Annotated in this window: 49 protein-coding genes, 1 tRNA gene and 1 pseudogene (1 of these 51 cut by a window edge); 31 read left to right on the top strand and 20 right to left on the bottom strand. The window is 66.1% G+C overall.

Annotated features, from left to right (window positions below):
• The 4 genes and pseudogenes from QX132_RS11085 to QX132_RS11070 form a co-directional block, all read left to right on the top strand.
• A protein-coding gene (locus tag QX132_RS11085) for a helicase-related protein (protein ID WP_316161156.1) crosses the window boundary here: on the top strand, positions 1-804 show its 3' end. Its footprint begins 2,754 nt before the window's first position; only the last 804 of its 3,558 coding nucleotides appear in the window; its start codon lies off the left edge, out of view; the stop codon is at positions 802-804.
• Positions 805-865: 61 nt separating this feature from the next.
• Positions 866-1,132: pseudogene (locus QX132_RS11080) on the top strand (RNA-binding S4 domain-containing protein); the annotation flags it as partial.
• Between the two features lie 128 nt (positions 1,133-1,260).
• Positions 1,261-1,599: a ferredoxin FdxA gene (gene fdxA, locus QX132_RS11075; RefSeq protein WP_315715248.1), complete on the top strand. Its 339-nt coding sequence runs from the start codon at positions 1,261-1,263 to the stop codon at positions 1,597-1,599.
• A 502-nt stretch (positions 1,600-2,101) separates the two neighbouring features.
• Positions 2,102-2,932 carry a CarD family transcriptional regulator gene (locus QX132_RS11070; RefSeq protein ID WP_315715249.1) on the top strand — a complete coding sequence of 277 codons (831 nt, stop codon included), beginning with the start codon at positions 2,102-2,104 and terminating at the stop codon, positions 2,930-2,932.
• Between the two features lie 401 nt (positions 2,933-3,333).
• Here the strand turns inward: QX132_RS11070 and QX132_RS11065 are convergent, their stop codons facing one another.
• A complete protein-coding gene (locus QX132_RS11065; protein WP_315735734.1) occupies positions 3,334-4,800 on the bottom strand; it encodes a M48 family metalloprotease in 1,467 nt (488 codons plus the stop codon).
• A gap of 48 nt (positions 4,801-4,848) precedes the next feature.
• The gene (locus QX132_RS11060) at positions 4,849-5,625 is read right to left on the bottom strand and encodes a thermonuclease family protein (RefSeq protein WP_409998073.1); all 777 of its coding nucleotides are present in this window, start codon (positions 5,623-5,625) and stop codon (positions 4,849-4,851) included.
• A gap of 213 nt (positions 5,626-5,838) precedes the next feature.
• On the opposite strand from QX132_RS11060, the gene QX132_RS11055 reads away from it, so the two are divergent.
• From QX132_RS11055 to QX132_RS11045, 3 genes are all read left to right on the top strand, one after another.
• Complete coding sequence (locus QX132_RS11055; protein WP_316161352.1) at positions 5,839-7,023, top strand: ABC transporter substrate-binding protein; 1,185 nt, start codon at positions 5,839-5,841, stop codon at positions 7,021-7,023.
• A 201-nt stretch (positions 7,024-7,224) separates the two neighbouring features.
• A complete protein-coding gene (locus QX132_RS11050) occupies positions 7,225-8,019 on the top strand; it encodes an enoyl-CoA hydratase (protein ID WP_315775673.1) in 795 nt (264 codons plus the stop codon).
• 131 nt (positions 8,020-8,150) lie between these two features.
• The gene (locus QX132_RS11045) at positions 8,151-8,924 is read left to right on the top strand and encodes a VOC family protein (RefSeq protein WP_315775672.1); all 774 of its coding nucleotides are present in this window, start codon (positions 8,151-8,153) and stop codon (positions 8,922-8,924) included.
• Between the two features lie 46 nt (positions 8,925-8,970).
• Here QX132_RS11045 and QX132_RS11040 read toward each other — a convergent pair whose 3' ends face one another.
• The 3 genes from QX132_RS11040 to QX132_RS11030 form a co-directional block, all read right to left on the bottom strand.
• Positions 8,971-9,777, bottom strand: coding sequence for an enoyl-CoA hydratase/isomerase family protein (locus QX132_RS11040; RefSeq protein ID WP_315775671.1), 807 nt, complete (start codon positions 9,775-9,777; stop codon positions 8,971-8,973).
• A gap of 77 nt (positions 9,778-9,854) precedes the next feature.
• Positions 9,855-11,012: an acyl-CoA dehydrogenase family protein gene (locus QX132_RS11035; RefSeq protein ID WP_315775670.1), complete on the bottom strand. Its 1,158-nt coding sequence runs from the start codon at positions 11,010-11,012 to the stop codon at positions 9,855-9,857.
• A gap of 19 nt (positions 11,013-11,031) precedes the next feature.
• Positions 11,032-12,096, bottom strand: a complete 1,065-nt coding sequence (locus tag QX132_RS11030; RefSeq protein WP_315775669.1) for an acyl-CoA dehydrogenase family protein — start codon at positions 12,094-12,096, stop codon at positions 11,032-11,034.
• Between the two features lie 233 nt (positions 12,097-12,329).
• On the opposite strand from QX132_RS11030, the gene QX132_RS11025 reads away from it, so the two are divergent.
• Positions 12,330-13,109 (top strand): SDR family oxidoreductase, encoded by a 780-nt coding sequence (locus QX132_RS11025; RefSeq protein WP_315775668.1) that lies wholly within the window; start codon positions 12,330-12,332, stop codon positions 13,107-13,109.
• Between the two features lie 55 nt (positions 13,110-13,164).
• Here the strand turns inward: QX132_RS11025 and QX132_RS11020 are convergent, their stop codons facing one another.
• The 3 genes from QX132_RS11020 to QX132_RS11010 all read right to left on the bottom strand — a co-directional run bounded on the left by QX132_RS11020 (position 13,165) and on the right by QX132_RS11010 (position 14,883).
• Positions 13,165-13,431 (bottom strand): GlsB/YeaQ/YmgE family stress response membrane protein, encoded by a 267-nt coding sequence (locus QX132_RS11020; RefSeq protein ID WP_315735131.1) that lies wholly within the window; start codon positions 13,429-13,431, stop codon positions 13,165-13,167.
• A gap of 34 nt (positions 13,432-13,465) precedes the next feature.
• The gene (locus QX132_RS11015; RefSeq protein WP_315775667.1) at positions 13,466-14,062 is read right to left on the bottom strand and encodes a YidB family protein; all 597 of its coding nucleotides are present in this window, start codon (positions 14,060-14,062) and stop codon (positions 13,466-13,468) included.
• A gap of 104 nt (positions 14,063-14,166) precedes the next feature.
• Positions 14,167-14,883, bottom strand: a complete 717-nt coding sequence (locus QX132_RS11010) for a hypothetical protein (RefSeq protein WP_315735127.1) — start codon at positions 14,881-14,883, stop codon at positions 14,167-14,169.
• A 355-nt stretch (positions 14,884-15,238) separates the two neighbouring features.
• Here QX132_RS11010 and QX132_RS11005 point away from each other — a divergent pair, with 355 nt between their 5' ends.
• Positions 15,239-17,410 carry an FAD-dependent oxidoreductase gene (locus tag QX132_RS11005; RefSeq protein WP_316161351.1) on the top strand — a complete coding sequence of 724 codons (2,172 nt, stop codon included), beginning with the start codon at positions 15,239-15,241 and terminating at the stop codon, positions 17,408-17,410.
• Here QX132_RS11005 and QX132_RS11000 read toward each other — a convergent pair.
• The 3 genes from QX132_RS11000 to QX132_RS10990 are packed head-to-tail and all read right to left on the bottom strand — an operon-like array spanning position 17,398 to position 19,903.
• Positions 17,398-18,342, bottom strand: a complete 945-nt coding sequence (locus tag QX132_RS11000; protein WP_316161153.1) for a M28 family peptidase — start codon at positions 18,340-18,342, stop codon at positions 17,398-17,400. The two genes, QX132_RS11005 and QX132_RS11000, sit on opposite strands and share 13 nt — an antisense overlap.
• 23 nt (positions 18,343-18,365) lie before the next feature.
• Positions 18,366-18,983 (bottom strand): fused MFS/spermidine synthase, encoded by a 618-nt coding sequence (locus QX132_RS10995; RefSeq protein ID WP_315735121.1) that lies wholly within the window; start codon positions 18,981-18,983, stop codon positions 18,366-18,368.
• Entirely contained in the window at positions 18,980-19,903 is a 924-nt protein-coding gene (locus QX132_RS10990) for a fused MFS/spermidine synthase (protein ID WP_316161152.1), read from the bottom strand. The genes QX132_RS10995 and QX132_RS10990 overlap by 4 nt, the downstream gene beginning before the upstream one ends.
• A gap of 389 nt (positions 19,904-20,292) precedes the next feature.
• Here QX132_RS10990 and QX132_RS10985 point away from each other — a divergent pair.
• From QX132_RS10985 to QX132_RS10975, 3 genes are all read left to right on the top strand, one after another.
• Positions 20,293-20,369 (top strand) — tRNA-Arg (locus tag QX132_RS10985).
• 187 nt (positions 20,370-20,556) lie between these two features.
• Complete coding sequence (locus QX132_RS10980) at positions 20,557-21,249, top strand: flavin reductase family protein (protein WP_316161150.1); 693 nt, start codon at positions 20,557-20,559, stop codon at positions 21,247-21,249.
• An 82-nt stretch (positions 21,250-21,331) separates the two neighbouring features.
• Positions 21,332-23,437: a tetratricopeptide repeat protein gene (locus QX132_RS10975; RefSeq protein ID WP_316161148.1), complete on the top strand. Its 2,106-nt coding sequence runs from the start codon at positions 21,332-21,334 to the stop codon at positions 23,435-23,437.
• Between the two features lie 38 nt (positions 23,438-23,475).
• Here the strand turns inward: QX132_RS10975 and QX132_RS10970 are convergent, their stop codons facing one another.
• Together QX132_RS10970 and QX132_RS10965 are read right to left on the bottom strand one after the other, a co-directional pair.
• The gene (locus QX132_RS10970) at positions 23,476-23,862 is read right to left on the bottom strand and encodes a hypothetical protein (RefSeq protein ID WP_316161147.1); all 387 of its coding nucleotides are present in this window, start codon (positions 23,860-23,862) and stop codon (positions 23,476-23,478) included.
• Positions 23,863-24,100: 238 nt separating this feature from the next.
• Positions 24,101-25,138 carry an LLM class flavin-dependent oxidoreductase gene (locus QX132_RS10965; RefSeq protein WP_316161145.1) on the bottom strand — a complete coding sequence of 346 codons (1,038 nt, stop codon included), beginning with the start codon at positions 25,136-25,138 and terminating at the stop codon, positions 24,101-24,103.
• 877 nt (positions 25,139-26,015) lie between these two features.
• Here QX132_RS10965 and QX132_RS10960 point away from each other — a divergent pair.
• Entirely contained in the window at positions 26,016-27,047 is a 1,032-nt protein-coding gene (locus tag QX132_RS10960) for an alpha/beta fold hydrolase (RefSeq protein WP_316161144.1), read from the top strand.
• Positions 27,048-27,061: 14 nt separating this feature from the next.
• Positions 27,062-28,024, top strand: a complete 963-nt coding sequence (locus tag QX132_RS10955; protein WP_316161142.1) for a fatty acid desaturase — start codon at positions 27,062-27,064, stop codon at positions 28,022-28,024.
• Positions 28,025-28,150: 126 nt separating this feature from the next.
• On the opposite strand, the gene QX132_RS10950 is transcribed toward QX132_RS10955, so the two are convergent.
• The gene (locus tag QX132_RS10950; RefSeq protein ID WP_316161140.1) at positions 28,151-30,211 is read right to left on the bottom strand and encodes an ATP-dependent helicase; all 2,061 of its coding nucleotides are present in this window, start codon (positions 30,209-30,211) and stop codon (positions 28,151-28,153) included.
• A gap of 196 nt (positions 30,212-30,407) precedes the next feature.
• Here QX132_RS10950 and QX132_RS10945 point away from each other — a divergent pair, with 196 nt between their 5' ends.
• The 9 genes from QX132_RS10945 (at position 30,408) to QX132_RS10905 (ending at position 41,246) form a co-directional block, all read left to right on the top strand.
• Positions 30,408-32,720, top strand: coding sequence for a Tex family protein (locus QX132_RS10945; RefSeq protein ID WP_315773203.1), 2,313 nt, complete (start codon positions 30,408-30,410; stop codon positions 32,718-32,720).
• A gap of 150 nt (positions 32,721-32,870) precedes the next feature.
• Entirely contained in the window at positions 32,871-33,515 is a 645-nt protein-coding gene (locus QX132_RS10940) for an NAD(P)H-binding protein (RefSeq protein ID WP_316161138.1), read from the top strand.
• A 331-nt stretch (positions 33,516-33,846) separates the two neighbouring features.
• The gene (locus tag QX132_RS10935) at positions 33,847-34,740 is read left to right on the top strand and encodes a TRAP transporter substrate-binding protein (protein ID WP_316161136.1); all 894 of its coding nucleotides are present in this window, start codon (positions 33,847-33,849) and stop codon (positions 34,738-34,740) included.
• 35 nt (positions 34,741-34,775) lie between these two features.
• On the top strand, positions 34,776-36,791 hold the full coding sequence (locus QX132_RS10930) for a HAMP domain-containing methyl-accepting chemotaxis protein (RefSeq protein WP_315783240.1): 2,016 nt from the start codon (positions 34,776-34,778) through the stop codon (positions 36,789-36,791).
• Between the two features lie 59 nt (positions 36,792-36,850).
• Positions 36,851-37,543: an alpha/beta family hydrolase gene (locus QX132_RS10925; protein WP_316161134.1), complete on the top strand. Its 693-nt coding sequence runs from the start codon at positions 36,851-36,853 to the stop codon at positions 37,541-37,543.
• A 104-nt stretch (positions 37,544-37,647) separates the two neighbouring features.
• Positions 37,648-38,130 (top strand): hypothetical protein, encoded by a 483-nt coding sequence (locus tag QX132_RS10920; RefSeq protein ID WP_315735090.1) that lies wholly within the window; start codon positions 37,648-37,650, stop codon positions 38,128-38,130.
• A gap of 478 nt (positions 38,131-38,608) precedes the next feature.
• On the top strand, positions 38,609-39,610 hold the full coding sequence (locus tag QX132_RS10915; RefSeq protein WP_316161132.1) for an ABC transporter substrate-binding protein: 1,002 nt from the start codon (positions 38,609-38,611) through the stop codon (positions 39,608-39,610).
• A gap of 42 nt (positions 39,611-39,652) precedes the next feature.
• Complete coding sequence (locus QX132_RS10910; RefSeq protein WP_316161131.1) at positions 39,653-40,426, top strand: ABC transporter ATP-binding protein; 774 nt, start codon at positions 39,653-39,655, stop codon at positions 40,424-40,426.
• Entirely contained in the window at positions 40,419-41,246 is an 828-nt protein-coding gene (locus QX132_RS10905; RefSeq protein ID WP_316161129.1) for an ABC transporter permease, read from the top strand. The genes QX132_RS10910 and QX132_RS10905 overlap by 8 nt, the downstream gene beginning before the upstream one ends.
• Positions 41,247-41,256: 10 nt before the next feature.
• Here QX132_RS10905 and gtdA read toward each other — a convergent pair whose 3' ends face one another.
• The gene (gene gtdA, locus QX132_RS10900; protein ID WP_316161128.1) at positions 41,257-42,294 is read right to left on the bottom strand and encodes a gentisate 1,2-dioxygenase; all 1,038 of its coding nucleotides are present in this window, start codon (positions 42,292-42,294) and stop codon (positions 41,257-41,259) included.
• 100 nt (positions 42,295-42,394) lie between these two features.
• Here gtdA and maiA point away from each other — a divergent pair, with 100 nt between their 5' ends.
• Positions 42,395-43,027, top strand: a complete 633-nt coding sequence (maiA, locus tag QX132_RS10895; RefSeq protein ID WP_315735728.1) for a maleylacetoacetate isomerase — start codon at positions 42,395-42,397, stop codon at positions 43,025-43,027.
• A complete protein-coding gene (locus QX132_RS10890; protein WP_315735076.1) occupies positions 43,017-43,526 on the top strand; it encodes a MarR family transcriptional regulator in 510 nt (169 codons plus the stop codon). Before maiA ends, QX132_RS10890 begins: the two co-directional genes overlap by 11 nt.
• 38 nt (positions 43,527-43,564) lie before the next feature.
• Here the strand turns inward: QX132_RS10890 and QX132_RS10885 are convergent, their stop codons facing one another.
• From QX132_RS10885 to QX132_RS10875, 3 genes are all read right to left on the bottom strand, one after another.
• Positions 43,565-45,178, bottom strand: coding sequence for a benzoate-CoA ligase family protein (locus QX132_RS10885; protein ID WP_316161126.1), 1,614 nt, complete (start codon positions 45,176-45,178; stop codon positions 43,565-43,567).
• A complete protein-coding gene (locus QX132_RS10880; protein ID WP_315797322.1) occupies positions 45,175-46,314 on the bottom strand; it encodes an FAD-dependent monooxygenase in 1,140 nt (379 codons plus the stop codon). The genes QX132_RS10885 and QX132_RS10880 overlap by 4 nt, the downstream gene beginning before the upstream one ends.
• A 112-nt stretch (positions 46,315-46,426) precedes the next feature.
• Complete coding sequence (locus QX132_RS10875) at positions 46,427-47,380, bottom strand: RimK-like protein (protein ID WP_316161124.1); 954 nt, start codon at positions 47,378-47,380, stop codon at positions 46,427-46,429.
• 287 nt (positions 47,381-47,667) lie between these two features.
• Here QX132_RS10875 and QX132_RS10870 point away from each other — a divergent pair, with 287 nt between their 5' ends.
• The 6 genes from QX132_RS10870 to QX132_RS10845 all read left to right on the top strand — a co-directional run bounded on the left by QX132_RS10870 (position 47,668) and on the right by QX132_RS10845 (position 53,772).
• On the top strand, positions 47,668-48,441 hold the full coding sequence (locus tag QX132_RS10870; RefSeq protein WP_316161122.1) for a ferredoxin--NADP reductase: 774 nt from the start codon (positions 47,668-47,670) through the stop codon (positions 48,439-48,441).
• 210 nt (positions 48,442-48,651) lie between these two features.
• Positions 48,652-50,217, top strand: a complete 1,566-nt coding sequence (locus QX132_RS10865) for an acyl-CoA synthetase (protein WP_316161121.1) — start codon at positions 48,652-48,654, stop codon at positions 50,215-50,217.
• Between the two features lie 216 nt (positions 50,218-50,433).
• Positions 50,434-52,059 carry an FMN-binding glutamate synthase family protein gene (locus tag QX132_RS10860; protein WP_315773216.1) on the top strand — a complete coding sequence of 542 codons (1,626 nt, stop codon included), beginning with the start codon at positions 50,434-50,436 and terminating at the stop codon, positions 52,057-52,059.
• 81 nt (positions 52,060-52,140) lie between these two features.
• On the top strand, positions 52,141-52,827 hold the full coding sequence (locus QX132_RS10855) for an RNA polymerase sigma factor (protein WP_316161119.1): 687 nt from the start codon (positions 52,141-52,143) through the stop codon (positions 52,825-52,827).
• Between the two features lie 96 nt (positions 52,828-52,923).
• Positions 52,924-53,445 (top strand): DUF4142 domain-containing protein, encoded by a 522-nt coding sequence (locus tag QX132_RS10850; RefSeq protein WP_316161118.1) that lies wholly within the window; start codon positions 52,924-52,926, stop codon positions 53,443-53,445.
• Between the two features lie 9 nt (positions 53,446-53,454).
• Complete coding sequence (locus QX132_RS10845) at positions 53,455-53,772, top strand: cupredoxin family copper-binding protein (RefSeq protein ID WP_316161117.1); 318 nt, start codon at positions 53,455-53,457, stop codon at positions 53,770-53,772.
• Between the two features lie 11 nt (positions 53,773-53,783).
• Here QX132_RS10845 and QX132_RS10840 read toward each other — a convergent pair whose 3' ends face one another.
• Together QX132_RS10840 and QX132_RS10835 are read right to left on the bottom strand one after the other, a co-directional pair.
• A complete protein-coding gene (locus QX132_RS10840; protein WP_315775643.1) occupies positions 53,784-55,085 on the bottom strand; it encodes a nitrate/sulfonate/bicarbonate ABC transporter ATP-binding protein in 1,302 nt (433 codons plus the stop codon).
• A gap of 15 nt (positions 55,086-55,100) precedes the next feature.
• Positions 55,101-56,834: an ABC transporter permease subunit gene (locus tag QX132_RS10835; protein WP_316161116.1), complete on the bottom strand. Its 1,734-nt coding sequence runs from the start codon at positions 56,832-56,834 to the stop codon at positions 55,101-55,103.
• Positions 56,835-57,226: the final 392 nt, after the last annotated feature.

Below are 57,226 nucleotides of genomic sequence, written 5' to 3'. Positions count from 1 at the left end.
GATTTCGTCACGCCGGATGCGGCGGACGAGGCGTCCGTGGCCGAGACGGCTGCCGAAAGCGTCGTCGCCGAGGCGGAAACCGCCGTTGCTGCGGATGCGCCGCAGCCAGAAGCCGCTGAGGCCGTCGCGCACGAGGCAGCAAGCATCGGCGATGCTTCGGCTGAAGCTGCCGGGACTGAAGCTGCTGCTGGATCTACCGCCACCGCGGCTTCTCCCGCCGAGGCCGCGGCTGCCGCCGAGCCCGTCCTGGTCGAGGTCTGGCGGCCGGGCGGGCGCTCGGAGGAGCGCAGGCCGCGCCACGACCATCATCATCGCGGCCGGCCCAACCGTCCGCAGCACGAGCGCGGGCAGGGTGCCGGCGGCGGGCAGGCGCCTGCCGGGACGGCTCCGGCCGAGGGCGGCGAGGCGCGCGAGCGCCATCACCGCGGCCAGGGCCGACGCGACCGGATGAAGGAGTTCGGCAAGGACTTCCGCAAGGGCCCGCCGGAGGCTGGTGCGGCTCCAGCCGAGGGTGCATCAGCGCCGGCGCGTGAGGAGCGCGGGCCGCGCCGCGACCATGACGCCAAGGGGCGCGACCAGAACCGCGATCGCAACAAGGGCGGCAAGTTCGGTGGTGAGGGACGCGGCGGCCGCGACTTCGGCAAGGGCGGTCGCGACAAGCGCGACAGCGGTCCGGCGCTGCGGCCCTACGCCTCGAGTGGCGGCGGAGGCCGGGATCGCGACCGTCCGGTCGATCCCAACTCGCCGTTTGCCAAGCTTGCCGCGCTCAAGGAGCAGCTCGCGGCGAACAACCGCAAGGATTGAGCGGCAAGATCGGTTGGCTAGATAGGTTGGAAGGACAACGCCGACGTCCGACACCCCGTCAGAGCGCCAGCGCCTCGACAAATGGCTGTGGCATGCGCGGCTGGTGAAGGCGCGCACCAGCGCCGCCGCGCTGGTGTCGTCGGGCCATGTCCGGATCAATGGCGTGCGCGAGACGTCGCCCGGCCATGGGGTGAAGACCGGTGACGTGCTGACCATCGCGCTCGACCGCAGCGTGCGCGTGCTCAAGGTGACCGGCTTTGCCGAGCGCCGCGGCGATGCCGCCTCCGTGCGCGGACTGTACGATGATCTGGATGGCGGACGATCCTGATCGATTGCGCCAGATCGATTGCGCCAGCGCAATATCCGGTTCAGTTCTTCGCCCCGCTTCACTTGCGGCACAACACGTCCTGCGCTAGTCCAAGCCAGCCGAATTGTCGATCCGTTCCGGAGCCTTGGATGACTTACGTCGTCACCGAAAACTGTATCAAGTGCAAATACACCGATTGCGTTGAGGTCTGCCCGGTAGACTGCTTCTACGAGGGTGACAACATGCTGGTCATTCATCCGGACGAATGCATCGATTGCGGCGTGTGCGAGCCGGAATGTCCGGCCGACGCGATCAAGCCGGATACCGAGCCGGGGCTGGAGAAGTGGCTGGGCGTGAACGCCGAATATGCCAAGTCCTGGCCCAACATCACCCAGAAGAAGGACCCGCCGGCCGACGCCAAGGAGCACGACGGCGAGGATGGAAAGTTCCAGAAATATTTTTCGTCGAAGCCCGGCGCCGGAGACTGACGGTCGTCTCGCTACCTGCGCGTTCACCAGCGCGCCCCGGCCTGCGGGGCGCCGTCGCGCCGATCGAAATCGTTACGCGGAAACAATGGCCTAGAACACCTCTTGCGGCGAGCGGGACGCGCTGCACGAGCTGTTCTATTCCGGCACGCTTCACTTAACCCTAACTTCGTGGATCCGTCACAATACCGCCCCTGCGGCCTCTAAATCATTGATTTTTGCGGCAAATGTGCTATATATAGCACATTCTCAGAGCCGAACCCGGCCATGCGTAACCTTTTTTGGCCGCCCTTTTAGGTTCCCGCAACATCAAACAGGGGCGTGGCAGTTCCGCGCGCAGGCTGTGTCACAGAAAACGCGTAAAAAGAGTGCTTCCAAGAGTACAAAAAAAGCCGCCGCGGCCAGCCGCAGCGTTTCCAAGGGCCGTGCCCGGACTCCTGTAAAGGAGATTCGGGCTGCCGCGAAGGCCTCGGCTGCCAAGTCCACTAAGAACAAAAGAAGCGCAATGCCTGAAAAGACTGCCAAGACTGCCGCGAAAGCATCCGCCGCGAAGACCACTCTTGCAAAGGACTCTGTTGCCAAGGCTGCGCCTGCCAAGGCCGCCGCTGCGCCCAAGGCTGCCACCAAGACCGCCGTTCCCGCCGCTGCTGCCCCTGTTGCCAAGCCCGCTGTCGCCGCCAAGCCGGCTGCTCCCGCCGCGGCCGCGCCGCGCGTCGAGGAAAAGAAGCTGCCGACCCAGCGCCAGGGCTTCAAGACCAACGAATTCGTCGTCTATCCGGCTCACGGCGTCGGCCAGATCCTGGCCATCGAGGAGCAGGAGATCGCGGGCGCCAAGCTCGAGCTGTTCGTCATCAACTTCATCAAGGACAAGATGACGCTGCGCGTGCCGACCGCCAAGGTCGCCAATGTCGGCATGCGCAAGCTGTCCGACCCGGCGCTGGTGAAGAAGGCGCTCGAGACCCTGAAGGGCCGCGCCCGCGTCAAGCGCACCATGTGGTCGCGTCGCGCCCAGGAATACGAAGCGAAGATCAATTCGGGCGACATCGTCGCGATCGCGGAGGTCGTGCGCGATCTCTACCGTTCGGAGTCGCAGCCCGAGCAGTCCTACAGCGAACGCCAGCTCTACGAAGCGGCGCTCGACCGTCTGTCGCGCGAGATCGCCGTCGTGCAGCACTCGACCGAGACCGAGGCCGTCAAGGAGATCGAGACGCAGCTCGCCAAGAGCCCGCGCCGCGGTGCCAAGACGGAAGCCGATGCGGTCGCCGAAGGTGATGCCGACGCCGAGGGCGATGATATCGACGGCGACGACACCGCCGTGGCCGACGAGGCCGCCTGATCGACCGTTCGCGCGTTTTCCAATTAGTTGCTTACGAAAGCCCGGCCGAAAGGTCGGGCTTTTTGTTTGGGATGCACGTCGACGGCACCGCTTCATGGCCATGGTGTAGACGTGCTCGCCGTTCGCGAGTTGGCGATGGACTGCGTGCGAAGGTGGGGCGCTGGTCGCACTTGCTCCGCTGTCGTCCCGGCGAACGCCGGGACCCATAATCCCGGGCGCTTGCAAGGACGCGCGCTGGAGCTCCAGCGCTCAAGCCATTTGCACTTGTGGTTATGGATCCCGGGTCGGCGCCCGGCAACGCTGTCGCGTTGCCGGTCTTGCCCGGGACGACAGTTGTGGTGTGGCCGTCCTGGCATGGCATCAACCCGCCGGGGCAAGCGGGGAATCCGTCCCTCAGCCCGTCACTCCACCACGATCTTGACGCGGTCGCGGACCTTGACCTGGGCGCGGGCGTCGAGGCCGTTGAGAACGCGGAAGCGCTCGACCGGACGGTCGACGCCGGTCATGCGGTGCGCGAGCGACTCGACCGTGTCGCCCGGCTGCACGGTGATCACCTTGATGCGCAGCGGCCGCGCCGACTGGATCTCCTCCAGGCTGAGCCGGCGGAACGAGTTCACCGTCTCCCGCGCATTGCGCTCGCTCTCGGTGGTCTTCTGGCGAGAGGCGAAGATGAAGCGGTAGACGTCGCTGCCGACGCGCAGCGCGTAGACCTTGAACTGCCAGGGATCGCCGCTCGCCGAGGTCGAGGCCGCCGGGAAGCCGTTGATCGTCAGCTCCTCGGTCGCCGACTTGTCGACGTTCTCCATCCAGCCGGAATTCAGATAGTCGCCGAGCGTCTGCTGCGCCGGCACGCGCACCACGTCGAAGCGCATCGCCTGGGCGCCGCCTTCGCGCACGCCGATCACCGCCTGCGCGGTGTTGTCGAGCGTGAAGTTCTCCGGCGCCTGGAAGGTGAAGCCGAGCTTCGGATGCAGGAAGCGCCGCCCACGCACGAAGCCCTCGCTCGGGTCCTCGCCATAGACGATGTTGTCGACCGCAGCCAAGTAGGTCTCGCGGTCATGCTCCCTGGCCTCGGGGGAGACGTATTGCTTGGCGATGGCGGCAGCGTTCTGCACCCGCTCCGGCGTCGCCGGATGCGACGACAGGAAGTCCTGCGCGCGCGGGTCGATCGCCACCTTGCCGGCCTTCAGCTCGGCGTTGCGCTCCATCGAGCTCAGGAAGCGCGCCGCGCCGTAGGGATCGAACTTCGCCTTGGCGGAGATGCCGACGCCGATGCCGTCGGCCTCGAACTCCTGGGTGCGAGAGAAGCTCGCCATCGTCAGCTTGGTCTTGGCGAGCGCCAGCGCCGTCAGGTCCGGATCGTTGCCCATGTCGGAGACGACGCGGGTCACCACTGCGGCTTGCCGCGCCTGGTCCTCGCGAATCGCAGCATGGCGCGCCAGCACATGCGCCATCTCGTGGCTCAGCACCGACGACAATTCGGAGGTGTCGTTGGCGAGCGCGATCAGGCCGCGCGTCACGTAGAGCTGTCCGGTCGGCAGCGCGAAGGCGTTGACCGCACCGGAGTTCAGGATCGTGACCTTGTAGCCCTGGTCGGGCCGATCGGACACGGCCACCAGCCGGTCGACGATCTTGCCGATCAGGCCCTCGAGCTGGGGATCCTCATAGGCGCCGCCATAAGTTGCGAGAATGCGCTCGTGCTCGCGATCGCTGGCCGGCGTCGTCTGCACCATCGCCGGCTTCGGCCGCGGCGTCGGCATCGGCGCCGTCGCCTGCTGCAACTTGCCCATGTCGCTGCAACCGGACAACGCCAGTCCCAGGCACAGCAACGCCGGTGCGATCCACGAACCGCAGTTCATCACCGTCATGCGCTTTCGAACAGACAGGCTCACGTCGCTACTCACGTACCTCAGCGGTCAATTCCCGCTCAAAATCTCGATCTGGGCGATCTGCGTCAGTTCCAGTCTCGGACCCGCATGCGCTTCGATCCAACCGCGCACGCGAATCTGTCGATTCGCAAGTGATTTGACGTCGATGCCGGCACCTTCCAATACCGCCATCATACGCTTTGGAATAGTCACCGCGAAGCCCCGTGTCCAGCTACGAGCGAAGTTCAGATAAGTTGTTGTCCCCGTCTGTCGTACGGACAACACCTTCCCTTCGACAACCGTAAATTGCCCTACGCGAGACAAAATATCGTCTGGACTTTCCGTGTTTTTTATGACGGTCCCAATCTTCCAGAGGCCGCGTCCGGCGCTGCGTGCCTCCGCTTCCGCCGCACCCAGGCTGAGGGCGCAATCCCGGTCCGGCAGGTCGATCCCGCGCAGCACGGCGCCCTGTCGGAGCAGCTCGCTCTGCACCGGCTGGTCCGCACCGGCCACGAAGGCGAAGGCGCGCTGCCGGCCGTAGCGGTCCGGAGTGTCGTCCTCGCCGCGCAGCACGACGTCGCGGCCGCGCAGCAGCACGCCCAGCGCATCGATCGCTGCCGCGCGCTGCTCGTCCGGCGGCGCCTCGATGCCGGCGAGCCTGACCTCTCGGCCGTCGTCGAGACGGAAGCTGCGCGCATCGATGATCTCGCTGACGTGTCCTTCGCCGAGCTCGGCGAACATGCACGGCGAGGCGTGACTCGCCGACATCATCGCGATGATCGCGACGCTCGCACCGAGCGCAATCGGCCTCCATCTGCTCTGCATTCTGCGCACTCTCGCCATGTTGCATCATCGCACGAAATTTCCATTCCACTGAGCGGAAAGCAGCAGCAGCGGTGCCTTTGCTGAGCGCTTGCCGCCTGCGACTACGTACGCCATGATGCGAACTATCAAAGAGGCCGTCGCCATGTAGCGACGCGCCCGGCAGGGAGGATATCTATGACCAGAACCATCCGCGGCGCGGCGGCGTCGCTGTTCATGCTGGCGTCGGCGCTGACGTTGTCCGCAGGCGTGGCGCATGCGCAGAGCAAGCCGCCGCTGAAGATCGGCGGCATTCTCGACATGTCGAGCCTCTACGCCGACATCACCGGTCCCGGCAGCGAGACCGCGGCGAAGATGGCGGTGGAGGATTTCGGCGGCGAGGTGCTGGGCCGCAAGATCGAGGTGATCGCGGCCGACCATCTCAACAAGGCTGATCTCGCCGCCAACATCGCGCGCGACATGCTCGACAACCAGGGCGTCGAGATGATCTGGGATGTCGCAGCCTCCGCCACCGCGCTGGCCGCCGGCGAGATCGCCAAGGCGCGCAACAAGATCATCATCTTCAACGGTCCCGGCTCTGTCAGGCTGTCCAACGAGGCCTGCGGCCCGTACACCGTGCACTACGTGTTCGACACCTTCGCGCAGGCCAATGTCACGGGATTGGCGGCGGTGAAGTCCGGCCTCGACAGCTGGTTCTTCCTGACCGCGGATTACGCCTTCGGCCAGGATCTGGAGAAGGACACCACCGCCGTGGTGGTGAAGTCGGGCGGCAAGGTGCTCGGCAGCGTGCGTCATCCGCTCAATACGTCGGACTTCTCCTCCTTCCTGCTCCAGGCCCAGGCCTCCAAGGCCAAGGTGATCGGCCTCGCCAATGCCGGCGGCGATACCATCAACGCGATCAAGCAGGCGGCGGAGTTCGGCCTCAGCAAAGGCGGCCAGAAGCTGTCGCCGCTGCTCGCCTTCGTCTCCGACATCGACAGCGTCGGGCTCGAGACGGCGCAGGGGCTTCTGGTCGCGGAAGCGTTCTATTGGGATCTCAACGACGACACCCGCGCCTTCACCAAACGCTTCATGGAGCGCACCAGGCGCGTGCCGACCTCGGCCCAGGCGGGGGTCTATTCCTCCGTCACGCACTATCTGAAAGCCGTGAAGACGGCCGGGACGACCGATGCGGACGCCGTCATGAAGGTGATGCGGGCCACGCCCATCAACGACATGTTCGCCAAGGGCGGCCGCATCCGCGAGGATGGACGCATGGTGCATGACATGTACCTGTTCGAGGTCAAGAAGCCCTCGGAATCGAAGGGGAAGTCCGACGACTACAAGCTGCTCGCGACCGTGTCGGGCGACGAGGCATTCCAGCCGATCGAGGCGTCGCGCTGCCCGCTTGTGAAGAAGTGACGGCCGGGGCCGCGGCATTCCGGGGCGCGCCTGAGCAAGGCGCAAACTCTGCCACGACATCCGTCGTTCCGGGGCAACGCGCAGCGTTGAACCCGGAACCTCGATGTGAGTCCATCAGCTCGGGATTCCGGGTTCGACGCCGACGCGTCGCCCCGGAATGACGGGAGACATGACACCGGGAAACAACAAGGAGCGCCGGCCATGACCACCAACACGACAGTTCTGCAGCATCTCGACTCCGGCCTGCTCACGATCACGATGAACCGTCCGGAGCGACGCAACGCGCTCAATAGCGACATGACCAAGGGCCTGGTCGAGGCGGCGCATCGTGCGGCCAATGATCCGGAGGTCCGTGCGGTGCTGCTCAAGGGCGCCGGCGGCACGTTCTGCGTCGGCGGCGACGTCAAGGCGATGGCCGAAGCCAAGACCGCGCCCTCGTTCGAGACCAAGGTGACGACCTTGCGCGAGCGCATGGAGGTGTCGCGGCTGCTGCACCAGATGCAGAAGCCGGTCGTGGCGCAGATCGACGGTGCGGCTGCCGGCGCCGGCCTGTCGATCGCGCTGGCCTGCGATCTGCGGGTGGCCGGCGAGTCGGCCAAGATCACGACGGCCTTCGCCAAGGTCGGGCTGTCGGGCGATTTCGGCGGCACCTATTTCCTCACGCAATTGCTCGGCAGCGCCAAGGCGCGGGAGCTGTATCTGACCTCGCCGGTCCTGACGGCGCAGGAGGCGCTCACCCTGGGCATGGTCACCAAGGTCGTGCCCGACGCCGAGGTCGAAGCCGCCACGCGCGCGTTGGCGCTGTCGCTGGCGCAGGGGCCGAGCGTGACGCTCGGCTACATCAAGCGCAACATCAACAATGCCGAGACGATGACGCTGGAGGCCTGCTTCGACGCCGAGGCGATGCACCACTCACGCTGCAGCGACACAGAGGATCACAAGGAGGCGGCGAAAGCCTTCGTCGAGAAGCGCGCGCCGGTGTTTCAGGGTCGGTAGCTCCGCGTTCTCCGTCATTGCGAGCGAAGCGACGCAATCCAGGGTCATGGCCTGAGCTCTGGATTGCGTCGCGTCGCTCGCAATGACGCCGCGGGCCTGTGTGAACACGTGATTCCTCAAAGAGGGCTGCGATGGCTTACCTCCACCTCCGTCAGATCTGCCTGGTCGCGCCCCGGCTCGAGCCGGTGGTCTCGGACATCGCCGCGATCATGGGGCTGGAGGTCTGCTATCGCGATCCGCATGTCGCCAAATACGGGCTGGAGAATGCGCTGCTGCCGGTCGGGCCGATCCTGCTCGAGGTGATTGCGCCGACCCGCGATGACACCGCGGCGGGACGCTTCCTCGACAAGACCGGCGGCCGCGGCGGCTACATGGCGATCTTTTCCTGCGATGATCCCGATGGCCGCGCCGCCCGCGCCAACGAGATGGGTGTGCGGACCGCCAACGTGATCGATCATCCGCCCTATCACGGCGTGCAACTGCATCCGCGTGACTGCCGCGCCGCCTTCATCGAGCTCAATCACACCGAGGGCAGCGACGATGTGCTTGGCGCCTATCCGCCCGCCGGGCCGGATTGGACGCGCGCAATCCGCAGCGACGTGACGACGGCGATGACCGAGGTGGTGCTGCGGAGCCCCGAGCCGACCTCGCTCGCCGCGCATTGGGGGCGGATTCTCGACGTGGTGCCGGCGGCCGGCAGCGATGGTGTTGAGCAGTTGTACTTGCCGAACGCCCGTATCCGTGTCGAACCCGGCGAGCGCGAACTCATGAGCGGCCTGACGTTCCGCGTCGCCGATGCTGCACGTGTGACCGACGCCGCGCGCGCCCGTGGCTATGCGGTTTCAGGCGGTTGTTTCACGATTGGCGGCGTTGCCTTCGCGTTGCAGGGGGCGGTCGCCAGTTAGTTGCTCGTCATGCCCGGCCATGACGACGTTGGAAGCTCGAGGCTCGTCACCGCCCCTTGAAGTTCGCGAAGCGCCGCTCCTCCGTTGCCTTGACGCCTTCCTTGAAATCCTCGGTCGCGCGCAGCCGGGTCTGTTCGGCGAGCTCGTGCTCGGTTGCTGCCATCACACGGTCGGCGAGGCTGGCGCGCATCGTCGCGCGGGTCGACAGCAGGCCGAGCGGCGAGCATTCGGCGATCTCGGCGGCGAGCTTCATCGCTGCTGTCCGCACCTGGTCCTGCGGCACGCATTCATTGGCGAGCCCCATCTTCAGCGCCTCTTCGCCGGTGACACGGCGGCTGGTGTAGAACATCAGCTCGGCGTTGTTCTTGCCGATCAGCTCGGGCAGCGTCACCGTCAGCCCGAAGCCGGGATGGAAGCCGAGCTTGGTGAAATTGGCGGAGAAGCGCGCTTCCGGACAGGTGACGCGGAAGTCGGCCGAGACGGCGAGGCCGAGCCCGCCACCGATGGCGGCGCCGTGCACGGCGGCGACGACCGGTTTCCTGCAGCGGAAAATCCGCACGGCCTGCATGTAGAGATGGTTGATCGCCCCGAGGCTGTCGGCCGGATCGCCTTTTGCGCCGGCCGCTTCCTGCGCCTGGCGTGCCGGATCGGTGAAGTTGGCGCCGGCGCAGAACGCCTTGCCCTGCGCCGCCAGCACCGAAGCGCGGATCTCGATGTCGCGGTCGAAGCCTTCGAGCGCGTCGGCGATCTGGTTGATCAGCGAAATGTCGAAGAAGTTGAGCGGCGGCCGGCGAATCTCGATCAGGCCGACATGGCCGTGGATCTCGACCCCGATGTCAGGAAAGTGGGTCATGGTTGTGGTCTCCGATTCTGCTTTCCGAGCGTCATTGCCAGCGCTATCAGTTCGCGACCGCCGGAATGCTGTCTGCCTCACCTCAGTCCCAGCCCGCGGGCGATGATGCCGCGCAGCACCTCGGTGGTGCCGCCCTGGATCGTCAGCTTCGGCGCGGTCTGCATCGCAAATGTCAGCTGGTTCTCCAAGGTCTCGCGATTTCCTGCGTTCTCCTCAACGAAGGCGGCGAGGTCGCGGACGCGGTGCGGCAGCTGCTGCTCCCATACCGTGCCGACGTCCTTGACGATCGAGGCCTCGACCACCGGCTCCTTGCCGGCCTGCAGCATGCCGGCCACCGACACCGACATCCGCCGCATCGCATGCAGCTGCGCTACCAGCCGGCCGATGCCCTCGGCGCTGCGCGTGTCCGGATCGGGACCGACCGCGCGCACCAGCTCGGTCAGCACGTAATAGGTTTCGAGGAAACGCTCCGGCCCCGAGCGCTCATAGGCGAGCTCGGAGGTGGCCTGCTTCCAGGCGCCGTCGATCTCGCCGAGCTGATGATCGTCCGGCACGAAGGCGTCGGTGAAGACGACCTCGTTGAACTCCTTCTGCCCGGTGATCTGGCCAATCGGATTCACCTTGATGCCGGGCGATTTCATGTTCACCAGGAACTGCGTCAAGCCATGACGCCTGTTCTCCTTGGTCGACGGCGAGGTGCGGAAGATCGCGATCATGTAATCGGCCATGTGCGCCGACGTCGTCCAGATCTTCGAGCCGTTGATTAGCCAACCGCCCTCGGTCTTCGTCGCGCGCGTCTTGGCGGCGAACAGGTCGGATCCCGAGTTCGGCTCGCTCATGCCGATCGCGAAGCACAGCTCGCCGCGGCAGATGCGCGGCAGGATGTCCATCTTGATATGCTCGGGTGCGTAGCGCAGCAGGATCGGGCCGCTCTGCCGGTCGGCGACGAAGAAGCGCCTGACGGGCGCGTTGGCGACGCGCATCTCCTCGGTCACGACGTAGCGCTCCAGGAACGAGCGCTCGTGGCCGCCATATTGCTTCGGCCAGGTCATGCCGATCCAGCCGCGCGCGCCGACGCGGGCTGCAAACTCGCGCGCGTCGGCATCCTCGCGCTTGGGCTGGTATGGGTTGAAAGTGCCGGCCGCGATCTCGTCAGCGAGGAAGGCGCGCACCTCCTTGCGCAGCTCCTCGCATTCCCTCGGCAGCCGGATCGGATCGAAACGAAGTGCGCTCATGCAACAATCCTCTTCGTGGTCAGCGCGAGGCGACCAGCGGCCACAGCTCATCGGCGCCGCGCGCAGCGACGCGCCTGCCGAGCTCGACGGCCCAATGACTCTCGGAGCCGAAATCGTCGCGCCAGGCGAGCGCGCGCAGCGAGAAGCGATGCAGGATGTGCTCGGTGGTGAAGCCGATCGCGCCGTGGACCTGATGCGCGATCGCCGCGCCCTTCTCGGCGGCCTCGGCGCAGCGGATCTTGGCCGCGGCGGCTTCGAGAAACACCGCCTCGTCGAATGCGGTGGCCCGCGCGATCACATCCGCGGCCGATGTCGCGGCCGCGCTCGCGGCGGCGCTCTCACCGGCCAGCCGTGCCAGGTTGTGCTGCACCGCCTGGAATTTGCCGATCGGCTTCTCGAAGGCCACGCGCTCACCCGCATAGTTCACGCTGATCGCGAGCAGCCGATCCAGCGCGCCGGCGATCTGCAGTCCGCGGGCGACGCCGCCCATCAGCATCAAGGTCGTGGCGTCGAAGCCCGCCGGTGCCGCTCGGCATGCCAGCGGCGTAATCTTGTCGAACGTCACCGTGTCGCTGGGATCGTTGGCGAGGTTGAGGCCCGCCTCGATGCGCAGGCGCGCGGTCTCGACCAGCGCGATCGACACGCCGTCTCCGCCGTGGGCAAGCACGGCAACATGCTGCGCCGTCCTGGCGAACGGCACGCCGCGGGCGCGGCCGGACAATGTGCCGTCGGTGTCGAGCGTGATCCGGTCTCTCGGATGAGCCGGCGCGATCGTCATGGCGCCGCCGGGCGAGGCAATGCCGCCTTGCTGCAGCAGCCAGCCCGCGAGCAGCGTCTCGGCCAGCGGCACCGCAATCGCAAAACGGCCGGCGGCATTGATGATCTCAAAGCCGTCGGCGAGGTCAGTGCCGGCGCCGCCGAACTCCTCGCCCACCCAGGCGAGCGGCAGGCCGGCCTCGCTCAGCGCCCGCCACAGCGGCGCCGTCCAGCGGCCGTCCTTGTCGTGATTGATCGTCTGCGGGTCGGCGAGATCGGCGAAGATCTTTTCCGCGGTCGCAACGACGATGTTCTCGGCTTCCGCCACAGCGCTCCTCGCCCTCGTTGTCGTCGGTCTCGGCGCGCCATGTCCTGCGCGCGCCGGCGATGTTTTGCCGGCATGATGAGCGCAAGCGACGGTCCTGACAAGCGTAGCCCGCTGCAGGGCCCCGTCCGCTCGCCGCATGGAGGCGAGCGATTTCCGCGCTGCGGAGATTGTGCCGATTTTGCAGATGCAGCGATGTTGGCTAAGAAGAAGCAAAGCAAACAGGGAGGTGCGGAATGGCTGAAGGTCTGTGCGCGATCGTGACGGGTTCGGCGTCCGGTCTCGGAGCCGCGACCGCGTTGCTGCTGGCGAAGGCCGGCATGCGCATCGTCGTGAACTATTCGAACAGCAAGAGTGAGGCCGAGCAGACCGCCGATCTCTGCCGCAAGGAAGGTGCCGAGGTCGTCGTCATCCAAGGCGACGTGTCGCGCGACGAGGATTGCCGCAAGATCGTCGCCGCCGCTGCGGACTGGGGCCGGCTGGATGCGCTCGTCAACAATGCCGGCACCACCAAGCACGTACCGCACGATCAGCTCGACGGTCTTTCGGCCGAGGATTTCCAACGCATCTTCGCGGTCAACACCATCGGCCCCTTCCAGATGGTGCGCGCCGCGCGGCCGCTGCTCGAAGCGGCGGCCAAGGCGACGGCGCGTGCGTCCGCGGTCGTCAACGTCTCGTCGGTGGCCGGCATCAGCGGCGTCGGCTCGTCGGTCGCCTACGCCGCCAGCAAGGGCGCGCTCAACACGATGACGCTGTCGCTGGCTCGCGCCCTGGCACCCGCGATCCGCGTCAACACCGTCTGCCCCGGCTATATCGATACGCCCTGGTTCACCAAGGGCCGCGGCGAGGCCGGCGCCAAGCAGGTGCGCGATGCCGTGGTGGCGCGGGTGCCGCTGCGCGCGGCTTCATCCGCTGAGGATATCGCGCAGCTCGTGGCGTTCCTGGCGAGTCCGGCGTCAGGCCACATGACCGGCGAGGTCGTGCGCATGGATGCGGGGATGCATCTGTTGGGGTGAAATGGTCATGGCGAGCGGCCGCTGTGGTCGCTCGCAATGACGTGGCGTGAGGCGGTTACCGATTGAAATCGCGGATCGTGCCGCTGGCGACCAGCCTGTTCCAGATGAATAGCACCACGACCGCGCCGAGGGTCGCGGTCACGTAGCCCGCGCCCTGGTCGGGGCCGTAGCGGCCGATGGCCTGCCCGATGGCGGTGGCGAGGAACGCGCCGAGGATTCCGAGCACGATGGTCAGGATGAAGCCGGAGGGATTGTTGGGACCCGGCGATAGAAGCCGCGCCAGGAAGCCGGCGACCAGCCCGACGATCAGAATGTGCAGCATGAGTGTCGTCCTTCCCGTCAGCGATCGCGGAGCGTCAGATCCGGCCCGCCAATTCGTGCTCGGTCGGCAGCCGCCCGTCCGGCGTGAGCTGATCGATCACCTTCGGCAGGTACTGGCTCAGCCCGTTCAACAGCTCGTCGCGCGACAGCCCGCTCTGCGCGGTGAGCTGATCGATCTGATCGGCGCCGAGCGCATTGGCGAGATCGCCGGGCGAGATCGGCTTGTTCTCGCCGGGGGAGACCCAGGAGTTCGCGGTGTCGCCATGGCCCTTGTCCTGGAACTGGCGCAGGAGATCGCCGAGCCCGCCCGACAGCACGCTGCCGGCGGCACCGCCCGCCAGCAGGCCGCCCAGGCCGCCGGCGATGATGTTGCCGAGGCCGCCACTCAATCCGCCACCAAGCGCACCGCCGAGCGGTCCACCTTGATTCCCGGTCGGCTGGGGCGGCGGGACCGGCGCTGGCGCCGCGTTCGGCTGCTGCCCATTCTGCGAGAAATGCTTCACCGCTTTCCACGCCAGCAAAGCGAGGATCGCCATCGTCATCGGCGACATGCCGCCGCTCTTCTGCGTGGTCGGATGACTCGGCCCGTTCGGGCCGTTCTGCATGCCGTTGAGGATATCAAGTAGACCCATGACCCTGCCTCCTGCGCCCCACGCCGACAAAACCTATGGGCTTGCACGCGGCGTTACAAGCCGCGTGCAGAATGGTCGCACAGGGGGAACGTGTCGCGCGCGGCTCAGTTCCTGGCTTCGGCCCGTTTCGGCGCCTTGGCCCCGGGCGGCGCGGCCGCGGTCTGGCTCGGGCCGGTGAACATCCGCTTCAGTTCGTCGAGCTTCTCGGACAGGACCGGAAAGTTGCACGAGAACGAATCGCGGCGCCAGCCGTCCTTGGCACATTGCGCCGCCTTGATGCGGGCGCGTGCCTCCACGTTCGACGTCGGCGGTGGCAATCCGCCTTGCGCGGACGAAGCCGGCGGCTTGCTCGGCCGTTGCGGCGGCGGGGCCGGCATGGCCGGCTTCGGCGGCTCGATCGCGGCCCGCGCCGTCATGTCCCGGAGCGAGGGCTGGAGGTCCTGCGTTTGCGGCCGCGACATCATCGCCGAGCTCATGTTGGCGTGGCGCTGGCGCTCGAGGTATTGCGTATACTGCTGGTCGATGAACTTCTGCTCTTCGGCCGTGGGATTGGGACCGGCAATGTCGAAGCTGCGATCCTGCATGAAGTCGTAATAGACATAGCCGCCGCCCGGCTTCCGTCTCCCGGCAAATTTAGCGTTGCACTGCGCCAGCGCCGCCGTCTTCTCCTCCTTGGAGGCCGACTTCTCGGCGGCGTCGGCGCATTCCTCGAAATCCGTCGGGGAGCGGCTCCACCACTCTGCGTGCGCGCGTGGAGGTTGCACGGCGGGCAGGCAGGTGATCGCTGCAAAGATCAGTACTGGCAGGCGGGGTGGGTACACGAACGGCAATCCTCAGCGGCTCCCCGCCTCAGATGACGGGAGATTGTCGCCATTTTGCGGCGAGGTGTGACTCCAATGCTGCGTAATTTGCGACTTTCTTCTTTATTTGCCGTGGTTCCGTGATCTGGTTGCCACAGTCGGGTCGGCATTGACGGCGGTGCCGCTCGTGAATCGCACCTTGCTGTGGCGCCGGAACGATACGCAGCATCTTTCCACCATTTTCATCCCGCCGTAGTTGACGAAACTAATCTTGACGATGGAAAGATTGGTGTTGACGGAACCGGGCGAGCGCACCTATGAATATCTTGACAATGGAAAGATGAACTGCGCCGCGTCCGGCGCCGAGGAGGCTGCCATGAAAGTGTTCCTCACGGTCAAGCTGGCGCTGCTGCCGTTCGTCGTGTTCTGGGCGCTACTGGCCTGGCACCAGCCGGCATGGGCGGTGTGGTCCGCGCTGGGCCTGGCGCTGGCCGCCAACGTCTGGCGAGCCTCCCGGGGCCAGCTCGCGCTGCTGGAACTCAAAAGCCTCGCGCTGTTCGTCGTGCTGGCGATCGCCAACGACGTCGCGCCGAATTGGACGGCCGGCAATGCGCTGTGGCTGTCCTTCGCAGCGCTCGGCCTCATCAGCTTCGCTTCGCTCGCCGTCGGCCGTCCCTGGACAGCGGACTATTCCCGGTCGGCCTATGCCGACAGCGCCGCGACGCCCCAGTTCCACCTGATCAACATGATGATGACCGGGCTCTGGGGCGTCCTGTTCCTCGTGCTCGGCCTGTGCCGCTGGGCCGGCGTCGCCTCCTGGATCACGACGATGATCGTCGTCGGCGGCGCGCTGATCTCGATCTTCGGCCCGCACTTCGCGATTCGCCAGGCCTTGCTGCGCATGCGGGCCGCGCGCGAGGAGTGCCAATGGCCGGCGCCGAGCTTCACCCAAGCGGCCGACACCGAGTGCGACGTCGCGGTGATCGGCGCGGGCATCGGCGGGCTGACGGCGGCAGCCCTGCTCGCGGAGTCCGGGCTGAAGGTGAAGGTGTTCGACCACCACGTCGTGCCCGGCGGCTTCTGCCACACTTATCTGCGCAAGGCCCACCACGACAACAAGCCGGTGCTGTATCGCTTCGATGCCGGGCCGCACGATTTCTCCGGCGTCTGGCCCGGCGGGCCGGTCGACAGCGTGCTGCGCCGGCTCGGCGTCGCCGACCGCATCCAGTGGAAGCGGGTCATCCACTCCTACCGTCTCGCCGGCCGCCGCATCGACGTGCCCGAGGACTGGCGCGCCTATGTCCGACTGCTCTGCGAGATGTTTCCCGCCAGCGCGGATGGGCTGACCCGGCTGTTCGACACCATCCATGCCATCTTCGAGAGCATGTATGCGACGGGGCAGGGCCGCAGCGGCATTCCCGGCATGCCGGCCACATTGGAGGAGATGCTGGCCTTCCCGCGCAAGCATCCGCAGGCGTACCGCTGGATGAACCGCCCGTTTGACGAGCTGGTCGCCGCCCATGTCTCCGATCCCGAGCTGATCGCCTATCTCAATGCGCTGTCGGGCTATCTCGGCGACGGCAGCGAGAAGCTGAGCTGCGCCCAGATGGTCCCGATCTTCGGCTACTATTTCAAGGGCGGCTTTTATCCGGTCGGCGGCTCCGGCCACCTCTCGGACGTGCTGGCCGAGGCCATCACCGCACGCGGCGGCGAGGTGCATCTGAAATCCAAGGTCACGCGCATCCTGGTCGAGGAGGGCCGCGCCGTGGGTGTCGTGCTCGGCAATGGCCGCACGGTTCGCGCGCAGGCGGTGGTCTCGAATGCCGATCTCGGCCGCACCTTGACCGAGCTTCTGAGGCCCGACGATCTGCCCGCCGTCTTTCGTGAGCGTGCCCGCACCCTCGCGCCGGCGACGTCGTGCTTCTCGGTGCATCTCGGCCTCGACATGGTGCCCGACATCGCGCCCACCACGCATCTCGACTCGCCGATGGGGATCGGCCTCGCGGTGATGTCCAAGCTCGATCCGTCGGCGGCGCCTGACGGACATGCGACGATGACGATCATCACCCTCGTTCCTCACGAGCAGGCCAAGGGCTGGTTTCCGGGCGAGGGCGGCGACGACTGGAAGGCGTGGCGGCGCTCGCCGGACTACGAGGCGCGCAAGCAGCAGCTCGGCGATGCCATGGTTGCGGCCGCCGAGACCATCATTCCCGGCCTGGCGCAGCATATCGTCTACCGCACCGACGCCAGCCCCGTGACCTATGCGCGCTACGACCTCGCCAGCGCCGGCGCGATCTATGGCGTGGCCGGGTCGGGACGGCTGAAGGGCGCCAAGGCTCCGCTGCGCAACCTCGTCATCGCCGGCGGCGGCAATGCCGGAGCGGGGGTGGAGGCCGTGGTGATCTCGGGCGCCGAGGCCGCGGAGGCCCTGCTGCCGGGCCTGCTGGCGCGCGTGTCACCTGCCGCGTCGGGGGGCCGTCAGGGAGCAGCCGTCACGGGCGGCGTAAGCGAGCGGCCGGTGCCGGCTGCAGCGCATCAAGGCGTATAGAGGTAGCGCAGCAGGGTGCGGCCGACGGTCTCGAGGCTCTGCGCCGAGCACTGCTCGATCGTATCCTGCGTGGTGTTGAAATACGGCTCGTAGTCGAAGTCGATGACGAGGAAGCTCGGAATCCCGGCCTGCTGCAGCGCCGTGTGGTCGTCGCTGATCGGATACGCCGTGGGCTCCGGCGAGAACGCCTGCGGCGCGATACGGCTGCCGATGCTCCAGAACTTCTTGAGCTCCGGCAGCGCCGAGCCGAGCGACGAGGGCTCCGGCTGCAGCTTGAGATCCTTGTCGCAGACCATGTCGAAATCGACCGCCTTCTCCGGCTTGTGCGCCGGATAATAGGTCTTCAGATTGGCCGCGAAATGCGGCGAGCCCAGCGGACGCCAGGTCGGATCGCCGGCGCCGAGCGATTTCGGCCCCTCCTCGCCGTCGAAGAAGATCATGTCGATGCCGACGTCGGGCTTCGGCGACAGCGACAGCACGCGTGCGGTCTCCAGCAGCAGCGCGACCGCCGAGGCGGAGTTGTTGGCCCCCGGCATCGGTGCGTCCGGCGATTTCGGGTCGCGATAGGCCTTGACGATGCTGTCGTAATGCGTCGCGACGATGATGCGGCGCGGGTTCTGCGCCTGGAAGCGGGCGATGATGTTGGTCAGCGGGATCGTCTTGCCGTCGTCGCCCTTGGCGGTGAAGCTCTGCGTCAGCACCGCGTCCGCCGCGCTCTTGGCCATCGCCGCCTTGATGTAGTCGATCGTTTTCTGATGTCCCGGCTCGCCCATCGAGCGCGGCGTGAATTTCAGCAGGTCCGCGATATGGGCCATCGCGCGCTGCCCGTCCCAGAGCTCGATCTGCGCCTCTGCGGCGCGTGCCGCGGGGGATGCAAACAGCAATGCCGCCATTGCCACCGTAGCGGTCAGGCGAGGCCAGAACTCAGTCATCGAGAAGCTCTTCAAAATGAAAATCAGGACGTCTTCTTGCCGAACGGAATGAACAGGATGCCGGCGCAGACAGCCAGCGCCACCGCGAAATAATAGGTGATCGCGCGCGAGCCGATGGTCGGGATCAGCGCGAAGGTCGTGACCAGCGTGCCGACGACGTTGCCGATGGTCGAGACGCCGTAGACCAGTCCGGCGACGCGGCCGGCCTCGTCGGCCGAGCGCGTCAACAGGCTGACGGCGATCGGCGAGAAGGTGCCGAGCAGGGTCAGCGGCACCAGCAGCAGCGCGGTCGAGGCCATCAGCGTGGCCGCCGGACCGTCGCCGACCGTGTCGAGGATGTCGGCCATGACGATGTCGGCCGTCGCCGGCACGAGCGCCATGTAGGCGGCGGCGATCAGGATCATGGTGCCGATGGTGCGTGTCGTCGGCTGGCGGTCGACGATGGCGCTGCCGGCGAAATAGCCGATCGCGAGCGCGCACAGCACCGTCGAGATCAGGCTGGCCCAGGCGCCGATGCCGCTGCCGAAATACGGGTTGAGATAGCGGCTGCCGAGCATCTCAAAGCCCATCAGCACGCAGCCGACCAGGAACGAGCAGAGATAGATCGCCAGCAGGCCCGAGCGTGACACCGGCGCGCTCACGGCAGCTTCCTGTTGTGGCGCTCGATGCTCTTCAGCGCCTCGACCGGCGCGAAGTCGTCTGTCAGCACCTTGGCGTTCGCATCGATCACCTGGCCGCCGTCGATGTCGATGCGCTTGCGCTGCGCCAGCATCTCGGCAAGCTTGTAGCGGAAGCCGAACTCCTTGTCGCGCTCCTGCGCGATGGCGGCGAGATCCTCGGGCTTCCGCTCGTCGCCGAGATAGCCGACCATGACGATGTTGCCGCCGGCCTCGTAGAAGTCGACCTGCGGGAACACGCTGTGAATGGTCTTGACCGCGGCGTCGAACAGCATGGTCGACGGCTCGACGTTCTGCGCCACCACGCCGCCCTCGGCGAGATGGTCCTTGACGAGCTGGTAGAACTCCTTGGTCAGCAGATGGAACGGCACGAACGGGCCGCGATAGGCATCGATCAGGATGATGTCGTAGCGCTCCTTGGATTCCTGCACGAACAGCCGGCCGTCGCGGTTGGCGACGTGGAAGTTCGGCTCCTCCTTGATGCCAAAATATTTCTTGGCGAGCTCCAGCACGGTCGGATCGAGCTCGACCGAGGTCACCTGCACCATGGGCAGGGAGCGGTGCAGGTACCAGGCGGTGCGGCCACCGCCGAAGCCGATCTCCAGGATCGAGCGGACGTCCTTGGCATACATCACGCTCGCGGTCATGAAGCGGGTATAGTCGACCGGCAGATCGAGCTCGTCGCGGGTGTTGTAGACGCTCTCGGTATAGATGCGCCGGTTGTGACCGAAGGTCATGCTACGGTAGGGCGCCTGCTCGTAGACATAGATGTTGTTGTAGAGCGACTCCTTGGACTCCAGCAGATGGCGGGTATCCTGCGCGCTTGCGGCGGCGACGGAGAGCAGAGCTGCGAGCGCGCCTGAAATGACCGACCGGATGAGCATCGACTTGTCTGTTTCCCTCGGCTGAAATGGGCAGGCGCGCTGGATGAAGCGGATCTCGTCGCGCCGGACGGCTGGCCCGGCCACGTGACGCGCTCAGGCACGACCAATACGGCGATCCCAAGGCTGGGGTCCGGATCGGCGCCGTTCTCTTAGACCATCGGCTGCCTTCCGGATAGTCAAACCACCCCTCCCTACGGGCCTGTGATCGGTAGGCGCCCCGCCTCAACCGGGATCACGCGGCCGCGTTCCCACCGTCTTCCCCTCACAGGACCCGAGCGTCGTTGTGCCACGGCCGGCCGTCCGGTTCAGGCGACGACCGGAGAGGCTTCCGGTCGGTGGCCGGGTCTGCTATGGAGGCGGCGAAGCAGGTGCACTTCGGTGCAGGCTCCGGTCCCGTAGCTCAGCTGGATAGAGCGGCGGTTTCCTAAACCGTAGGTCGCATGTTCGAGTCATGCCGGGATCGCCAACTGCCGCAGCCTTGCGCGCGCAGACCTCTCCAGATCAAGCCCGGCGCACGCGTGATCCGGCCCGTTCGGGAATCGGGTGGAGCGCGTCGTCGCCATTGAGGAACTTCTCCGGGTGAGACGGCGGCCTGAGCCCCGTCCGTGCGGCGCGCAATCGCCGCCGAGATGCATCACCCTGGAGAGCTTTCCATGCATACGACCATCGAGCCGGGCATCCTCTATTTTGGGACGCCGGTCGTCCTCATCAGCACGGTCAATGAGAACGGCGGCTTCAATCTCGCGCCGATGTCGTCGGCGTTCTGGCTCGGCTGGCGCTGCATGCTGGGCCTCGCCGCCGGATCGAAGACGCCGCAGAACATGCGCCGCACCGGCGAGTGCGTGCTGAACCTGCCGTCGGTCGATCTCGTCGCCGCCGTCGATCGCCTGGCGCAGACCACGGGATCGGACCCGGTGCCGGCGATGAAGCAGCGCAAGGGCTATCGCCACGTGTCCGACAAGTTCGCCGCCGCCGGGCTGACCGCAACGGCGTCGGAGACCGTTGCGGCCCCGCGCGTCGCCGAATGCGCGGTCCAGCTCGAAGCGCGCATCGAGTCGGTGCATGGCATCGCCGACGACGACGCGATCCTGAGGGGGCACATCCAGTGCTTCGAGGTGCGGGTGCAGCGGATCCATGTCGACGAGGCCATCCTGATGGACGGCACGCGTGACCGTATCGACCCGGACAAATGGCGGCCGCTGATCATGAGCTTCCAGCAGTTCTATGGCCTGGGCGCGCGCCTTCACGAGTCGCGGCTGGGCACCATTCCGGAGGCGGCCTATCGCACGCCCGACGTCGAGCGCGCCCGCAAGGCGGCCATGCGGATGGAGGTGGCGGCAGGCTGAGCCGGCTCGGCCCCGAGTCTCGCCTGGAATCGCGCTGCCACACGTTCAACTCTGCATCCGAGTGCGAGAGGTTGAGGACATCATGGGGGCTGTTGCCGTCGAGCGGCTGCTGATCGAGGCGGCTGATCACTACAATGCCGGGCGTGCCGGTTCGGCCAAGGCCCTGTGCAGCGACATCCTCCGGGCGGTGCCGGATCATCTGCCGGCGCTGCATCTGTCCGCGATCCTCGCCTTCGCCGATGGCCGCATGGCAGACGGCGCGGAGCTGCTGGCGTGCGTGTTCGCACGCGATCCCAACCATGCGCCGGCCTATGTGACGCTCGGCGACGCGCTGGCGGTGAAAGGTGAGCGCGACGGCGCTGCCGACGCCTTTGCGCGCGCCGCAGCGTTGAGACCGCACGATGCCGCCATCTACAGCAAGCTCGGCAGCGCGCTGCTGGAGCTCGCCCGCTTTACCGAGGCCGAAGCCGCCTATCGCCACGCGCTGGCGCTCGATCCGGCGCTGTTGCGCGCGCGCTGGAATCTCGCGCTCGCCTTCAACCGACAGGGGCGGCGTGCCGAGGCGGAAGCGGCCTATCGCGCGCTGCTCGAGCGCGAGCCGTCCTTTCCCGGTGCATGGCGGGCGCTGGCGCATGTGCTCGCCGACCAGGCCAGATATGACGAGGCCGTGCCCGCCTATCTGCATGCGCTGGCGGCGCAGCCGGCCGATGCTGGCCTCCACCTCGCCCTCGGCGACGTGCTCTACAAGCAGCGCGCCTACGCTGACGCCGCGATCCATTACCGCCGCGCCGGCGATCTTGCGCCGGGCGATGCCAAGGCCGCGCGATTGCTGGGGCACGCGCTGCACGAGGCCGGCCGCCCGGCCGAGGCCGTCGAGGCCTATCGCCGCGCCGCGGCGCTCGATCCCACCGATGTGGTCGTGCTCAGCAATCTCGCCGCCTGCCTGTGCGGGACAGGACAGCTCGACGCCGCCATCGCCGCCTGCGAGCACGCGCTGGCGCTGCAGCCCGATCACGCCCCGGCGCATACCAATCTCGGCATCATCCATGAGCTGCGCGGCGAGATCGATGCTGCCGTCGCGGCGCATCGCCGCGCCGTCGCCGCCGATCCGGCCTATGCCAAGGGCTACGCCAATCTCGCGGTGGCGCTGCGTAATGCCGGCGACATCGACGCCGCGCTGGCGGCCTCGCATCACGCGATTTCGCTCGCGCCCGACAACGCGCTCGCGCGCTACAATCACGCGCATTTCCTGCTGATGTGCGGCGACCTCGTGAACGGCTTCGCCGAGCATCGCTGGGGCCGCGACTGTCCTGATCTCTCCGCGGGCATGCCGCGTTTCGGCGCGCCGGAATGGCAGGGTGAGCCGCTTGAGGGACGCACGTTGCTGCTGTTCGCCGAATACGGCATCGGCGATGCGCTGCAATTCGTGCGCTATGTGGATCGCGTCAAGACGATGGACGGCAATATCGTGCTGCAGGTGCAGCCGGCGATCGCGCCGCTGCTGCGCTGTCTGGAGGGCGTGACCGTGGTGCCGCGCGGCGCGCCGCTGCCGCCATTCGACCTGCAGGCGCCGCTGATGGATCTGCCGCGCATCTTCGGCACCACGCTGGAGACGATTCCGGCCGAGGTGCCTTATCTTGCGGCCGATCCGATCAAGGTGGCCGCGTGGCGCAACGTGCTCGGGCGCGCGCCGTCATTGAAGGTCGGCGTGGTCTGGGCCGGCAATCCCAGGCACAAGGGCGACCGCCAGCGCTCGCTCACCGCGCAGGCGGTGCTGCCGCGGCTGGTGATGCCGGGCGTGCAGCTCTATTCCTTGCAGAAGGAGCCGCGACCGGACGATGCGCTAGGGCTCGCCGAGCTTGGCACCGACGTCATCGATCTCGCGCCGCTGCTGAGCGACTTCGCCGAGACCGCGGCCGCCGTTGCCGCGCTCGACCTCGTCATCTCCGTCGACACGTCGGTGGCGCATCTCGCCGGCGCGCTCGGCCGCCCGGTCTGGGTGCTCTTGCCCTATGCGCTCGACTGGCGCTGGCTGCGCGACCGCGCCGACACCTCGTGGTATCCGACCATGCGGCTGTTCCGCCAGGACAAGCCGATGGCTTGGGACGGTGTGCTGGCGCGGACGGCCGGGGAGCTTGCGCGGCTGGCGGCAGGTGAGCGCGGGCCGTTGTTGCCCGGGCAGGTATGAGGCGGTGAGCGACGTCGAAGGCTTACAGGGCCTGACGCTTATCGCATGGCCATGCGTGCGAGACCGGTCTGATCCGAGCGCGTGGACGGAAACGACAATCGCCACAAGCTGAAGAGCATCGGGAGTTGGAAAACGAAGCTGATCGCCGCAGCGCCCGCCAGCACCTCGAAACGTTGCGCCTCGATCAGAGCCTTGGCGCTCGGGACGACGTGGACCAGGCCGTCGGCGACGTAGACAAGCGCAACGATCCGCCAGATGTTGGCGGAGAGCCAGCCCATCCTGAAGGCGTGATCGAACAGCGCGAGCAATCCGCCGAGCGCGAGCGTCGAGCTCACCATGTGAGACGGCGTATCGTAGAAGCCGGGCTCCAAGGCGGCCTGAACGAACCAGAGTCCGTAAACCACCGCGATGATCTTCAGCAACATCAGTTCGTCCCCAGGCTTGCAAGCTTGTCGTCCGCCTCCGGGCAGCCGATCGGATTGCTCCCCCTTGATCGGAGCAGGCACGCGCGACGTCGAGCTTACGATGCGTGTCACGAAGGCTCTATTAATCGGCTCGCTTGGATTGTCCTGAACGAGCCGTTTTGGTCGCGCCTCTGATCCAGGTCCCGTGATGCAAGAGCCAGGCGCGGTTGCGGACATGGTGACGGACCGCGTAGGCAGCCTACTGCTCCGCCAGCAACTCCCTCACCCTCGGCACCACCACCTTGCCATACAGCTCGATGCTCCGCATCAGTTTCGCATGCGGCAGTGGACCGGCTGAGTATTTCAGCTGAAACCGCGACAGGCCGAGCGCCTTGATCGTCGCGGCGATCTTCTGCGCCACGGTCTCCGGCGAGCCGACATAGAGCGAGCCGTGATCGGCCTCCTGGACGAACTCGTCGCGGCCCATCGGCGGCCAGCCGCGCTCGCGGCCAATGCGGTCGCGCATGGTCTTGTAGTCCGGCCACAGCTCCTCGCGTGCCACTTCGTCGGTGTCGGCGACATAACCCGGCGAATGCACGCCGATCGGCTTCGTCTCGCGGCCGAACTGCTTGAGCGCGCGATGGTACAGCTCGACATAGGGCGCGAACCGTTTCGGGTCGCCGCCGATGATCGCGAGCATCAGCGGCAGCTCGTAATGCGCGGCGCGCACGACAGACTCGGGACTGCCGCCGACGCCGATCCAGCCCTTCAGCCGCCCATGTTCGACCGGCGGATAGACCAGTTGATCCCTCAGCGGCGGGCGCAACTGGCCCTGCCAGGTCAGCGGCTGCTGCGGTAGCAGGCTGGCGAACAGATCGAGCTTCTCCTCGAACAGCGCCTCGTAGTCCTTCAGATCGAAGCCGAACAGCGGGAAGGACTCGGTGAACGAGCCGCGGCCGAGGATGACCTCGGCGCGGCCGTTCGACACCGCGTCGAGCGTCGAGAAGCGCTGGAACACGCGGATCGGGTCATCCGAGCTCAGCACCGTCACCGCCGAGCCGAGCTTGATCTTCGTGGTGCGTGCGGCGATCGCCGCCAACGCCACCTCCGGCGCCGAGATCGCGAAATCGCCGCGATGGTGCTCGCCGAGCCCGATGAAATCGAGCCCGAGCTGGTCGGCCAGCACCGCCTCCTCGACGACGTCGCGGATCACCTGGGCATGGGCGGCCATCGCGCCCTCCGGGTTGCGGGTGACGTCGCCGAACGTGTCCAGGCCGAATTCGATTGCTGTGCTCATGTCTCATTCCGTTGCGTCGGGCCGTCATACGGCCTCTGCTCGTCAGCTGGAAGGGGCGTAGCCGGATTGCAAGCGGCTGACGCGAAACACAAGGTTAAGCTCTTCGTGTCCACCGTCATTCCGGGGCAATCGTCGGCACGCAGGCGCAAAGCGCCTGCGTGTTGGCGATTGAACCCGGAATCTCGAAGTGAGGAAAGCAATGTCGAGATTCCGGGTTCAAGGCCGGCGGCCTTGCCCCGGAATGACCGGGGCTCAAATGGTCTGGAATGAGACACTTTCGGCGCTCGAATATTTTGCTTTCGTTTTTACCGAAAGTGTGCTCTACTGCGTCCATCCTGCCTCATCGATGAGGGGCGTACGCGCGGTCGTCACGAGACGCGAGGCGGGGATGCGGTGGCCGTAGCGGGTCGCAGCGCGGTGTCGCGCCGACGAACGATCCGATGCGGACAGTCAAGTCGCGTGGTCCTGGCCTCCCGATGCTGAGGTCAAGCCGGATGATGGTGCGGAAGCGCATCACGCCGACGATGGGGGCAACACAGCCGGTCCCCAGGGAGAGCGCGAAGCAGCTGTTAAGACCATCGTGCAGGGAAGGCCGGGATGTCCCAGCCGAACCTGTGGTTCCTGCCGCCTGCATTTTTTTCGCAGGCGGGCCATGGGGGCGGCGAGCTCCCGGTCTTCCCTGCGCCCTCACGTTTCAGAGGGCACGCGATCCGGACAAAGCTCGGGCTTGAGAGGCCGCGGGAATGCGAACCCATGGCCTCGGCTGATGCGATTGCTGCCCGCGCCTCTTGCGCGGTCATGCCATGCCAAAAAATGGGCGTGTGAGCCGGTGACGCATCACGTAGGCTCAAGGCACCTCTCACCCGGACACACGCGCATGACGACAGGCGGCGACTATCAGATCTTCGAGGCGGGCGACGTCGTGTTGCAGTCGGGCGTGACGTTCCCGTCGCTGCGGCTCGCGTACAAGACCTACGGCACGCTGAATGCGGCCAAGGACAACGTCATCCTCTATCCGACCTCGTTCGGTGCCCAGCATATCGACACCGAATGGCTGATCGCGCCCGGCGGCGCGCTCGACCCCACCAAGTACTTCGTCATCATTCCGAACCTGTTCGGCAATGGCCTGTCGTCGTCGCCTTCGAATACGCGCGAGCTGTTCGGCGACGCGCCGTTCCCGTCCATCAGCTATCATGATGCGGTCGCGGTGCAGCGGCGGCTCGTGGAGGAGCAGTTCGGAATCGGCCGGATCGCGCTGGTCTATGGCTGGTCGATGGGCGGCATGCAGGCCTATCACTGGGCCGCCTGTCATCCGGACATGGTGGAGCGTGCGGCGGTGGTGTGCGGCAGCGCGCGCTGCTCGCCCTACAATCACCTGTTTCTCGACGCGGTGAAGGCGGCGCTGATGGCCGATCCCGCATTTCGCAACGGCCGCTTCGCCGAGAAGCCGGTGGCCGGCCTGCGCGCGATGGGGCGGATCTATGCGGGCTGGGCGATGTCCTACGAGTTCTATCGCGACGAGGTCTGGCGCGCGCAGGGCTTTGGCTCGCAGGAGGACTATCTCGCCGCCACCTGGGACTTAGCCTTCGCGCATCGCGACGCGAACAACCTGCTGACTCAGATCGCGATCTGGCAGGGCGGCGACATCAGCAATTGCGCGGCGTTCGGCGGCGATCTCGACCGAGCGCTCGGCGCGATCACCGCCCGCATGTTGCTGATGCCGGGCCAGACCGACCGCTACTTCGATTGGCGCGACAACGAGCGAGAACTTCCCAAGCTCGTGAACGCCCGCTCCGCGGCGCTGCGGCCGATCCCCTCGATCCACGGCCACCGCGCGGGCAATCCGATCCGCATCCCGGCGGACCGCGATTTCATCAACGCCAACGTCTCCGCCCTTCTCCAGAGCTGACACCCGAGTTCGACATGACCGACGTGCCCACCGACGAATTCGCGCCCCGTCCGAAGCTGCTGACACCGCCGGTGCTGCAGCAGCTCTGCACGCGCTCCAACCTGCAGGGCGCGCTACGCACGCTCAGCCATTACGGCGCGATCATCGGCGTGGGTGCGCTGATCGGAGCGATAGCATCGACGCATGGTGTGCTGTGGGCGCTGCCCTTGCTGCCGGTGCAGGGCGTGCTCATCGCGTTCCTGTTCATGGCGGTGCACGAGACCGCGCACAAGACCGCCTTCGACAGCCGCAGGCTCAACCTCGCGGTCGGCTATCTCTCCGGCTTCCTGATCGGACTGCCTTATGAATATTACTGCCTGTTCCATTGGGAGCATCACCGCCACACCCAGGATCCCCTGCGCGATCCGGAGCTGATCGTCGGCCCCAAGCCGCGTTCGGAGACGCAGCTCGCGATTGCCTATTCCGGCCTGGTCCAGATGGCCGGCCGGCTGCGACTGCTGCTGCAACATGCGATCACCGGCGAGGTGACGGTGCCATGGGTGCCTGCCGGCCGCCGCGCCACCATCGTACGCGAGGCGCGCGCCTATGCCGCCGGCTACGCGCTGCTGCTGCTCGGCTCGCTCGCGCTGCACAGCGCGCTGTTGCTGTGGGTCTGGGTGCTGCCGCTGCTGCTGGGGCAATTGGTGTTGCGACCCTATCTCTACGCCGAACACACCGGCTGCGACCATACCAGGAGCGCCTTCCAGAACACCCGCACCACCTTCACCACACGCGCCGTGCACTGGCTCGCCTGGAACATGCCCTATCACGTCGAGCACCACGCCTATCCCGCGGTGCCGTTCCACGCGCTGCCGAAGCTGCATGCGATCGTCGACGGCGAGATCAAGTATCGCGGCGAGGGCTACATTGCGGTGACGCGGCAGACCTGGGCGTGGTTTCGGGCGCAGTGGAAGGAGAGGAAAGCCGAGACGTCATGAAATTAGATCCTGCGGCGAGCGCGGTGCTTACCTCGCCCCGCTTGCGCGGCGAGAGATCCCGCCAAACGACGCAAACTGCGCAAGCAGCAAGGGCCCAGTTCGTAGCAGGGAGGGCGAAGGATCCGCTCACCGCCAGCGCTCGCGCATGCGGGCACCGAGGTCGATGCGCGGACCCTGGCTCGCATACGCCGCGCCGGGCTGCGCCCGCGGCCAGCTGGTGCGTTCGAACAGCGGCACCAGCGCTTCCGGAATGAACCGCGTGCGTGAGGCATAGACATGACGATCGCCGCGCACCGGCTGGCCATGGACGAAGAAGCGCTGCGGCACCAGCAGATGCAGGTCGTCCTTGGCGCGGGTCATGGCGACGTAGAGCAGCCGGCGCTCCTCTTCCAGCTCGGCGCTCGTGCCGGCGCCGAGATCGGAGGGCATGCAGCCGTCGACGACGTTGAGGATGTGCACGGAATTCCACTCCATGCCCTTGGCGGAATGGATGGTGGAGAGGATCAGATAGTCCTCGTCGAGCAAAGGCACGCCGGACTGATCGGAGGTGGCGTCGGGCGGGTCGAGCGTCAGCTCGGTGAGGAAACGCTCGCGCGATGGATAGCCGCTCGCGATCTGCTCGAGCTGCAGCAGGTCGGCGGTTCGCACCTCCGCATCTTCATGAACGCGCTCGAGATGCGGCTGATACCAGTGCCTGACGCGCTCGATATCCCCGGGCCATTCCGAGACGCGCAACTGCTCCAACGCACGCACGAACGCCGTCCAATCCTCGCCGGCGCGCGCCGGCGCGGGTTGCTCACACAACCGTGCGATCGGATCGGCGCTCTCGCTGATGGCATCGAGCAGGCGCTGCGCCGACGCGGGTCCGATGCCGGGGATCAGATGCAGCACGCGGAAGCCGGCGATGCGGTCGCGCGGATTCGCGACGAAGCGCAAGCAGGCCAGCACGTCCTTGACATGGGCGGCATCGAGGAACTTCAACCCGCCGAACTTCACGAACGGGATGTTGCGGCGCGTGAGCTCGAATTCCAACGGCCCGCTGTGCGACGACGTTCGGAACAGGACGGCCTGCCGCTTCAGCACGATGCCTTCCTCGCGCTTCGCCAGCACCTGCTCGACGATGTAGCGCGCCTGGTCGGTCTCGTCGCTGATCGTCACGAGCTGCGGTTTGCGCGAGCTCGTGCGGTCGGTCCACAAATTCTTGGTGAAGCGCTCGCGTGCCAGCCCGATCACGCCGTTGGCCGCGGTGAGGATCGGCTGCGTCGATCGGTAGTTGCGGTCCAGCGTGACGATGTCGGCGCGCGGGCTGAACTGATCGGGAAATTCGAGGATGTTGCGCACGGTGGCGGCGCGGAAGGCGTAGATCGACTGCGCGTCGTCGCCGACCACCGTCAGTCCCGCGCCGTCGGGCTTCAAGCCGAGCAGGATCTGCGACTGCAGCCGGTTGGTGTCCTGATATTCGTCGACCAGCACGTGGTCGAAGCGATCGCCGATCTCGCGCGCGATGGTTTCGTCCGCCATCATCTGCGCCCAGTACAGCAGCAAATCGTCGTAGTCGAGCACGGCATTGGCCTGCTTGGCTTCGACATAGGCCGCGAACAGGCCCTTCAGCTCGCCGGCCCATTCCGCGCACCATGGAAAGTGCCGCACCAGTGCCTCGTCGAGCGGCATGTCGGCGTTGACGCAGCGCGAATAGATCGCAAGGCAGGTGCCTTTGGTCGGAAAGCGCCGCTGCGTGTTGGACAAGCCGCGCTCGTGCCGCACCAGATTCATCAAGTCGGCGGAATCCTCGCGATCATGGATCGTGAACACAGGGTCGAGGCCGACGCGCTCAGCGTAGTCGCGCAGCATCCGCGCGCCGAGGCCATGAAACGTGCCGGCCCAGGTGAGCGCGGCCGTGATCGGCTCGGCCTTGCCGCCCAGCACCTTGCGAGCGATGCGCTCGACCCTGCGGCTCATCTCGCTCGCCGCGCGGCGCGAGAACGTCATCAACAGGATACGGCGCGGATCGGCACCATTGACGAGCAGATGTGCGACGCGATGCGCGAGCGTGTTGGTCTTGCCCGATCCCGCGCCGGCAATGATCAGCAGCGGCGGGCCCGGTGCGGCCAGCGCACCGCCATGCTCGACGGCGCGGCGCTGCTCCGGATTGAGATCGTCGAGATATGTCGCAGCCGTGGCCTGCACGAATCGTCCCTCAGCCTGCAAGAATCAGTGATTTGCGCCTCATGTGCAACGCGATGGCCCGGTCGCGGCAGCGTTTTACATGATTCGCAACCGGTCTTTTTTGTCACGGTTGCCCACAGAGCGTCCGCCAGCCGCTTGCGCTGGCGCGCGTGCACTCCTATCCAATCAGCCCCGTCACGAATCTCGGAAGAACACCGTGTCGAATTTTGCCTCCATCATCGCCGCTGAGCTCGCCGTCAGGGATGCCCAGGTCCAGGCCGCGATCGACCTGCTCGATGGCGGCGCGACCGTGCCGTTCATCGCGCGCTACCGCAAGGAAGCGACTGGCATGCTGGACGACACGCAGCTGCGCACGCTGGAGGAACGGCTGCGATATCTGCGCGAGATGGATGCACGGCGCACCGCGATCATCGAGAGCATCAAGGCACAGGGCAAGATGACGCCGGAGATCGAGCTGGCGCTGGCGACCGCCGACACCAAGGCCCGGCTCGAGGACATCTATCTGCCGTTCAAGGAGAAGCGCCGCACCAAGGCGCAGATCGCCAAGGAAGCCGGACTCGAGCCGCTCGCCGACATGCTGATCGGCGATCCGATGAAGGCTCCGGAAGTCGAGGCCAAGGCGTTTATCAAGAAGGACGGCGACAATCCGGTCAAGGACGTCAAGGCGGCGCTGGAAGGCGCACGCGCGATCCTGGTCGAGCGCTTCGCCGAGCATGCCGATCTCGTCGGCTCGTTGCGTGAGGAGATGTGGACCCGCGGCGCCGTGAAGGCGACGGTGCGGCACGGCAAGAAGACCGAGGGCGCGAAATTCGCCGATTACTTCGACTTCTCCGAGCCGTTCACCAAGCTGCCGTCGCACCGCATCCTGGCGATGCTGCGCGGCGAGAAGGAAGAGGTGCTGCAGCTCGATTTCGGCGATGGCGAGCCGGAGGATTCGAAGGACCCGTCGCTGTATGAGAATCGCATCGCGGTGACCTTCGGCATCTCGCGGCAGGGCCGCCCAGCCGATCAGTTCCTGTCCGACTCCGTGCGCTGGGCCTGGCGCACCCGCATCAAGACCTCGCTGGCGCTCGATATCCGCATGCGGCTGTGGCAGGAGGCGGAGAAGGAGGCGGTGCGCGTGTTCGCGGCGAACCTGCGTGATCTGCTGCTCGCTGCTCCCGCCGGCGGCCGCGCCACGCTCGGCCTCGATCCCGGCTTCCGCACCGGCGTCAAGGTCGCGGTGATCGACCGCACCGGCAAGTTCGTCGACCACGCCACGATCTATCCGCACGAGCCGCAGCGGCAGTGGAACGAGAGCATGCTGACGCTCGCGCAGCTCTGCATCAAGCATCGCATCGAGCTGGTCGCGATCGGCAACGGCACGGCGTCGCGTGAAACGGAGAAGCTGGTCAACGATTTGATGAAGCTGAAGCCGGATCTCAAGCTGACCAAGGCGATCGTGTCGGAAGCCGGCGCGTCGGTCTATTCGGCCTCGGAGTTCGCCGCGAAGGAATTCCCCAATCTCGACGTGTCGATCCGCGGCGCCGTTTCGATCGCGCGCCGCCTGCAGGATCCGCTCGGCGAGCTCGTCAAGGTACCGCCGGCCTCGATCGGCGTCGGCCAGTATCAGCACGACCTCAATCAGTATGAGCTGGCACGCGCGCTCGATGCCACCGTCGAGGACTGCGTGAACGCCGTCGGCGTCGACCTCAACACCGCCTCGGCGCCGCTGCTCGCACGCGTGTCGGGCATCGGGGAGAGCCTCGCACAGAACATCGTCGCGCACCGTGACAGCAACGGCCCGTTCCCGAGCCGCGACAAGCTGAAGGAAGTGCCGCGGCTCGGACCGAAGGCGTTCGAGCAATGCGCCGGCTTCCTGCGCATCCGCGACGGCGACAATCCGCTCGACGCCTCCGGCGTGCATCCGGAATCCTATCCGATCGTGAAGAAGATCCTCGAGGCGACCAAGAGCGACATCAAGGCGCTGATTGGTGAGACCAAGGTGCTGAAGGCGTTGAGCCCGACGAAGTTCGCCGACGAGCGCTTCGGCGTGCCGACGGTCACCGACATCATCAAGGAGCTGGAGAAGCCCGGCCGCGATCCGCGTCCGGAGTTCAAGACGGCCACCTTCCAGGAGGGCGTCGAGAAGATCACCCATCTCAAGCCCGGCATGATCCTGGAGGCGACTATCACCAACGTCGCGGCGTTCGGCGCCTTCGCCGATATCGGCGTGCACCAGGACGGCCTGATCCACATCTCGGCGATGTCCGAGAAGCGCATCAATGATCCGCGCGAGGTGGTGAAGCCGGGGCAGGTCGTGAAGGTGAAGGTGCTCGACGTCGACGTGCCGCGCAACCGCATCTCGCTGACGCTTCGGCTGTCCGATCCGCTGCCGGCGAAGGGCGAGAAGCGGACCAGCGCACGGCCGCCGGCGGCCCGCATGACCACGCGTGAGGAGAAGTCGTCGGGCGGCGGCGCGCTTGCGGCGGCGATGGCCAAGGCGGCGGAGCGGCGCAAGGGCGCCTGAGGCGGATGGCGATGAGGCGCCGCGGAGGGCATGTCCCCTCTGCGGCGTCATGTCTGCGGCGTCATGGCCTTCGGCGGCGTGTCGTTGCCGTCTTCCCTATCTGTGCGGTGATGCTTACCTTGCTCGGCGGGCCGCGAGCGGAGACCGAGCATGACGAACCGGACCGTGATCATTGCCGGCGCGACCGGGCTGGTGGGACGGGAGCTTCTTCGCGGCCTGCTTGCCGACCCGACCGTGGATCGCGTGCATGTCGTCGGCCGCCGCGCGCCGCCTGACCATTCGCCCAAGCTGACGGCGCATGTCGTGGATTTCACCGCGCTGCCGTCCCTGCCGCCGGCCGACGAGCTCTATCTGGCACTCGGGACCACGATCAAGGCGGCCGGGAGCCAGGCCGCCTTCCGCGCCATCGATCACGACGCGAACCTCGCCGTCGCCAAGGCCGCGCTCGCGAGCGGCACCAGGCGCGTTGGTCTGGTCAGCGCGATGGGCGCCGACAGCAGCTCGCCCGTCTTCTATAGCCGGGTGAAAGGCGAGCTCGAGGACGATCTGACCGCGCTGCCCTTCGAGGGCTTGGTGATCGCGCGGCCTTCGCTGCTGGTCGGCCCGCGGGCGGAGCTGGGACAGCCTAGCCGGCCGGGCGAGGAATGGGGCAACAGGCTGAACAGCATCATCGGCTTCCTGATTCCGGCGAACTACAAGCCCATCGCGGCGGCGGACGTCGCCAATGCACTGCTGATGGCTGTTCCTACGGTTGCCGGCACGCGAGTGATGCTGTCAGGGGCCATGCGCCGATGATCGAGCCTGCCGCTCTTGCGTAGCGGCTTGGTCTCACCATTTTCGATAAATCGAAATCAAGTATCGCGCCGCGCCTCAGGCTTTGGATCGACAGGTGAACTCGGCGATCTCCGTAGTTTTACGGCCGTATCGCATGTGACTATCAGGGAGTGAACGGCTGAAGCGGGCAAGACGGGAATCGCGTCTTAACATCTTAACCATATCTCGCTGGTAGTTGTGCATCGAGGAAAAACGAACCCGGTGTTTCATGCGCAGACAGCTGCTTGAAGTTTGTTTCTTGGCATTGGTGGGAACCCTGCTCGGAACCCAAGCGGCGACGGCGTCTCCGCGAATGGTGTCGCTGGTCTTCAACTCGCAGATTCAGAACCCGCAGCAGATCGGGTCGGACGAATTTCGCGTGAAGCTGCAGGCGCTGGCCGGCAAGCGGCTCATCATTGATGAGCGTGCGGGCAACGCATTCGGCAGCGAGGCGGCGGTGCTGGCTGCGACCCGGAGCGGCGCGGTGGACGTGGCAGTGGTGTCCGGCGGCATCGCCAGCGCGGTCGTTCCCGAGCTTGGCGTCTTCGACATCCCGTTCCTGTTCCGTGACACCGCGCATGCCAAGGCGGTTGCGCAAGGGCCGGTCGCCGCCGCGATCGGCGCCAAGTTCGCCGACAAGGGACTGGTGCTGCTGGCGCTGGGCAAGCAGGGCTTTCGCAATCTCACCAACTCGAAGCGTCCGGTCCGTACCGTCGATGACGTCAAGGGCCTCAAGATCCGCGTGATCCCCAATCCCGTCTACCAGATGACCTTCAAGGCGCTCGGTGCCGACGTGATGCCGATGGATTTTCCGCTGGTCTATGCAGCGCTCAAGGACGGTCGTCTGGACGGTCAGGAAAATCCGGTCGCCACCATCGCGGCCAATCGCTTCGACGAGGTGCAGAAATATCTGACGCTCACCGGCCATTTCTTCGCGCCGATCGCCTTCGTCGCCAACCGCGCGATGTTCGATCATCTCGATGCGGCGGACCGTGACGCGCTGGTTGCCGCCGCCAAGGCGGCTGCGGAGGTCACTTGGCAGGCCCAGCTCGATGCGCAGAAGCTCGATGAGCTGCGCAAGGGCGGCATGGAGGTGATCGAGACGTTCGATCGCAAGACCTTCGTCGATGCGGTCAGGCCGCTCGATCCCGACTTCGAGAAGCGCTTCGGCAAGGAGCTGCTCGCCACTATCAGGTCCACTCCGTGAAACAGCCGGGCAAATCGATGAAATTGTCTTCTCTGATGTCTTGGATCGGTGTCCGCCCGCGAATCTTCGGCGGCTTTGCCTTGATCCTGAGCTTCCTGGTGTTGCTCGGCGGCTTCGCCATGATCCAGGTCGGGCGCATCGGCGGCACCGTGGACGAACTCGTCACCAGCGCGGCCGGGGACGCCGGCATGTCGCAGGTGCGTGCCGCGCTGCTCGCTGCCAACGGCGCGGTTGAGAGATTCATCCGTACCTGGAACGTCGGTGACAAGGATGCGGCCAGCAAGGCCATCGACGCCGTCGGCGGTCTCGCCGATCAGGTCGAGAAGCAGTCCGGCAGGCTGAAGGTGCTGGCTGACGGCATGGGCCCGGTGCGAAGCGCGCTGGCGGCCTATCGCTCATCGTTCGCTGCCGCGGCCGAGGCCGTGGACCGCCTGCGCGCGGCGACGACCAAGACCGACGCATTGGGCGCCGTCGCCGGAATCAACATGGGCGGCATCCAGGTTGCCCTCGCCAATCGCGCGGGCAGCGAGCCGTTGATGAATCCGTTGCGTCTGGCCAGCGTCGTCGACGCGGTCCGCATCGCGGTGATGCGCTATACCAACACGTTGTCGAATGGCGATGCCGACGATGCCAGGCTCACCTTCGTCTATGCGAAGCTCGCGATTGCCGATGCGGAGGCCGAGATCGCGGGTGTCGATGATGCCAAGCTGAAGGCGCTGGTTGCTGCGCTGAAAGAGGCTCTCACGGCGGATGCGGCTGCGCTCGAGGAGGTGATCAAGGTGGCCACTGACCTGCGCGCCAAGCAGGCGGAGCTCGCCAAGGCGAGCGCCTCGATCGATACCCAGGTCAGCCGGATCAACCAGCAGCTCGGTGCGGCGCGCGCAGAGCAGGCCGCGAGGACCGGCGTCGCGGTCGAAGATACCAAGCAGACCATCATCGTGACGGCAGCCGCAGCCGTGATATTCGGAGCGGTGCTGGCCTGGCTGATCGGCGCCAGCGTGTCGAACCCGATCCGCGGCATGACCGACCGCATGCAGTCGCTGGCGGCCGGCGAATTGGATCAGCCGATTCCCGGCGGCGAGCAGCGCGACGAGATCGGCCGGATGGCGCGCGCCGTGGAGATTTTCCGTGACAATGCGCTTGCTGTACGCCGCATGGAGCAGGAGGCCGCGGCACAGCGTGAAGCTGCGGAGGCCGAGCGCGCCCGCATGATGTCCGATCTGGCTGGTCGATTCGAGCAGGGCATGCAGGGCGTCATCACCGGCGTCGGCGGGCGTGCGACCGAGATGGGCGAGAGCGCCAGCGAGCTGGCGCGCGTCGCCGAACGCGGCCGTGGCCTTGCGGAAGCGGTCGCCAGCCGGGCCGAGCAGGCCTCCGTCAATGTGCAGACCGTGGCCTCGGCGACCCAGGAGCTCGCGGCCTCGATCAGGGAGATCTCCTCCCAGGTCCAGCGCTCGGTCACGGTGTCGACCCGGGCCACGCACGAGACGCAGCGGACATCCGAGCTGATCGACGGGCTGTCCAGCGCGGCGGAGAGGATCGGCACCATCGTGCAGCTGATCCAGGCGATCGCGAGCCAGACCAACCTGCTGGCGCTCAACGCCACCATCGAGGCGGCGCGCGCCGGCGAGGCCGGCCGCGGCTTTGCGATCGTCGCGAGCGAGGTGAAGAACCTCGCCTCGCAGACCGCGCAGGCGACGGAGCAGATCTCGAGCCAGATCGCGACCATCCAGAGCGCGACGCAGGAGACGGTCGGCGCGATCGCCCAGTTCGGCACGACCGTGCGGGAGATTGCCGAGATCTCCAATGCGATCGCCGCCGCGGTGGAGCAGCAGGGGGCTGCGACCAGCGAGATCGCCCGCAACGTCGAGCAGGCGGCCAGCGGCACGGCGGCGGTCACGCAGGAGATCGGCGACGTGCGTAACGTGGCCGGGCAGACCGATGCCGGCGCTGAAGCTGCGCTGGCGGCGGCCGCCGCGCTGCAGCAGCAGGCCGCTTCGCTGAAGAGCAATGTCGCCGACTTCCTGCAGACGATCCGGACCGCGGCCTGAGCTGCAAAGTCGGTGGCGACTGGAGTTGACGCAAGGAGCGCAGGCTCACACGCTGGGGCATGACCGAGCACCAGCCGCGTTCCCTTGCGTTTCCCGTCGACGGCGCGGACGTCGTGTCCGCGCTGTTCATGGCCCCGCCGCGGCCGCGCGCCGGTTTCGTGTTCGCCCATGGGGCGGGCGCCGGCATGACCCACGTCTTCATGAACCAAGCGGCCGCAAGCCTTGCCGCGCGCGGCATCGCGACGCTCCGCTTTCAATTTCCCTACATGGAGAAGGGCAGCAAGCGCCCTGATCCGCCCGCACTCGCCCACGCCGCGGTGCGGGCTGCCGTGGCGGAGGCCGCGCGGCTCTGTCCGGGGCTGCCGCTCGTCGCGGGCGGCAAGTCGTTCGGAGCGCGCATGACGTCGCAGGCGCAGAGTGCAGCGCCGCTGCCAGGCGTGACCGGGCTCGCCTTTCTCGGCTTTCCGCTTCACCCCGCCGGCAAGCCCTCCATTGTGCGCGCCGATCATCTCGCTCCGATCGAGGTCCCGATGCTGTTCCTGCAGGGGACGCGCGACAAGCTGGCGGAGATGGAGCTGCTCGCGCCCGTCGTGAAGCGGCTGGGACCGCGCGCGACCGTGCATTGGATCGATCAGGCCGACCACGCCTTCCACGTGCCTGCGCGCTCCGGCCGGAATGATCGGGCCGTCATGGAGGACCTGACGGAGGCGTTCGCGGCGTGGCTGGAGACCCTGGAAGCGCGTGCCGGCTGACGCGCCGAGCGCCTCTTTCGGAGAAAAATGGCATGAGAACAAAAATAGAACTTCTCCGTCACCAGAGGTTGAGGCATAGTTATAATAAAAGGGAGGGGAGTTCGATGAGGTCGGCAGTGTTGGCGGTGTCGGTATGCGCGCTCGGCGTGCTGATGCTCTCTGCAGCTCCGTCGCGCGCCGATGCCAGGCTCACCGGCATGGTGGTCGTGAAGGGGACTTGCCAGAAGCTCATCGTCGCGGGAGAGGATCGCAGCTCCGAATGCAAGGGCGCGCTGCTCAATACCGACTATGACGATCAGCGCACCGGCTTCTACTTCACCTTGCTCGACGGCAGCGTGGTCACGTTCTCGAACCGCGGCGATCTGCAGGAGCAACCCGGACCGGACAAGTTCGTCACGCCGGTCGATATGATGATCATTGGCCAAAGTCGGAAGACGATCAACAAGGTGACGGCGAAGGGGCAATGCCGTCACGGCAATCCCTTCAAGGGACCCGACCTGATCGAATGCACGGCCGACAGCGAGATCGGCCGCTTTGAAGGGCTATTTCTGTCCAATGGCGAGAAGCCAGTGATGCAGACTTTCTGAGGCCGTCACCCCTGTGCGCAAGCAGGATGAGCCAGCAGGAGAGCTCGTCGCTGCGTCGCCGGTCGTCACTCGCCACCGTACGGTCCACGCGGCAAATCCGGCCTGCTCGGCAATATCCACTTTGTCAGAGGATCGCGATGAGAGAGACAGCTTCATCCGTTTGGCCGCTGGCCCTCGGCGTGGCGAGCCTGCCGGCCAAGTCGGTCCGTGCAGAGGATGGATTGAAGGGGATCGAGACGTTTCACGGCGCCTGCAAGAAGCTCACGGTCGCGGAAGGACCGGACCGCCGACTGCAAGGGCGTTTAGCTCAACACGCGTTACCGTGATGGACGAGCCGGCTTGGAGCAAGACGCCCGTCCTCTGAGGCTGCGATCTCCCGACTCCCGAAAATTTGGCGCGACATCAGGCTCGAAATATTGCAACAAGTCGGCGTCGTCGTTGGGCCGGGTGTGCAGGTCGCCAGATATTGGAGAGTGTGATGTTCCGATGCGTTGGCTTCGTCCTGGGGCTGCTCTGGAGCCTCGTATCGATCAGCACCGCGCTGGCCGACGATGCCAAGCTCCGGATCGGCGTTCTCCGGCTGTCCTCGTCCGCGCCGGTGTTCATCGCGTTGGACAAGGGCTACTTCCGCGAAGCTGGCCTGGACGTCGAGCTGAAGTTTTTCGATGCAGCGCAACCGATCGCCGTGGCGACGGCCACCGGCGACGTCGATGTCGGGGTGACCGCCTTCACCGCAGGACTGTATAACCTCGCAGGCAAGGGCGCGTTGAAGATCATCGCCGGCATGAGCCGTGACCGCCCCGGGTTTCCGCTGATCGGCTACTTCGCCAGCAACAAGGCTTACGAGGCAGGTCTCAAGGCGCCGAAGGATATTGCCGGCAAGCGCGTGGCGATGACCCAGGTCGGGTCGAGCTTTCACTATTCGGTGGGACTGCTGGCCGACAAATACGGCTTCAAGCTCGCCGACGTGAAGATCGTGCCGCTGCAATCGATGTCCAACATGTCGGCGGCAATCAAGGGTGAGACCGTCGACGCGGCGCTGATGCCGGTTTCCGTCGCACGCAAGCTGATGGAGGAGGGCGCCGTCAAGCATCTCGGCTGGGTCGGCGACGAGACGCCGTGGCAGGTCAGCGGCGTGTTCGCGGGGCCGAAAACCTTGGCCAACACCGTGCTGGTCGGCAAGCTGCTGACGTCGCTTCAGCGCGCCGAGCGCGAGTATCATGATGTCGTGCTCGCCTCGGTCAAGGACGGCACTGCCGCGATCGACGGCAAGACCAGGCCATTGCTGGAAATCATCGGCAAGTATACGAACCTACCGGTCGAGCAGGTGGTCGGCAATTGCGCCTATATCGATCCTGACGGCAAGCTCGATGTGAAGAACATCGACAGCCAGATCAAATGGCTGCAGGCGCAGGGGTTCGCGGACCAGGGCTATGATGCGGCCGCGATCATCGCCAAAGACCTTGTGAAGCCGGATTGATGAAGGCGGGCGCAGCGCGGAACTGCAGCGGGATCGCCTGACATGGACCTGATCGCCGAGACCATCAGCCATCGTTTCGACGCGCTCGAAGTGCTCGATGGCGTATCATTCACCGTCGGAGCCGGCGAGGTGGTCGCCGTCGTTGGGCCGTCCGGCTGCGGCAAGAGCACACTGCTGGCGATCCTCGGAGGGTTGTTGCAGCCGAGCAAAGGTCAGGCGCTGCTGCGCGGAGCCCCGCCGCCCGGCAGCCTCAATCCCCTGACGTTCGTGTTCCAGGACTTCGCGCTGCTGCCGTGGGCAAGCGTCGCCGACAATGTTGCCTTTCCGCTCCTCCATACGTCCCTGTCGGCGCAGCAGCGCGCCGTCGCCGTCGACGATGCGTTGCAGCGGACCGGGCTGGCAGACTTCCGGACCGTCTATCCCAAGCAGTTGTCGGGCGGCATGCGCCAGCGGGTCGGCATTGCCCGGGCGCTGGCGGTCCGCCCGGCGATCCTGCTGATGGATGAGCCGTTGTCGGCGCTGGACTCGCAGACCCGCGAGCTGCTGATGGAGGACTTCGTCGATCTGCTCGCCGACGGCACTATGGGCGCGGTCTATGTCACGCATAATCTCGAGGAGGCGGTGCGGCTCGCCGACCGCATCGTCGTGCTGTCGCGTCGTCCTGGCCGCATCCGGAAGGTCGTCAGCGTCCCGGCGACGCGGCGCAGCCGCGGCGATACCGGAGTACGCGCGCAACTGCTGGACCTGCAGAACGAGCTCTGGAGGCTGATCCGGACCGAGGCAATCGATGCCGAGCGCGAGGTTCAGAATGCTTGAACGCTCCCCGGCCGAACCGCCTGAGGTGGTCGGCACGCAGGCCCGGAAGGTGCCGTTCCGGGGCGGCGGCTTCACGCCGGCCGCAAGCCGCTGGGCCGGCTGGCTCGCGCTCGCGGCGGCTCTCGGTCTGTGGCAACTGATCGGCAGCTTCGCCCTGGTCAATCCCTTGTTCCTGCCGACGCCGCTGACGATCCTGCGCGCCCTGTATCGATTGGCCGAAAGTGGCGCGCTCTGGCAGCATGTCTCGGCATCGTTCGTGCGCATCGTATCCGGCTGGGCGCTCGGCACCGCCACCGGCATCGTCGTCGGCTTCTCGATCGGCCTGTGGCGCATTGCGCGCAGCATCGGCATCACTTTCGTCTCGGCGCTGTTTCCGATTCCGAAGATCGCCGTGCTGCCGCTGCTGATTCTTTGGCTCGGCATCGGCGAGCAGCCGAAGATCGCGACCATCGCGCTCGGCGTGTTCTTCTCGACCACGATCTCGGTCTATAGCGGCGTCGATGCGGTGCCGCACAACCTGATCCGCATGGCGCAGAGCTTCGACGTGCCGTTCCCGACCATCGTCCGCCGCGTGATCTGGCCCGGGGCGCTGCCCTCGATCCTCGCTGGTTTCCGCATCACCGCGTCGGTGGCGCTGATGCTGGTGGTCTCGGCGGAGATGATCGGCGCCGAGACCGGCATCGGCACCTTCGTGCTGCAGGCCGGCAATCTGATGCAGACCGATCAGCTGATGGCGGGGATCCTGATCCTGTCGCTGTTCGGCCTCGCCGTCGGCCGGCTGATCAGCATGCTGGAAGCGCGGCTCCTGCGCTGGCGCTGATCCGGCGGTGTCAGGTGTTGCCGCGATCCTCCCGGAACAGGTCGAGCTTCTCCTGCACTGGGCGATCCGAGAACGAGAACAGCACGGCATCCTCGTCCGGCTCATGGCTGACCCATTGCCAGCTCGGAACGACGAACAGATCGCGCGGTCCCCATTCGAAGGTCTGGTCGCCGATGCGGCTGCGGCCCTTGCCTTCGATCGCGGTGAACACGGTCGCGTCGGTCGAGCGATAGCGCGCAGTCTTGAAGCCCTTCGGCAGCAGCTGGATGAAGGTGCCGATCGTCGGCATGGCGAAGTCGCCGGTCTCCGGATTGGAGAATTTCAGCTTCAGCCCGTGGCACGCATCCCATTCCTCGCTTCGCTTGGCGCTCTCCAGCGCCTCCCGCGTGTAGGAATAGGGATAGTTGAAGATCGGCGACGTCCGCGATCTGCGCTTGGCGTCGACCGGCAGCAGGTTGTGGCCATAGCGGGCGAAGCTGTCGCTTGAGGGGCGTGCGACCTTCTGCTGATCCTCCTGCGACCCTTGCGCGAAGGAGGCGTCGAGGAACTGCACCAGGGGAATGTCGAGGCCATCGAGCCAGAACATCGGCTCGGAGGTCTCGTTGCCGTGATCGTGCCAGGTCATCGACGGCGTGATGATGAAGTCGCCCGGCTTCATCAGGGTGCGCTCGCCCTCGACGGTCGTGAAGGCTCCCTTGCCTTCCAGCACGAAGCGCAACGCGGACTGGCTGTGCCGATGGGCGGGTGCAACGTCGCCGGGGATTACCATCTGAATGCCGGCATAGAGCGAGGTGGTGATCTTGGACTGCCCACGCAGGCCCGGATTCTCCAGGATCAGGACTCGCCGCTCGGCCTCCTTCGCCGTGATCAGACGCCCGGCCTCGACCATGTAGTCGCGTATCGCCGCGAACTGCCAAAGATGCGGACGGCAGGCGCTCTTCGGCTCGGGAGTGATGAGATCGCTCATCACGGTCCACAGCGCCGTCATGTTTTCGCCGTCGATCTTCTTGTAGAACGCCTCGCGTTCCGGGGTCGAAACTGCGGCCATGCGCGCCTCCCGATCAGATGTCGTTATTGATTGACAGTATACTGTCAATCACGCTACCGTCAATTGCGACCAGAGCTATCAATTCGGGAGGACTGCCATGATGAAGCTGCACGGCTATTTCCGCAGCAGCGCATCCTATCGCGTGAGGATCGCGCTCAATCTCAAGGGTCTCACGGCCGAGCATCTGCCGCATCATCTCCGCAAGGGCGAGCAGCGCGCGCCCGACTATCTCGCGCTCAACCCGCAGGGCTTCGTCCCGACCCTCGAGGACGACAGCGGCGCCGCGTTGATCCAGTCGCTTGCGATCATCGAATGGCTCGATGAGACCCATCCCGAGCCGCCGCTGCTGCCGAAGGATCCGTTGCGCCGCGCCCAGGTCCGTGCCTTCGCGCAGGTGCTCGCCTGCGACACCCATCCGGTGCAGAACCTGAAGGTGCTGGCGCGGCTGCGTGAGCTCGGCCTGCCCGAGGACAAGGTCACGGCTTGGGCCGGCTGGGCCAACCGCGAGGGGCTCGCTGCGTGCGAAGCGCTGATCAGGCATGAGCCTGGCCCATTCTGCTTCGGCGCGACGCCAACCTTGGCCGATCTCTGCCTGGTGCCGCAGCTTGGCAATGCACGCCGCTTCGGCGTCGATGTCGCAGCGTTCCCGCGCCTGCTGCAGGCCGAAGCCGCGGCGAAGGCGTTGCCGGCTTTCGCCGATGCTGCTCCGGAGCGTCAGCCCGATGCCGAGTAGGCCGCCCGACATCACGATGGACGCAGTCTACACCAAGCCGGGCTATCTGTTCCGGCGGATGCAGCAGATTGCGGTGTCGATCTTCGTCGAGGAGTGCCGGGAGTTCGACCTGACGCCGGTGCAATATGCAGCGCTGGTCGCGATCCAGACGCACCCGGGCATCGATGCCACCAGGTTGTCGGCGGTGATCGCCTTCGACCGTTCGACGCTCGGCAGCGTGATCGAGCGGCTGGAGAGCAAGGGTCATATCGAGCGCAGGCCGTCGGCCGAGGACAAGCGCGTCAAGCTGCTCTATCTGACCAGGACAGGTGGCGCGCTGCTCCGAGCGATCATGCCTGCGGTCGATCGCGCCCAGGCCCGCATGCTGGCGCCGCTGAAGGCCGCGGATCGCAAGATGCTGATGGCGTTGCTGGCGCAGCTCGTCGATCTCAACAACGAGGTCTCGCGGGTGCCGCTGCGTGCCGAGGATGCGCTTGAGCATCTCGGCAAGACCGGCTGATCGCGGAAGTCCGCGGTTGTCGGGCGGAAGGCATAGGCTCACAGCCGCATCACCGCCTGACGGTCGATCTTGCCGGTGCCCGTCTTCGGCAATTCGTCGATGAAGACGATCTCGCGCGGATATTTGTAAGGCAGCAGCTTCGCCTTTACGTAGTCCTGCAGCGCCTTCGTCATTGCCGACGCGTCGTGCGATCGGCCATTGGTCACCACCACGGCCTTCAGGCTCATCCGCCGATCCGATAGCTCATGCGCGAACACGGCGCATTCCCTGATATCGGGATGCTCGGCGAGGCAGAGCTCGACCTCGAGCGGATAGACCCATTGGCCCGAGATCTTGACCAGGTCGTCGGCGCGGCCGCGGAAGAAATGGAAGCCGTCGGCATCGCGCACGAAACGGTCGCCGGTGTAGATCCAGCCGTCGTCGCGGATCGTCTCCGCGGTCTTGTCCGGACGGTTCCAGTAGAGCGGCGTGTTGGAGTCGCCGCGCACCCAGAGAATGCCCTCTTCGCCGGTGGCGACCTCGCGTCCTTCGCCGTCGCGCAGCGCGATCTCGTAGCCGGGAACGCGCAGTCCGGCGGCGCCGAGCTTCTTGCGGTCCTCGCGGTTCGAGAGATAGACGTGAAGAACCTCGGTCGAGCCGAGACCTTCGACGATCTCCAGGCCGGTCAGGCTCTTCCAGCCGTTGAAGACCTCGGCCGAGAGCACCTCGGCCGCGGAGACCGCGAGCCGCAGTGACGAGAAGTCCGCCTCCTTCGCACCCTCAGCCTTGGTGAGCGCGGTGTAGAGCGTCGGCAGGCCGAAGAACACGGTCGGACGGAAGCGGCTGATCGCATCGAAGATGGCGGCGGGCTTCGGCTGGCCCGGCAGCAGCAGCGTCGTCGCTCCGGCCGAGAATGGAAAGGTGATCGCATTGCCGAAGCCGTAGGCGAAGAAGATCTTGGGCACCGAGAAGCAGACGTCGTCCGGCTTCAGCCGCAGCACGTTGCGGGCGAACGCCTGCTCGCTATAGGCCATGTCGTGCTGCAGATGGACGATGCCCTTGGGACGTCCGGTCGAGCCGGACGAATACATCCAGAACGCCATCTCATCGCGGTGCGTGTCGGCCTCTGGCAGCTGATCGGTGAAGCCTGGCAGCCACGCATCGACCGCGACCGTCGTTGCGGCGGCGGTAGCCGGCACCTCGCCATTGACGACAACCAGCGTCTGCAGTGCGGTATCGGCACAAGCCTGCGCGTCGAATCGTGCCGCAAACTCGGCATCGGCGACCGCGACCTTGGCGCCGGAATCAGCGAGATAGAATTGCAGCAGATCCGGCGGCGTCAATGTGTTGATCAGCAGCGGCACGAAGCCGGCGCGCACTGCGCCGAAGAACGCGGCCGGATAGGCCGGTGTATCGTCTAGGAACAGCAGGACACGGTCGCCGCGGCTGAGCCCGAGCGAGGTGAAACCGTTACCCCAGCGGCAGGCCTCGGCACACAGCTCGGCATAGCTGCGCTGACCGGCCGGGCCGATCAGCGCGGGCTTGTCCGCGTTGCCCTTTGCGAGATTGTCGAACAGCACGCGGCCGGCATTGTAGCGGGCGGGAATCGCGAAGCCGATCTCACGCGCGCCGGCGCTGTCGCGCGGAACGTGGTCGGCGATCTCTCGCGTCATACGCGTGCTCCCGTGTTCCGAGATGCCTCGTAGCGGGCCATGAACTGCGGGGCCATGGCTCGCAGCCGCGTGTCGTCGATGCGGCCGGACCGGGTGATATAGCTGTAGGCAAATTCCATCAGGCCGAGCGTCATGTGCGCCGAGAAGGACTCGTACCACTCGGCGCTGGTCCGGGCCGCCGCCACCAGCTTCTTCACGATCGGCTGCCGCTCGGCCTGATAGCGGGCGAGGCCGTCCGAGAGGCTGGTCTCCGCATCGAGCGCCTTGGCGAGCGCGATCGCATCCTCGATCGCCAGCCGCGTCCCGGAGCCGATCGAGAAGTGGGCGGTATGCAGCGCGTCGCCGATCAACACCATGTTCCGGTGCCACCAGTGCTCATTCCAGACCCAGGGAAAATTGCGCCATACCGATCGGTTGGAGACCAGCGCGTGGCCATCGAGCGTGGCGGCGAACACCTGCTCGCAGACGCGCCGGGATTCATCGACCGACATCTCGGCGAAGCCATAGGCGTGCCACGTGGCGCGATCGCATTCCACAAGGAACGTGCTCATGTCCGGCGCATAGCGATAATGGTGCGCGTTGAAGCTGCCGCGGTCGGTCGCGACGAAGGTCTGCGACAGCGTGGCAAAGGTCTTCGACGTGCCGTACCAGGCGAACTTGTTGCTGGAGTAGGAGACGGAGAAGCCGAAATCGCCTTCGAAGCTGCGGCGAACCAGCGAGTTCAGTCCGTCGGCAGCGACGATGAGGTCGTAGCCTGCGAGCTGATCCAGCGACTGGATGATCGTGCCGTAACGGGCCACGACGCCGACGCTTTCGGTGCGCGCCTGCAGCAGCTTCAAGAGTTCGAGCCGGCCGATCGCAGAGAAGCCGACGCCGTCGATCTCGACGTTCTCGCCACGCAGATTGAGCGTGATGTTGCGCCAGCTCTCCATGCACGGCGCGATCGCATCCACGGTGTCGGGATCGTCGGCACGCAGGAATTCGAGCGCCTGGTCGGAGAACACGACGCCAAAGCCCCAGGTCGCCCCGGCCGGGTTCTGCTCGAACAGATCGACCACGGCGGCGGGGTGCCGCTTCTTCCAGAGATAGGCGAAATACAGCCCGCCAGGGCCGCCGCCGAGCACGGCGATGCGCAAGGGCGTCCTCCACATTGACAGTATACTGTTTAGTTTGGATCGGAGACTAATCCCTCATTTCGATCGAGGCCAGGGAAATCTTATTGCTGAAGATCGAGCCGGCGGCCGCAGGTCACCCCGACGGGCTTCTGCCAAAGATCGCGTCGAGTGCGGCGATATAGGTGCTTTCGACCAGCTCCGGCACGTGCCGGCCGAGCGCCTCCATCTTCACGCCCGAATTGATTTCGAGCACCTGCCAGCGCCCATCGGCCAGCACGAGGTCGACCGATGCGTAGCGGATGCCGATGACGCGTGCCGCCGCGGTCGCGAGCGCGGCACAGAGGTCCCGCTGCGCGCCTGGTTCGAGCAGCTCGGGGTGAGCTCCGAACTCGAGATTGTGCCGCCAGCTCAGCAGGCGCTGCTCGCCGCGCGGCACGATCGCGCGCAAGGCCGACGCGTCGAATTCCCCATCGAGGCGCCGCAGGAGCTGTGCGTGCCCCGTGGCCGGAGTCGCCGCCAGCGCGAGATCGAGCAGCGGCTGCACGCCGTCGCCGGTCACGGTGGGGCGCTGCTTGCGGTAGACGATCATGGACGCGTCATCGAGCTGCACGACACGGACTTCGTCGACGATGTCCATGAGCGGTGCGATCGCAACGTTCGCGCCGGTCCCGAAGATGCGGTTCGCTGCGCGCAGCAGTTCATCCTTTCCCGTGACGCGGACCACCATCCGTCCAGAGGTACCCTCGTTGGGCTTGACCACCAGCCCGCGCGGATACGTTTCCAGCAGCGCCAGCGCGGCCTCGGCCGTCTGCCCGGGCTGGCCGCTAAGGGCCGGAGCAAGAAAGAACGCGTGTGGAACCGCGGCAATCCCGTCGGCTCTCAGCAGCGCCGAGGTCGCCGCTTTGTCACAGGCCAGTCTGTGCGCCACCGCACTGTTCAGGCCGAGATCATAGCCGAAGATCAGGTGACGCCGGTTGGCATCCTCGAGCACCAGCAGCCAGCCGTCCTCCCGCACGTCGAGCGCGATGCCTCGTTCGACGCAGTAGCGGGTGATGGCGGCGAGCTGGGTCTGCGGATGGTTAATCATTGCTCAAGGATTGGGCCAGGATGCGGAATTAAAGTGCTGGAAAATTGGAATCTCGGCAAGTAAATTACCCTTATCGTTTGTGTACGAACGAACGGCCGATCGAGGCGAATCCGGGCATCAGCCGGCATGCATTTGATCGTGATCAATGGTGCGTCCATGCGGGTTGATTATTCGCTGTTTTCACGTACATCAGGCGCCGAAATCGCTGGATCTATAGGGTTTTTGCGGTCCTGCCTCCGTCACGACTTGTTTCTTCCAACTTCAGCCCACGTGAAAAAACAAACGACATGAGCGCGTTCTATAAAGAGAAAGTTCTTTCCGTTCACCACTGGACGGACACCCTGTTCTCCTTCCGAGCCACCCGCGATGCGGGCTTCCGCTTCCAAAATGGTCAGTTCGCGATGATCGGCCTCGAGGTCGAGGGCCGCCCGCTGCTGCGTGCCTACAGCATGGCCAGCGCCAATCACGAGGAGGAACTGGAGTTCTTCAGCATCAAGGTGCAGGACGGCCCGCTGACCTCCCGGCTGCAGCAGATCAAGGAAGGCGACACCATCCTGGTCGGCCGCAAGGCGACCGGCACGCTGATCCCCGACAATTTGCTGCCCGGCAGCCGGCTGCTGCTGCTGTCGACCGGCACCGGCCTTGCCCCGTTCGCCAGCCTGATCAAGGACCCCGACGTCTACGAGCGGTTCGAGAGCATCGTGCTGGTCCATGGCTGCCGCCAGGTCGCTGAGCTCGCCTATGGCGAGAGCGTCGTCGCGAAGCTGCGCGAGGATGAGCTGTTCGGGCCGCTGCTCGACGGCAAGCTGCAGTATTATCCGACCGTCACCCGCGAGCCGTTCCGTAACCGCGGCCGCATCACCGACCTGATCTCGTCGCAGCAGTTCTTCAACGATATCGGCCAGCATGAGCTCGACATCGCCAAGGACCGCATCATGATGTGCGGCAGCCCGGCGATGCTGGAGGAGCTCAAGACCATGTTCGAGTCGCGAGGCTTCCTCGAAGGCAGCGGCAACCAGCCCGGACACTTCGTGATCGAGAAGGCCTTCGTCGAGCGCTGAGCCGCCGACCCTTCGTTTGCGACTTTTCTGAAAGAGCGCCTCGACGCAATCGGGGCGCTCTTTTCGTTGGCAATATCCTCCTTGCGCGCGTCCGAGCGGCCGTGCGATTTTCGGCGCCAAGACCGGGCCTTCAGACGTCCGGCGCGAAACAGGGAGGGGACTTGGATTGCCCGCGTGGCGGCCATCCCCGTGATGACAGAGGGGATGAGCATGGATTCCATCGTACGGCGACAGACGCTCGGTGATCTCCTGCGGCGGAGCGCGGCGCGGACACCGACCAAGACGGCCGTGATCTGCGGCGAGATCAGCTGGACCTACGCCGAGTTCAACGCCATCGTCGACCGCCTCGCGGCCGGCCTCGCCGCCCAGGGGGTCGGCAAGGGCGAGCGCGTCGCGATCCTCGCGCGCAACTCGCATACCTTTGCCGCCCTGCGCTTCGCGCTGGCGCGGCTCGGCGCCGTGCTGGTGCCGATCAACTTCATGCTGAAGCCGGAGGAGGTCGCCTACATCCTCAATCACGCCGGGGCGCGGCTGCTCGCGACCGACAGCGGCTTCGCCGGCGTGGCGCGCGCCGCCAAGGCACTGGTGCCGGCGGTCGAGCAGCTGATCTGGCTGCCGTCGGAGGGCGCGAGCGAACGGCAGGGCGACATGATCGATTTTGCCGAGCTTGCGGCCTCGACGGCGCAAGTGCCCGCGGTCGAGATTGCAGGCAGCGACGTGGCGCAGATCGTCTACACCTCGGGCACGGAGTCGCTGCCGAAGGGCGCAATGCTGACCCATGATGCCGTGATCTGGCAGTATGTCAGCTGCATCGTCGACGCCGGCATCGCGGCCGAGGACGTCACCTTGCACGCGCTGCCGCTGTATCATTGCGCGCAGCTCGACGTGTTCTTCGGACCGTCGATCTATGTCGGCGCCACCAACATCATCACGGCGTTTCCGACGCCCGATAATCTGCTGCCGCTGATCGCGAAATATCGCATCACCTCGTTCTTCGCGCCGCCGACGGTGTGGATCTCGATCCTGCGCTCGCCGCTGTTCGAGACCACCGACGTGTCGACTTTGCGCAAGGGCTATTACGGCGCGTCGATCATGCCGGTCGAGGTGCTGCGCGAGCTGGCGCAGCGGCTGCCCAAGGTGCGGCTGTGGAATCTGTACGGCCAGACCGAGATCGCGCCGCTGGCGACGATGTTGGGACCCGATGATCAGTTGCGCAAGCCGGGGTCTTGCGGCCGCGCCGTGCTCAATGTCGAGACCCGCGTTGTCGACGATGAGATGAACGACGTCGCGCCGGGCCTGGTCGGCGAGGTCGTGCACCGCTCGCCGCATCTGATGCTCGGCTACTTCCACGATGACGAGCGCACCGCCGCGGCCTTCCAGGGCGACTGGTTTCACTCCGGCGATCTCGCGACCATCGACGAGGAGGGCTACATCACCATCGTCGATCGCAAGAAGGACATGATTAAGACTGGTGGTGAGAACGTCGCCAGCCGCGAGGTCGAGGAGGCGCTCTATCTGATCCCGGAAGTGTCGGAGGTCGCCGTCATCGGCCTGCCGCATCCGCGCTGGGTTGAGGCGGTCGTGGCAATGGTCGTGGTCAAGTCCGGCTGCGAGCTGACCGAGGAGGCGGTGCTGAAGCAGGCGTCGAGCCGGCTCGCCACCTTCAAGACACCGAAGCGGATCGTGTTCGTCGATGCGCTGCCCAAGAACCCCAGCGGCAAGCTGCTGAAGCGGCAGCTGCGCGAAGCGCATTCGGGGTTGTTCGCGCAGGGGTAAGCGGCTGCCGTCTTCGAACAGTGCATATCGGCGCCGGGAGTCTCGGAGGCCCGCCCGGCGCTGCGGCTCGATCTCGCAGCGCGGCAGTCGACAGAAGGCGGCTATCGACGTTGTGATATCATCGATGGCCGATTGCGCGCGCTTGTGTAACGATTGCTTCGCGATACGCGTAGTATGGTGACACCAGACCTTCCACGAGCCGCCTCGAGGCCTCCCATGGATACGCTGCTGCTCCCGTTTTCGCCGCGCTTCATCGTGCTGACGATCTGCGCCACGGCGACCGCCCTGCTGCTGATCCTCGGCATCTACGACCGCAAAATCTTCGATCTCGTCCTCATCCCACTCTTGATCTTCGGCGCGCTGACCTTGCTCGGCGTCCGCGATCTCATGCAGAAGAGCCACGCGGTGTTGCGCAACTACCCGATCGCGGCGCATCTGCGTTTCCTGCTCGAGGAGATGCGGCCGGAGATGCGGCAGTATTTCTTCGAGAGCGAGAAGGACGGCATGCCGTTCTCGCGCGACACCCGTGCGGTGGTCTATCAGCGCGCCAAGATGGTGCTCGACAAGCGCCCGTTCGGCACCCAGGAGGATGTCTACCGCGAGGGCTATGAATGGATGCACCATTCGATATCGCCCAAGCCGCGTGCGGAGGAAAAATACCGCATCTCCATCGGCGGCCCCGATTGTGCAAAGCCCTATTCGGCCTCGGTGTTCAACATCTCGGCCATGAGTTTCGGGGCGCTGAGCCCGAATGCGGTGCGCGCGCTCAACGGTGGCGCCAAGCGCGGCGGCTTCGCGCACGACACCGGCGAGGGCGGCTTCAGCCCGTACCATGCCGAGATGGGCGGCGACATCATCTGGGAGATCGGCTCCGGCTATTTCGGCTGCCGCCGCCATGACGGCACGTTCGACGCCGACGCGTTCGCGCGGGTCGCAGCCACCGAGCAGATCAAGATGGTCGAGCTCAAGATCAGCCAGGGCGCCAAGCCTGGCCACGGCGGCGTGCTGCCGGCTGCCAAAGTGTCCGAGGAGATCTCTAAGATCCGCGGCGTCGCGATGGGCGAGGACTGCATCTCGCCGGCGGCGCACCGCGCGTTCTCGACGCCGATCGGCATGATGCAGTTCATCGGCGAGATGCGCCGGCTGTCGGGCGGCAAGCCCGCGGGCTTCAAGCTGTGCATCGGCCATCCCTGGGAATTCCTGGCGATCTGCAAGGCGATGCAGGAGACCGGCATCTATCCCGACTTCATCGTCGTCGACGGCAATGAAGGCGGCACCGGTGCGGCGCCGCTCGAGTTCATGGACCATCTGGGCATGCCGATGCGCGAGGGCGTCAACTTCGTGCATAACGCGCTGGTCGGGATGAACATCCGCGACCGGATCAAGATCGGCGCCGCCGGCAAGATCGCCACCGCCTTCGACATGGCCCGCGCAATGTCGATTGGGGCCGACTGGTGCAACTCGGCGCGCGGGTTCATGTTCGCGCTCGGCTGCATCCAGTCCTTGAGTTGCCACACCGACCGCTGCCCGACCGGCGTTGCGACGCAGGATCCGACGCGCGCTCGCGCGCTGGTCGTTCCGCACAAGATCGATCGCGTCTACAACTATCATCACGCGACCCTGCATGCGCTGGCCGAGCTGCTCGCTGCCGCCGGCCTGGAACATCCGCAGGACCTGCGTCCCATCCACTTCTCACAGCGGACGTCGACCACCGAGGTCTCCTCCTTCGCAAAACTCTATCCGGCGCTGCGGCCGGGTGAGCTGCTCGAGGGTACGCAGGACATCCGCTTCCGTGATGCCTGGGCGCTGGCGCGGCCTGATACGTTCGCGGCGGTGCAGTGAAGCGCCTCGCGCAATCTTTTTTAGGAACCTCCGGGCTCGAATTCCATCTAAGCCATGCGTGCTCAGTTGGGATGATCGACAATGCCTTGGACCATAGCGACCACACTCTCTGCGGCGACGACCGCCGAGGATGACTTGATCCGACGGGTAAAAGCCCGCGACGAGGCGGCCATTCGGGCCATCCTGCAGGCCAACAACCGCCGCCTGTTCCGGATCGCCCGTGGCATCCTGCGCAATGACAGCGAGGCGGAGGACGTCGTGCAGGAAACCTATGTCCGCGCACTCACCCATCTGGACGAGTTTCGCGGCCAGTCCAGCCTGTCGACGTGGCTGGTTCGCATCGCGATGAACGAAGCGATGGGGCGGCTGCGCGGACAGCGACCGGCATTGCAACTGGATGCGGAGCGAGGGAACAAACCTGGGGCCGAGGTGATCCAATTTCCCGCCACGTCGAGCGATCCGGAGAAGTCTGTGGCACAGCGCCAGGTCCAGGCCGTCGTCGAGCGGGCCATCGATGAACTGTCCGAGCCGTTTCGCCTCGTGTTCATCGCCCGCGTGATCGAGGAGATGAGCATCGACGAGACCGCGGACTTGCTGGGGTTGAAGCCCGAGACCGTCAAGACGCGCCTGCATCGCGCCCGCGGCATGTTGCGCGAGAACGTCGAAAAAGAGATCGGCCCCGTCCTTATGGACGCGTTTCCCTTCGCTGGCGCGCGTTGCGAGCGGCTGACGGATGCCGTGCTTGAGCGTCTGGCACGTCCGAGCTGAAGATTCTTGGGAACGTCGGCTCCCGTTTTTCATCCAATCCCTGTGCAGCCATTCATCCGCCGGCCACGAGGTCCGGCGGCACAGGAGATGAGAGCCATGTTCAAGCATATCGGCACGATGGTCGTCGTGCTCTGCCTCACGAGCAGTGTCGCGCTGTCGCAGGGCGCCAAGCTCAACGATCCGCAGATCGCCCATATCGCCTACACTGCGGGCGAAATCGACATCAAGGCGGCGAAGCAGGCGTTGGACAAGTCCAGCAGCAAGGAGGTCAAGGAGTTCGCCCAAGGCATGGTGCGCGACCACGAGGCGGTCAACAAACAGGCCCTCGCGCTCGTCAAGAAGCTGAAGGTCACGCCTGAGGACAACGACACCAGCCGCGCGCTGTCGAAGCAGGCGAGCGAGAAGCTCGACGAACTCGGCAAACTCAAGGGCGCCGCGTTCGACAAGGCCTACATCGCCAACGAGGTCGTCTACCACAAGACGGTGAATGGCGCGCTGGAAACGCAGCTCATTCCATCGGCGAGCAATTCCGAGCTGAAGGAGCTGCTGCAGACCGGCCTCAAGCTGTTTCAGGGGCACGAGCAGCACGCCGAGCATGTCGCGGCGGATCTGAAGTAGGATCAGCCGATGCTGTCGGGACGTCTCGCCTTCCTGAGTGTGGTCGTGCTTGCCGCGGTGAGCGTTCTGGCGCGCGCGGCCACGATCCGGATTACGATAGACAAGCTCGCGTTTTCGCCGGCCGTGGTTTCGACCAGGGTCGGCGACACCGTCGAATGGGTCAACAAGGATGCGCTGGCTCATACGGCCACGGCGCGGGATGGCGCCTTCGATGTCACTTTGCCGCCGAGCAAGACGGTGAGCTCGGTCCTCAAGAAGGCGGGTACGCTCGACTACTACTGCCGCTTTCACCCGAACATGAAAGCGACCCTCACGATCGCGCCGTGACGCCGTTGGCCTCAATGCGGGTTCTCCAGGCTGAAGGTTTCGGACTGCTCGTCATAGGCGAACAGCTCGGCATAGCGGCCCCATGACACGATGGTGTGCAGCGTCTCGTCGGCATAGTGCTCGGACATGTAGTCCTCGAGCTCGATGCGGAAGCGCGCCGCTGGTGCTGCGTGCGCGGGGCGGTCGTCGAGCACGCGGCGGATCAGCCCCATCAGCGGCACGTTCTCCATCAAATGCTGCGCGAACAGCTTCTTGCGTTCGTCGGTATCGAGATGGGCGAACCGCCGTCCGGCCTCGGTCAAGGTCAGATCGCCTTCGCTGAGCTGGGCGAAGCGCAAGAGCTGCAGCGCCTCGGCCAACGGAAAGATCTCGTCGACCTCGAGCTGCAGATGGCCCGCCAGCACCGGCAGGTCGGCATGCCCATTATAGGGTTCGCCGGCAAGCGTCTCGACCAGGCCGGAGATCGAGTTCGAGGACACGTGGCTCAGCACCATGCCGACGCCGGCGCTCGCGGTGCTCGGCAGCTTCGGCTCGGGCCGCTGCGTCATGCGCGCGTAGAGGCTGTCGACCAATTGGCGGAACGCCGCATCGAGCCGGTTGCGCGGATGCGGCAGGTCGACCTTGAACTCGGCGGCGACGCGGCCGGGATTGGAGGAGAACACCAGGATGCGGTCGCACATCAGCACCGCTTCCTCGATGTTGTGCGTCACCATCAGCACCGATTTGATCGGCAGCCGGCCGTCGGTCCAGAGATCGATGAGGTCGGTACGGAGTGTTTCGGCGGTCAGCACGTCCAGCGCCGAGAACGGCTCGTCCATCAGCAGGAGGTCGGGATGCACCACCAGCGCGCGGGCGAAGCCGACGCGCTGGCGCATGCCGCCCGACAGCTCCTTTGGAAAAGCGGATTCGAAGCCGTCGAGGCCGATCAGATCGATCGCCGCGAGCGCGCGCTTGCGCCGCTCAGCGGCCTCGATGCCGAGCGCCTCCAGGCCGAGCTCGACGTTCTGCAGCACGGTGAGCCAGGGAAACAGGGCGAACGACTGAAACACCATGGCGACGCCGCGCGGGGGGCCGGCGATGATCTCGCCGCGGCAGCGCGCTTCGCCGGAGGAGGGCGACACCAGGCCGGCGATGATCCGCAGCAAGGTCGATTTGCCGGAGCCGGAGCGTCCGAGCAGGCCGACGATCTCGCCGGCGCGGATCGTGAGGTCGACCTTCTCGAGCACCACGAGATCCTCGCCGCTGCCCTTCGGAAACAGCCGGCTCACGCTCTTGATCTCGATCAGCGATGTGTCTTTGACCTGGTCGCGCATGACAAATTCTCCCGGTCAGCCCAGCCGCAGCCGGCGTTCGCCGAAGGCGTAGAGCGGCCGCCACAGCAGCCGGTTGAACAGAGTGACGAGAATGCACATCACGGCAATGCCGAGCACGACGCGGGGGAAGTCACCACGCTCCGTGGCCGCGGCGATGTAGGCGCCGAGGCCGCTCGCGGTGAGATGGGTATCGCCCCAACTCGCGACCTCGGCGACAATCGCCGCGTTCCACGAGCCGCCGGAGGCGGTGATGGCGCCGGTGATGTAGTAGGGGAAGACGCCGGGCAGCACGACCTTGAACCACCAGCGCCAGCCGGTCAGCTGCAGGCTCGCGGCAGCCTCGCGCAGGTCGGTCGGGAAGGCGCTGGCGCCGGCGATGACGTTGAACAGGATGTACCACTGCGTGCCCAGGATCATCAGCGGGCTCAGCCAGACATTGGCGTCGAGGCCGTAGCGCACGATCAGCACGACGAACACCGGGAAGGCGAGGTTGGCCGGGAATGCGGCGAGGAATTGCGCCAGCGGCTGCATCCGTTCGGCGAGCTTCGGCCGCAGCCCGATCCAGACGCCGACGGGGACCCAGATCAGCGACGCCAGCGCGATCAGCACCACCACCCGCACCAGCGTGATCAGGCCGTAGCCGATCGCGCTGAGGACATCGGACGGTGCCAAGGTCGCCGAGAGATAGAGGGTGGTCTTCCAACCGGCATAGGCGCAGCCGAGGACGACCACTGCAAGCCAGAGACCGTCGACGAGCTGCGAGGGCGGCGCATGGCGGACAGGGCCGCTCCAGGCGTTCGGCCAGTTGATCCGCAGGTTCGAGAAGGTGCGGTTCAGCGCGGCGAAAGGCACGGACAGCCTGCGCAGCGCGCGGGTGCGCCGGAACAGATCGAGCATCCAGGAGGTCGGCGGATTGCCGGAGGCGGTCTGCTCGAAGCGGAACTTGTCGGCCCAGGCCACGATCGGACGGAATAGCAGCTGGTCATAGGCGGTGATCACCAGCAGCATCGTCAGCAGCGCGGCGGCAATTGCCGTGAGATCCTTCTGCTGGATTGCGAGTGCGACGTAGGAGCCGATGCCCGGCAGGGTGACCGTGGTGTTGCCGACCGTGATCGCCTCCGACGCCACGACGAAGAACCAGCCGCCGGACATCGACATCATCGCATTCCAGATCAGGCCGGGCATCGCGAAGGGCACGTCGAGCCGCCAGAAGCGCTGCCAGCCGGAGAGGTGGAAGCTGCGCGTCGCGTCCTCCAGATCCTTCGGCACGTTGCGCATCGACTGGTACATGCTGAAGGTCATGTTCCAGGCCTGGCTGGTGAAGATCGCGAACACGCAGGCGAGCTCGGCACCGAGCACCTTGCCGGGGAACAGGTTCATGAAGAACACGACGGTGAACGTCAGGAAGCCCAGGATCGGCACCGACTGCAGGATGTCGAGCAGCGGGATCAGCACGATCTCGGCGCGCCGGCTCTTGGCCGCCAGCGCGGCGTAGACGAAGGTGAACACCAGCGAGCAGGTGATTGCGAGCAGCATGCGCAAGGTGGTGCGCAGCGCGTAGAGCGGCAGGTTGGACGGATCGAGCGAGACCGGCGCCGTGTCCAGCGCCGACAGCGGCAGCGTGGTCTGCTCGCCGCCATAGACGATCAGCACCATGGCGCCGACCACGATGATCAGCGCGACCACGTCCCAGACGTTGGGACGGACGGCGTCGCGGAGCACGGTTGTCCGGAGGTCCTGAAGCATCATCCGCGTGTCTCGTCTCGTCGTCCGCAGCCGACGGCTCCGGACGTCTCCTTGTCATGGCGCTGAGGGCTGGTTCGCGCCGGCGGGGCTGCCGGCCAAATCCGCACCCTAAGTGCCCTCTGTGATGGTTTGATTTCAAGCGGCGTCTGCCGGGATCCGGCCCCGTGGTCCGGCCTATCAAAGGATACGCAGGCCGCGTCTTCACGTTCCCGCGACATCGGATGTCCGGGGTGTGCTGGTCCGTCGGCCCTCGTTGAGCGTGAGGGCGCAGGGAAGGCCGGGCCTCGACTGAGGCCCGTGGCCCGCCTGCGGAAAAAGTGCAGGCGGCAGGTACCACAGATCCTATGGGGCGGCGGGTGGTCAAGAAGGGTTAGGATTGGATTTCCGAACCATCC

The organism is Bradyrhizobium sp. SZCCHNRI20481, assembly GCF_032485055.1.
GTDB lineage: Bacteria > Pseudomonadota > Alphaproteobacteria > Rhizobiales > Xanthobacteraceae > Bradyrhizobium.
This window is presented reverse-complemented; position numbering and strand designations above follow the sequence as displayed.

Coding starts and splice junctions, on each gene's coding strand:
- fdxA (WP_315715248.1), top strand. CDS start 1,261: ATGACTTACGTCGTCACCGAAAACTGTATCAAGTGCAAATACACCGAT.
- QX132_RS11070 (WP_315715249.1), top strand. CDS start 2,102: ATGCCTGAAAAGACTGCCAAGACTGCCGCGAAAGCATCCGCCGCGAAG.
- QX132_RS11065 (WP_315735734.1), bottom strand. CDS start 4,800: ATGACGGTGATGAACTGCGGTTCGTGGATCGCACCGGCGTTGCTGTGC.
- QX132_RS11060 (WP_409998073.1), bottom strand. CDS start 5,625: ATGCAGAGCAGATGGAGGCCGATTGCGCTCGGTGCGAGCGTCGCGATC.
- QX132_RS11055 (WP_316161352.1), top strand. CDS start 5,839: ATGCTGGCGTCGGCGCTGACGTTGTCCGCAGGCGTGGCGCATGCGCAG.
- QX132_RS11050 (WP_315775673.1), top strand. CDS start 7,225: ATGACCACCAACACGACAGTTCTGCAGCATCTCGACTCCGGCCTGCTC.
- QX132_RS11045 (WP_315775672.1), top strand. CDS start 8,151: ATGGCTTACCTCCACCTCCGTCAGATCTGCCTGGTCGCGCCCCGGCTC.
- QX132_RS11040 (WP_315775671.1), bottom strand. CDS start 9,777: ATGACCCACTTTCCTGACATCGGGGTCGAGATCCACGGCCATGTCGGC.
- QX132_RS11035 (WP_315775670.1), bottom strand. CDS start 11,012: ATGAGCGCACTTCGTTTCGATCCGATCCGGCTGCCGAGGGAATGCGAG.
- QX132_RS11025 (WP_315775668.1), top strand. CDS start 12,330: ATGGCTGAAGGTCTGTGCGCGATCGTGACGGGTTCGGCGTCCGGTCTC.
- QX132_RS11020 (WP_315735131.1), bottom strand. CDS start 13,431: ATGCTGCACATTCTGATCGTCGGGCTGGTCGCCGGCTTCCTGGCGCGG.
- QX132_RS11015 (WP_315775667.1), bottom strand. CDS start 14,062: ATGGGTCTACTTGATATCCTCAACGGCATGCAGAACGGCCCGAACGGG.
- QX132_RS11005 (WP_316161351.1), top strand. CDS start 15,239: ATGAAAGTGTTCCTCACGGTCAAGCTGGCGCTGCTGCCGTTCGTCGTG.
- QX132_RS11000 (WP_316161153.1), bottom strand. CDS start 18,342: ATGACTGAGTTCTGGCCTCGCCTGACCGCTACGGTGGCAATGGCGGCA.
- QX132_RS10990 (WP_316161152.1), bottom strand. CDS start 19,903: ATGCTCATCCGGTCGGTCATTTCAGGCGCGCTCGCAGCTCTGCTCTCC.
- QX132_RS10980 (WP_316161150.1), top strand. CDS start 20,557: ATGCATACGACCATCGAGCCGGGCATCCTCTATTTTGGGACGCCGGTC.
- QX132_RS10975 (WP_316161148.1), top strand. CDS start 21,332: ATGGGGGCTGTTGCCGTCGAGCGGCTGCTGATCGAGGCGGCTGATCAC.
- QX132_RS10970 (WP_316161147.1), bottom strand. CDS start 23,862: ATGTTGCTGAAGATCATCGCGGTGGTTTACGGACTCTGGTTCGTTCAG.
- QX132_RS10965 (WP_316161145.1), bottom strand. CDS start 25,138: ATGAGCACAGCAATCGAATTCGGCCTGGACACGTTCGGCGACGTCACC.
- QX132_RS10960 (WP_316161144.1), top strand. CDS start 26,016: ATGACGACAGGCGGCGACTATCAGATCTTCGAGGCGGGCGACGTCGTG.
- QX132_RS10955 (WP_316161142.1), top strand. CDS start 27,062: ATGACCGACGTGCCCACCGACGAATTCGCGCCCCGTCCGAAGCTGCTG.
- QX132_RS10940 (WP_316161138.1), top strand. CDS start 32,871: ATGACGAACCGGACCGTGATCATTGCCGGCGCGACCGGGCTGGTGGGA.
- QX132_RS10935 (WP_316161136.1), top strand. CDS start 33,847: ATGGTGTCGCTGGTCTTCAACTCGCAGATTCAGAACCCGCAGCAGATC.
- QX132_RS10930 (WP_315783240.1), top strand. CDS start 34,776: ATGTCTTGGATCGGTGTCCGCCCGCGAATCTTCGGCGGCTTTGCCTTG.
- QX132_RS10925 (WP_316161134.1), top strand. CDS start 36,851: ATGACCGAGCACCAGCCGCGTTCCCTTGCGTTTCCCGTCGACGGCGCG.
- QX132_RS10920 (WP_315735090.1), top strand. CDS start 37,648: ATGAGGTCGGCAGTGTTGGCGGTGTCGGTATGCGCGCTCGGCGTGCTG.
- QX132_RS10915 (WP_316161132.1), top strand. CDS start 38,609: ATGTTCCGATGCGTTGGCTTCGTCCTGGGGCTGCTCTGGAGCCTCGTA.
- QX132_RS10910 (WP_316161131.1), top strand. CDS start 39,653: ATGGACCTGATCGCCGAGACCATCAGCCATCGTTTCGACGCGCTCGAA.
- QX132_RS10905 (WP_316161129.1), top strand. CDS start 40,419: ATGCTTGAACGCTCCCCGGCCGAACCGCCTGAGGTGGTCGGCACGCAG.
- gtdA (WP_316161128.1), bottom strand. CDS start 42,294: ATGGCCGCAGTTTCGACCCCGGAACGCGAGGCGTTCTACAAGAAGATC.
- maiA (WP_315735728.1), top strand. CDS start 42,395: ATGAAGCTGCACGGCTATTTCCGCAGCAGCGCATCCTATCGCGTGAGG.
- QX132_RS10890 (WP_315735076.1), top strand. CDS start 43,017: ATGCCGAGTAGGCCGCCCGACATCACGATGGACGCAGTCTACACCAAG.
- QX132_RS10885 (WP_316161126.1), bottom strand. CDS start 45,178: ATGACGCGAGAGATCGCCGACCACGTTCCGCGCGACAGCGCCGGCGCG.
- QX132_RS10875 (WP_316161124.1), bottom strand. CDS start 47,380: ATGATTAACCATCCGCAGACCCAGCTCGCCGCCATCACCCGCTACTGC.
- QX132_RS10870 (WP_316161122.1), top strand. CDS start 47,668: ATGAGCGCGTTCTATAAAGAGAAAGTTCTTTCCGTTCACCACTGGACG.
- QX132_RS10865 (WP_316161121.1), top strand. CDS start 48,652: ATGGATTCCATCGTACGGCGACAGACGCTCGGTGATCTCCTGCGGCGG.
- QX132_RS10860 (WP_315773216.1), top strand. CDS start 50,434: ATGGATACGCTGCTGCTCCCGTTTTCGCCGCGCTTCATCGTGCTGACG.
- QX132_RS10855 (WP_316161119.1), top strand. CDS start 52,141: ATGCCTTGGACCATAGCGACCACACTCTCTGCGGCGACGACCGCCGAG.
- QX132_RS10850 (WP_316161118.1), top strand. CDS start 52,924: ATGTTCAAGCATATCGGCACGATGGTCGTCGTGCTCTGCCTCACGAGC.
- QX132_RS10845 (WP_316161117.1), top strand. CDS start 53,455: ATGCTGTCGGGACGTCTCGCCTTCCTGAGTGTGGTCGTGCTTGCCGCG.
- QX132_RS10840 (WP_315775643.1), bottom strand. CDS start 55,085: ATGCGCGACCAGGTCAAAGACACATCGCTGATCGAGATCAAGAGCGTG.
- QX132_RS10835 (WP_316161116.1), bottom strand. CDS start 56,834: ATGATGCTTCAGGACCTCCGGACAACCGTGCTCCGCGACGCCGTCCGT.